Origin of the sequence: Methylicorpusculum oleiharenae (genome assembly GCF_009828925.2) — a bacterium.
Lineage (GTDB): Bacteria > Pseudomonadota > Gammaproteobacteria > Methylococcales > Methylomonadaceae > Methylicorpusculum > Methylicorpusculum oleiharenae.
This window is the reverse complement of the sequence record NZ_WUTY02000001.1, coordinates 2,017,023-2,074,693: the sequence shown is the minus strand read 5'-3', so window position 1 is coordinate 2,074,693 and position 57,671 is coordinate 2,017,023. Positions and strand designations below refer to the sequence as shown.

The window sequence follows — 57,671 nt, the reverse complement described above, 5'->3', positions numbered from 1 at the left end:
ATCGCGCTACGCGCTATTCTTCCGGCCCGGTATAAGGCGGATGGATTAGCGTAAAAGGTCGTCAAGAAAGGCATCATAGCTTCCAACACGCGCTCATCCAGCGGTGTTGTTGCATTATGATCGAAATAGATCATTTATACAGACTCTGACACCGGTCCATTCTATGCAGTTCTATCACCTTTGCATCCATTTCCTGGCGTTTGGCAACTTCCTTGACATGATGTTTTTCCAACAAATCGCCCAGACTGATGCCTTGCAGGTAATTTCTGATCTGATCACTCAAACCCATCCACAGATCATGTGTCAAACACGCCTTATTGTTCTGGCAATTAGCTTCGCCACCGCACTTGGTAGAATCCAGCTGTTCATCGACCGCCTCTATAACATCGGCAATGTTAATCAGACTGGCATCACGACTCAATTTATAACCTCCGCCCGGACCTCTGACACCCGTGACCATACCTGCTTTTCGCAAACGTGCGAACAACTGCTCCAGATAGGACAAAGAAATGGTTTGACGGGTTGCAATGTCGGTCAGCGTGACGGGATTTTTCTGGCTATGAAACGCCAGATCGAGCATTGCCGTGACTGCATAGCGGCCTTTGGTGGTTAATCTCACGAGCCAATCCTTAAAATAACTAACAAATACAGGCTAATATACTTAACCTAGCAAATTAGTCAACTATCCGGTGCAGGTCCCAAGTTACACCTGCCATTTGACGAATGTGTCTCGCGGTCTCTATATTTCGTCCAATCTATCCCGCTCGTAATCATCCATTTCAGGCATGGGTTTATCGACATACTGAATGCCTGATTCATTCAAGGCTTTTTTCATTGCGTCAATTTGCTGGTCCAGGCAATGAATGTGCTCAAGCATATGGTTGATGACATGAGCGACAGGATCGCGCATATTGACGGTAGTCCCATAAGCATCGAAATGCAGTTGTTCTGCAGCTGGGTCGCAGGGAATCACGGTTGTTTTCGCCTTGGGCTCAATTGCACGCGCCGGAATACCCACCACAGTTGAGCCGGCAGGCACCGCTTTCAACACCACCGAGTTTGAACCAATACGCGCACCCTCGCCTATTTCTATGGGCCCCAGCACCTTGGCTCCCGCACCGACAACAACGCCATTGCACAGCGTTGGATGGCGCTTGCCTTTATTCCATGACGTGCCGCCCAGAGTCACACCGTGATAAAGTGTGCAATCGTCGCCTATTTCAGCCGTCTCGCCGATTACAACGCCCATACCGTGATCGATAAAAAATCGCCGTCCGATTTTTGCGCCGGGATGAATTTCTATACCCGTCAAAAAGCGGCCCAGATGCGAGATAAAACGGCCTAACCACCGAAAACCGGATTGCCAGCAATAATGACTGATACGGTGAATCAGAATGGCATGAAAACCAGGATAGGCCGTGATAACTTCAAATACGGTTTGAGCCGCAGGGTCACGGTCAAATACACAGTTAATATTTTCTTTGATTTCGTTCAGCATCTTTATTGATTTCGCTTGTTGCCTTGCGCCATTTTCAAAATACCCCTCAGGATATCCAATTCTTTTGTATCCAACTGAATACGGTTATAAACCCGCCTCAATCGCCGCATGATGGTTTTCGATTTATCCGGATGCATAAAGCCGATATCCGACAAAGCTTGCGCCAGATGCTCATAATAAGATTCCATTTGATCGGCGGTTGCCAGCGGGGTTTCACCCTTATCGCCAATGGTCACATCATAGCGCTGACCGGAAGCAACAAAAAGCTCGTAACAGATCACTTGAACCGCAGCGGCAACGTTCAGCGAGCTGTAGTCCGGATTACAAGGAATTCGCAGCAGGTACTGGCATAAATCCAACTCATGATTTTTCAATCCCGAGTTTTCCCGTCCGAATACGATAGCCACTTTATTATCACGGGCGTCGATGCTGAGCATTTCAGCACACTCTCTGGGCGTAATTTCCGGCCAGCTGATCGTTCGACACCGCGCACTGGCGCCGATAACAATCTGACAATCAGCAATAGCTTCCTGCAAAGTCGAACAAACGACCGCCGTTGCCAAAATGTCGTCCGCACCTGATGCTCGGGATGTTGCATCCGCGCAGGGAAACATCTTCGGCGAAACCAGAACCAGATGCTTCATGCACATATTTTTCATGGCCCGCGCTACGGCCCCGATATTGCCGGGATGACTTGTCTCAACCAACACTATAACGATGTTATCCAGCAAAGCTTTGCCTCAACCTTTTAAAAAAGGGGCAAATTTTACCAAAAGATTTGGTATGCTATTCATATTTCCTCAAGCTCTTAAAAAATTCAGACCTATGCATCCAATGCTTAATATTGCTGTGCGAGCAGCGAGAAGCGCTGGCGAGATAATAAATCGCTCAGCTGAAAATGTCGGAAGACTCCAGATTAATTACAAAAGTAAAAATGATTACGCAACCGAAGTCGACCGTATGGCCGAACAGGAAATTATCCGTATCATCAAGGCCGCATTTCCGGAACACGCCATCCTGGCCGAGGAAAGCGGCGAACATGAAGGCAATGATTACGTATGGATCATAGATCCTCTGGACGGCACCACCAATTTTCTCCATGGTTTTCCTCAATTTGCCGTTTCCATCGCCTTAAAACTCAAAGATCGGCTTGAAATTGGCGTCATTTATGACCCCCTGCGCGATGAACTGTTCACAGCAGAACGCGGCGGCGGCGCCATGATGAACAGCCGCAAAATCAGGGTCACGGCTCAGGCCAATATGACCGGCGCGTTGCTGGGTACGGGTTTTCCTTTCAAAAACCTGCAGCATATCGATGCTTATCTGGGCATGTTTAAGGCGCTTTCTATCGATACCGCCGGGATTCGCAGAGCGGGCGCAGCGGCGCTGGATTTGGCCTACGTTGCAGCAGGACGGCTTGATGGATTCTGGGAAATCGGCTTGCAACCTTGGGATATGGCTGCCGGCGTACTGTTAATAAAAGAAGCCGGTGGCGTCGCCACTGATTTTACCTTTGGCGATACCTATCTGGACTCCGGAAATCTGATTGCCGGAAATCCAAAGATGCATCAGCTCATCTATAAAGCCATCGAGCCTCATGTCACCGATAATTTGAAGAAAAAAACTCGATAACCAAGCTATTGGCGCCTGGACCGGCAGGCGCCTTACTATCTAAAAACCTCGATTAATCCACGAAGAATCAATACGCTGGGTATGGCATTGAAAATTCAGTTTTCTTGCGAAGCCAATGATTTTTCGTAACTGTTCGGTGGAACAACAAAACAAAGGTGATGCATCGCGTAGGTTGGGTTGGCGATAGCCAACCCAACATTACAAGACTATGGCGTTAATTGTTGGCTTGCGGAAAGCATACAATCAAACTACGCCGAATAATTGCGCCCGTTCTTATCTAAATCATTACAGATAATAAAGCTCCAGAGCCATCATCAATGCATCTTCTCTGCCATCTTCGGCAGGATAATAATCTTTGCGTATGCCGATTTCATTAAATCCTGTGTTTCTATAAAGCGCGATAGCCGTGGGATTTGAAGGCCGCACCTCCAGGAACACAGTTTCCACTTTGCGTGAACGGGCCACTTCAATCAGATGTTCCAGAATCTTCCGGCCAATCCCCTGTTTTTGCTCGTTGTGGTCAACACTGATATTCAATATATGGGCTTCACCCACGGCAATAGAGACAATGCCATAACCCAGGACTTTATCGACATCTTCACAAACCCAGCAACTGTAACCCGCTCTGAAACAGTCCCTGAAAATACCGTCGCTCCACGGAAACGAATAATTGTGCTCTTCAATGGCCAAAACGGTGGCAAGATCTTCGGCGAACATTTTACGCAATCGCATCAGATCCTTACGTGATACTGAATCCGGAAATATCTTTGCATAAAATTCCCGGTCCGCATCATAGAGAACGAAATCTTTTAAACGCTGAAAATAGACATTCATTGCTAACCCTCGATAGCTTGATAAGTTGCCATAGCCAATTGAAGATCTTGCCAGGCTTTACGTTTTTCGAGCAAGGATCTGAGTAAATAAGCGGGATGATAGACGACTACTAGGGGTATTCCACTCAAATCATGGACCTGACCACGCAATTGTCCAATGGTCTTGTCTGAATTAAGCAAGTTTTGAGCGGCTATTCGTCCCACTGCCAAAATAATTTTAGGCTTTATTGCCTTTATTTGACGCGCCAGATACGGGTGGCATGCGGCCACTTCATTTTTATGCGGGTCTCTATTATTGGGTGGCCTGCATTTCAAAATATTGGTTATAAACACGTCTTCCCTGGACAAACCTATCGCTCTTAACATTTCCGTCAATAATTGTCCGGCCACGCCGACAAAAGGCAGTCCTTGTTGATCCTCACTTTGCCCGGGCGCCTCGCCAATGATCATCCAGTCCGCTTCCGAATTCCCGGAACCGAAAACGGTCTGCGTCCGGCTCTCACACAAATCACATTGGCGGCAAACTGCGACTTCATTTTGCAACACTTGCCAGACATTCAGAGCGTCCGGCGTTTCGGGTATGTGGTCAACTGGAACCGCAGCCTCTTCTGTGTCATTTGCTTGAGAACTTGATAGGTCAAGGCCAGGCTCGAGCTCATGCGGGAACCTGCGCACCCACACATCAATTCCCATCGCTTCTAGATAGTGCAAACGCGTCGAGTGATCCACTGCCTAAATTACCTTTAATCCTCTTTAGTCTTTAACACCTGAATAACCTCCTAAAAATAAGGGCGTATAAATACGCCCTTGATCAGTGTCAGCCTGGTTAAACATCGCCCTTTTGAGGATGCCGCCTCTGATTGGGTACATGCAGTTTATTGACCGCATTAATATAGGCCTTGGCTGAGGCAATCACAATATCAGTATCGGCGCCCAAACCGTTGACGATCCGACCCGCCTTATCCAGCCTTACCGTTACTTCACCCTGGGCATCGGTTCCGTTAGTGATGTTATTGACGGAATACAACTCCAAAATCGCATTTGTGTTAACCACACTCTCAATCGCTTTAAGACTGGCATCCACTGCCCCACTGCCTGTAGCACTGCCGGTCAGTTCTTTGTTATCGACGCGTAACGTCACTTTTGCATGCGGTACTTCACCGGTTTCCGAACACACACTCAAGGCGATCAACTTAACGTACTCGTCTTCTGCATGAAAACTGACTTCAGTGATCAATGCCTGCAAGTCCTCATCAAAAATCTCATGTTTCTTGTCAGCCAGTTGTTTAAACCGGAAAAAGGCATCATTGAGTTCTTCTTCCGAAGTAAATTCAAAGCCCAGTTCGGTCATTCGGCTCTTGAACGCATTACGTCCGGAATGCTTGCCCATCACCATGCGGTTGGCAGCCCAGCCCACGTCTTCGGCGCGCATGATTTCATACGTTTCACGACTTTTGAGCACCCCATCCTGATGAATGCCGGATTCATGCGCAAAGGCATTGGCGCCGACGATGGCTTTGTTGGGCTGAACAGGAAAACCGGTAATCGATGAGACCAGACGGGAACAAGTCATAATTTCCCTGGCATCCAGCGTCGTATCGCAAGTAAACATATCTTGCCGTGTTCTTACCGCCATCACGACTTCTTCTAAAGAAGCATTACCGGCTCTTTCTCCCAAGCCATTAATGGTACATTCCACCTGACGCGCGCCGTTCATGACCGCAGAAAGCGAATTTGCGACCGCCAAGCCTAAATCATTATGACAATGCACCGAAAAGACAGCCTTATCGGAATTAGGAATTCGCTTGATCAAATTAGCAATGGTAGCGCCAAATTGCTGAGGCAAACTGTAACCGACGGTATCGGGAATATTCAACGTCGAGGCTCCGGCATCTATCACCGCTTCCAGGATACGACATAGAAAATCCTCTTCGGAGCGGCCGGCATCCTCGGGAGAAAACTCGACGTTATCGGTATACTGCCTGGCGCGCTTGACCGCTCTTACCGCATATTCAATCACCTGATCCGGCTGCATCTGCAGCTTCATTTTCATGTGAATCGGCGATGTTGCAATAAAGGTGTGGATTCTGGCGCTTTTTGCGTCTTTCAGCGCCGCACCGGCTTTATCGATATCCTTATCCAATGCCCGGGCCAGACCACAAACGGTGCTATTTTTAATGGCTCTAGCCACCGCTTCCACTGCTTCAAAGTCACCTGCACTCGCTGCCGGAAATCCGGCCTCGATCACATCCACCTTCATGCGCTCAAGCGCTTTGGCAATCCTGACTTTTTCATCACGCGTCATCGATGCGCCTGGACTTTGCTCACCATCTCGCAAAGTGGTATCAAATATAATTAATTTGTCTTTCATGAGAACTCCGTTCACGAAGCAGCCACCGATACGCTTGCATCGGCTAGGTCAAAAATAGGGGTCAATCAGATGTAATGAGATCAGTTTATGTGCCCGTCAGGGCAGGTATCTGACCAATAGGCTGGACAACGCGCATAAACCTGATTTTCCTAAAAAGGAAAAATGGGCAAGGCTTATGACGCTGTTGGTTTGAATATTCATGGCATCGAACTATACGCTTTTGTCATTTTAGCCTCAAGGCCATTTTAAGATTTTCTGTCTTGTAAACGCCGTTTCCGCATCACCAGGGTAATGACCGGACCGGATATTGCGTAACCCAGAAACAACAAGAACAACATCGTTTGCGGCTGTGCCATTACAAAGGCGACGGCCAGCATCACGACAATCGCGACGACGAAAGGCACTTTACCCTTCAAATCAATGTCCTTAAAACTGGAATACCGGAAATTACTGACCATCAACAATCCCGTTGCCACCGTTAATAACATGGCCAGATATTTAAACACTTCAATATCATAACCATGTTCCAGGGACAACCAGATAAAACCAGCCAGAATGGCTGCGGCCGCAGGGCTGGGCAAACCCTGAAAATAGCGTTTATCGGCTTTTTCAACCTGTGTATTAAAACGCGCCAGACGCAATGCGCCGCCGGCGGTATGGACAAATGCAGCAAATAAACCCAGCCTGCCTAATGATGAAAAAGCATATAAATACATCACCAATGCCGGTGCCACACCAAAAGAAACCATATCCGACAGACTATCGTACTGAACGCCGAATTCGCTTTGCGTATTGGTCAATCGCGCAACGCGCCCATCCAACCCATCCAGGATCATCGCAACAAAAATGGCCACGGCTGCCGTCTCATAACGCCCGCCCATGGCTGACGTAATGGCATAAAAACCGGAAAAAAGTGCGCCGGTGGTAAACAAATTGGGTAATAAATAAATTCCGCGGCGGCGGATGGAATTTTTTTCTGAAGCCATACTTTTGATCAGTCCTTGCCTAGTCACAATGAAACAATTGCGCGAATTATACAATGAGCCTTCAGGCTAAGCCTAAGGAAATACTGAGAATACTGCGCGTCTTAAGCTTAAAATTTTACCGGATTTGCATGACACGATTACGACAGAACTTATTTGGCTTGTCCAAACTGATAAACGCGTAAAAATTGGAATGCCAATCAGGATAAGAGGTGCATCAGAAAAACCGGGAATTCAAGCGTCGGGTATAACAGGAAAAATATAACCTATAGTGCCAGCAATTCCCTGTTTGAACTTTTAATGTGGCTTTGAGGGTTGGCGTAAGCCTTTCCCTCTCACTCATGACTGGGAATTGCCAGGACCAGTGCCGGACGGCCTGACAAGAAAGGTGTTTGAAAAGAATCGGACGTAACTTACTCGCCCGCTTTGAATTGAGGGTGCAGGTGATTGGTTTCTTAGGAAACGTGAAACCATCCCTGTTTCAGAAGCCTTTTCAATCAACCACCTACTACCAATAAAATTAGACCGGAAGAAATGCCAAGAGAAAAAAGTTTACCTCCAGGAATTGCCCGAATGACTTTAATGTCCTCATCATTCGGGCTTCACTCATCCCTTTATTATTTAAAATCAAACGCCACTATTGGCGAAATCGTACCGCTGTTAAATTCAACATACATCGCTCGACAGCTATTCTTGTAATTTTTGGGTGTTTTCCAATTGTATTGCCACCGACCATCACCTTTATAAATTAACCCGCTGTTACCAGAACTGTATTCCTCAACCACATCATGCGGGCTATGTTCGGTAGTTCCACATTCGATAGGATAGGAATAAAAACCCGCAAAGCTGACACTGCCTTCAATCGGCAAACCGTTTGCATCAGTTAACCGCCATTTAACAGGAACAGTTTGAGCCGCGTTTGCAGAATTGACCAAACCGGCAGTAATGGGCTCATTAAAACCCTCGAAATGATATGTCACCATAAAGGTAGAACAGGTGGGTGGTGTAGTGATGTTACCTTTATCATCTGTACCGCGCATGCAGACTTTATTTGCACCTAACTGCGTAGCCGGTAATTCTGCGATCACCTCTTCAATGGGGTTATCATAATTGCCGTCTTGAGCCGTCATGAGTTCCCAACTGCTGCTGTCATTTAAACTGTATTCAGCGCTGATGATATTGCCATTGCCCGTATCAGTATCCGAAACAGTGGCTCTTAGCGTGGTACTCCCGTTCAAAATAGCCGGATTTGGATTAATGCCAATCTGATCTATTTTTGGTCCGGTTTGATCGACATAGCCTACATTGATTTGAACATGGTTGTAATCGCTTCCGGGTTGCTGACCCACCAAAACAATATCACCTTCCACGTTGAAGCTTTCAGTTAGGTTTTCTCCCGTGACACTCCAGCTGGCACCGGATGCTGCACCTTGAAACTTGTTGCCGGGAAGCGATACTCCGTTGAGCGTAACATTTTCAAGACTGATTTCATTGACTATATCGGGCCTGGGCGGATGACCATTTCTTTGTACATTGAGAAGAATATAATTTAACTCGCCCAATTCACCGACATTTTTACTGGTTGAAACAGTGCCGCTGGGTGTTGTTATATTCGTTGCCAAAATTCCTGTATCAGCATCAAAACTGTATTTTATGTGATTGCTGCCACCCCAGCGAACATTGGTAAGTCCGGCGGTTGGCAAAGGCATTTTGCCGAGAAGAACTCGAGGCATCCCGTTACCATTACCATTCATATGCCTATAACGAACGGCGGCTTTGAGATCAGCACCCTCTATAGCGCCACTGTTAACTTCTGCGGCATAAACATCCATTGAAGAAAGCCATACAAGGCTGCTTATAGCGGTTAATTTGAATAAAGAATACGTTACTGCTTGTTTCATTTAAATTTTTCCTGTTGTTGTAATTATTGGGGGCGCACATCCTTGTGCATGGTTTTAACGGGAAACGCTGAACGTTCTCAGCGCAATTCGGCTGGTCTTGGCGTTGGATGCATTGAATAAGACCTTGAAGTCCTCTATTTCAGCGTCGATTTCGGTGAATAAATCCTGCGCAAATGAATAGGCTAAAGGCTGATGCAACAATTCGGCTTCAACACTGTAATTCGCTCCGGACAAACCACTGATGCGATAGCTAATTTCATCGCTGCCGCCCACAAAATCGGGGTCTGTCAAAGCATCACCGGCGACTCTTACATCTGCAGGCGCTGTTGCTTTATTAAAGCCTTGAGGCAGCAAGCGGTTATCTTTCAAATAGGTCATTCCTCGCAACAAGGTATAAGTGACCTGGTTTTGGTTATCCCCCATAACCGCCTCATACACTTGGACTTGCTCTGGACTGGTGATCAGATCGTAATGCGGCTCAAAAACGGTTCTATCGTCGTCGGCATCAATACCCTCGACGCTCCCATTGGCATTGACTTTTCCTGATTCAAACACGATATTGCCTTGTCCATCCTTGACCGTGACGTGCAAAATGACCCGCCTTGAAGGGTAAGCGCTGGGTAACTTATGCCCGGTATTGCTAGTGATCTTCAGCGTGAAATCGAGCGCGTTACTGACCAAGGAATGGATGACCGGTGAAATACTGGCAGCACTGCTTAGCATGGATTGGGTTTTACTCAAGGTTTCAGCAAAATTGGCGGATAGAATGCCTAGTTGCTGCTTGTTTTTATCAAAAACATCCAGCATCAACCGGTTAGCGCCAACAAATTCATGGATGGCAAAGTCGTCTCTGCCTTGTAACCACATCGGACGATTCGAGATTGCCACACCATTGGCGCGTGACATATGGCATTGCTGACAGCTTTTGGGAGTGGTGCTGGCATAACTACTGTGTTCCCATTCCGTATAAGGCATTTGCTCCGGGAATTCGGATTCCGGGGTCGTGCTCAGGACATTACCCAATTCATCAACATAAGGGGTTTTAAGGTTATGGCAGGTTGCGCATAATTTTGATGATTTGACGTGAGCACTAAAGGTTGGCGTATAACCCGTATTCATGATCATGGGATTAGGAAACAGATTGTCATACGGGCCGTAAATAGTTTTACTGGCATCTATTTCATACTGCCCGGTAAAGCGCGCCAAAGTACCCAGATTTGTTGAATTTTTAATTTGATGGCAGAGCGTACAACTGACTCCGTTCAAGGCTTTGTCATGTCTGGGGTGACCGGCATTCAGAAAACCGTTATCCAGAATTTCCAAAGGCTCTCCGGCTTTTTTAGCCTCAAAATTGGCCATGGGCGCATGACAACGAGAACATTTGTCATTAATGATGTCGGCCAGGTGAGGATTACGATTAAGTTCCGAACGAACTTTCGCACGCCAAAACGGATCGCGGGCTGAATTAGCCATCATGGTCGAGGACCAGTCGGTTTCGATAGACACATCCTGACCATTTTGATCGGTGAGTCCGTTATGGCACATCGTGCAGTTCGCGGAGCCTGAAAAATGCTCCGAACTGAATCCTGGATTACCGCCGGAAGCAGGAGGCAAAAGAAAGCCGCCACTCGAATTCGTCAGTGTCGTGACACTGAAGGTATCGGACACGCCACCTATTGTCAGAATGGCCGAGGTTGTTGTGCCGGGGTTGACCGACGACACCAGTCGGACCGTAACAGTGTCGCCATTGTTTACGTTACCTGCAGTTGCGACATAAGCTCCGCCATTGATTGAATAAAGACCGCCGACGATGCTAATACTGCTTGGAGCGTTAATGCCGGAGACAGACAAATTGCCAGACGTAATTGCTGAACCTGAGGGAACACCGGTCTGATCGACAAAGCTGAATGCATCAGGCGTAGTATCAGTTGCAAAGGGTATCGTTATCGAGCTGAAAGTATCTTTTACTCCGCCTATAGTCAGAATCGTATTTGTCGTCGTGTTATAACTTGCCGGGGACGTGTGCCTTACTTGAATACGATCACCATTTATTACGGTGCTTTTGGTGCTGGTAAAGGCACCTCCATTTCGAGAATACTGGCCACCGCTAATGCTGATGGCAGTGGCGGAATTGATGCTGGATACGGTAATCGTATCTGAATTTATCAGAGAACTGAGCGGGACTCTCACTTGATCAGTGAACCTAAAAGGAGCCGGAATGGTATCTTTAGGGGCGGCCTGAATGTTGCCACTGGTTATGATTACACTCAGCCAAATTAAGCGTATTAAAAAGGATAGGATTAAATTCATGGTAATTATCGGGCTAATAAAAAACAATGTTCATGAAGCAAACATCAAGCCAGAATTTCCAATCAACATAAGTATATGATTAATTAATTCTATTTAAATTTTGATCTTTCTCCCATCGAAAAAAACAGGTTATATCACACAAAAATTAGGGTATTAAACTGACTTTTTTCAGTATCACCGTAGGTGCAACAAACTAAATGTACCGTTTATAATCAACCAAAAGCAGGGGATGTCTTATTGCTCTCACGCTTTAACTGATGCCAAGCGGATGAATGACTATGCCAACCGTAATTAGCCCGCATAAAGTATTGATTCGATACATTACTAGCGAGCGATAACTTCCCTTTTTTAACCCGATTGAACAATGCCATGAAATACTCAGATATGTTAGCCATCGCACTTGAAGAAGCGCAGACCGGTTTTGATGAAGGCGGCGTGCCTGTGGGTGCCGCTTTATTTGATGCTAATGGTCGTTTGCTGGGCCGTGGCCGCAATCGGCGGGTTCAGGATAACGATCCTTCCGTACACGGAGAAACGGATGCGTTTCGAAAAGCAGGTCGCCAAAAAAACTACCGCGATAAAATTCTGGCGACAACATTAGCCCCTTGCTGGTATTGCTCAGGATTGATCCGACAATTCAATATCGGAACTGTAATCGTCGGCGAATCGGTTAACTTTGAAGGTCATCTGGACTGGCTCAAAGAAGCCGGAGTGAATGTTATTGAATTAAACGATTCCGCCTGCATCAACTTGATGAAGCGATTTATTGAACAATTTCCGCAGATATGGTTTGAAGATATCGGCGAATGCGATTGCAGCTAAAACACTCAGGCGAGCATAAGCTTCTTTAAGTCTCCGCAGTAATAAACTTATTGGACCACGCTTATAGAAATTAAACCACCTAACACCGCTTGTCAGGTTTATTTACAATTACACTCAAGCTTGATACTAAGATCTAGCAGCCCCTTAATCCACTTACTTGATGGCCTTTAACCCATTGGAATTAAGTGACCGAAGTTTCCCAATAATTTCAAAAACGGACAGCCATTATGCTTGGGCTGCAGGAATTATCGATAGGGTCTATGTAAACGGTGACAAACCTATTTAATAAGCACTGTTCGCGTAAAGCTGAGGCTTCATCCCGGCAGGGATTGCCGGTATCCAGGACACATGGACGTGCTATAGCCTTTGCCATCCATGGCTTCTGGATTCCGACAATCTCTGCCGGAATGACGGCAACTATTAATGCAAACTAAGTTCCCTAACAAGCCTGGACAACCCTAAAAAAACAGGGAAACTTCAGTTAAGTGATAACCATTATTTCTGACTTTTTCCTGATATCGTCTCAAAGGACGAGATTAAAAATTTACACCCGAAAAAATGTCAATAAATTTTACAGTTGAGCTAATACATATTTCAAAAAAAACTCCTAAGCTATTGAAATAAATATTAATTTATCAAAATATTAAGATAGGCTTAATACTTGCTGTGACATTGAGATTGCTGCACGTAAAAGTTCTTTTCTCGTATAGCATTTCCACTGTAACTTAAAATTTAAAGGCATTGAATGATGAACATCTTACATTACAAACCCTTGCTTTCCACTATCGGCGGCTTGGCAATGCTGTTCAGCACAGGAACCGCATACAGCGCGTCAACCGCTACGGCCCTGATTGACTGGAGCACCTTTACCATCACTGCAATCAATCTAGGCATCGGACTTCCAACATATACCCTAAGCGATGAGAGCTCAGCAGTATATTCGTTAGCGGAAACCGATTCTGCTTACGACTGGACGAGCTCTATTGTAGCCAATTCAGCTGACGGCTTGGCTTCGGCAGATGAAGATTCGATAAATGCGACTTCAACTAATGGCAGCTTTGCATGGGCTGAGAGAGAAGGAATTTTTACCATTAGCGGCAGTGGCCTGTTGCTTTTTCAAGCTGACTACGCATTATCTGTTGCAACTGATACCATCAATGATTATGCAAGCGCCCATATAGAGTTTTTTGCTGAGACGGAATCAGATACTGGTTTTGAATATTATTTCTCCATATCAGATCTTTATACAGAAAATAACCTGGTATCCTCTTTAGAAAAAAATAAATCGTTGTCGCTAGCTTTTGTTGTTAACGATGGAGATATCGTTCGCTTTGGTGCCAGCGCCAACGCATATACTTCTTCACCGGTTCCGGTACCTGCCGCTGTCTGGTTTTTTGGTTCAGCATTAATTGGATTAATAGGTTTTAACAACCATAAAAATAACGTTTAAATTTTCAGCTTTGCTCAAAACAGGACGGGGTAACTCCCGTCCTTACTTTATTGCAAGATACCTATGTATCGTTACGAGCGATCCATTTTTCAAGAACCGGAGGTTGGCAGATGGAAAATGAATCAAGCAGTTTAACGGGGCAACTTTCAACCCTCAGCAATGACCTGTGGATAGGCTTTACAAATTGCTCGTCTACAGCATGATCTAAAAATGCGGTCAATCCGTCATAATAGCCAGCGATGTTCAACAAGCCGCAGGGTTTATGATGAAATCCCAATTGCGCCCAAGTCAAAATTTCAAATAATTCCTCAAGTGTTCCAAGTCCACCCGGAAGCGCTATAAAGCCATCTGAAAGATCCGCCATCATCGCTTTACGTTCATGCATGGAACTGACAATTTTCAGATCAGTCAAGCCAGTGTGAGAAACCTCTTTATCGACCAAAGCCTGGGGAATTACGCCCACCACCTCGCCCTGGTTTGCCAGAACGGCATCGGCAAGTAGACCCATGACACCAATACTGGCGCCTCCATAAACCAATCCTATGCCACGCATGACCAGTTCTTCGGCAAGCTGCTGGGCAGCTTGGGCATAGCCAGGTTTCTTTCCGGCACTTGACCCGCAATAAACGCAAAGCCTTTTCATATTTCCCCTGCTTGAATCAAATTAATACGATCACTGAACGCTCATCTTTGAAGCTGCAGCCAATTACCACCCACCCAAGTCCTGAATTGCATCAACCACTCTACCGGTACCCACCGCAATCATCAGGATGTCCGAGGCTACACGAACATAACGGTATCCGGACGGTGCGGGACCCATGCCCAAAATAATGTCCTGAGGCAGATCGTAAAAAATAACATCTCGAGGCAGCGGGTAGCCGACTCGCCATTTTTTTGCCTGCCCGGGAGGCAGACAACCGTTATTTTTCTTGGCAAGACCCGGAGGACAATGCCCTGCACGGAACTGACCGGAATAATAATTTCTAACAACGGTGCGGTGTTGGTCACCAAAATAATCAGTCCTTACTTCGTTTTTTCGGGCTTTTTTGGAAGACTTTTCATGATCACCTCCGGAATTCCCTCTATTTCCTTTATCTTCTTTAGATTTACCTTTTGGATTTTGATGCTGACCGCCTTCTTTCCAGGTTGGTTTATCCGCTAGTACCTGTGTTGCCGACAAGGCCAATGCAAACAGAGACACTAACAGCAGTTTTTTCTTTGAATAAAATCGTTGCATAAAAATCGCCTTTTAAAGAATTTAAGTAACTACTCGCCCGCTTGGAATTGAGGGTGTAGGGATTGAAAAGGCTTCTGCAACAGGGATGTTGCAGAGAGCTGCAGGAATGGTTTCATGCGTCCATTGAAATCAAGCACCTGCACCCGATAAAATTGGGAGGTAGTAGGCAGATACAAGATTAAAACTGAATGATTCCAGTTTAAAACGGAATTCTAACTCCCAATTCCACAGTATGATCGGTTATATCGGTTTGTCCCAACCGATATTCATAGCGAAGGAATCCGGCTCGCCCCTCAGGCAGGGTTACCGCCAAGGAACTGCCAATATTAAAATAATCACGGTCCGGATTATCTGTTTGAACAACAAAGTTTCCCGTTCCCGGGGTAGCTTGACTGAACCGGGCCTGGATCAGCCGGGCATCATCCATGTATTGATGCACCCATTCAAAACGGAACCCGGGGGATAAAATCCCCCAAGGCATACTGATGGATTGGGATGCCTGACCGCCGATCGTTGAGGTAACCGAATCGATAACCTGCTTGTCAAATTCCATGGACAAACCCGCTCCGCCGGTTTCCTGGTAACTATCAACCTGGGTCGTGATGTATTCCACCCGTGCATAAGGGTTGATAACAAAATTTTGTATCGAAATATCTTTACCGAAACCCAGGCTTACTCCGTATTGATCGCCATCGGCCTCGCTTTGCGCCGAGGTGTCCAAACCGCTGTACTGAATTCGCCGTTTGGTATCGAAATTATGCAGCGCATAACTCATGATCCAGTCAAGATAAAAATCCTGCGGTAAGAAATAGCTGCCGTAAGTGGAAAATTCGAAAGCATCGGTCTCCATGCTCCCGTTGCTGCGATTGTAATGGGTGTTGGTAGCACCGTATCCAAAGGCCGCACCCAAAACCAAATCATCAGTAAGACTGTAATCGGCGCCGAGGGTGACGGCTTGTCTATCGACTTCAAAACCTTGTTCATTTTGGGATTTGTCTTTTTCACCGATATTAAATTGGCCTTTCAGGAAAAACCCTAACGGGCTGTCTCGCAACGGTTCGTCAATCGGATCATCTCCGGCTGCACCGCCATGAGATTGACCTAATGCTTTAGCTAGCACTTGCCCGACAGGAATTGATTCGCCATTGATATTGAAGGTGGAATAGCCCAAGAGCGTAGAATTTTGCTGCTGGGCATTACGCAAGTTAACAATACGGCCGTGAATAATCGAAAATTGCTTGTAGCCGAAATCAACGGCTGCTGAGCCTTGAGCCGAAACTTCATCAGGAATCACGGCATTCAGATCAGCATTGCCGATTTCACTACACCGCTCAAGCAATTCGCCGGTTGCGTTATCGCAGGCACTCACCAAGCCCTCATATATTGATCGCTGATTGGGCGTAAACGCTGGATCCGGCGTCAGATTGGGCGTGGGGTCAGTTGGTTCGGGTTCGGGTTCTGGTTCTGGGGGAATATCGTTATCTGTGATAATGATGTTTGCAGTTGAAGGTGAAACAGAGCAATCAAAGGCTACTGTTTGAAAGCTCAAATTGATTGTTTCATTACTCTCCACTTCGACATCGTCAATAATATTGAAATTAATTACTGCTGAATCAATATCTCCCTCACTCACACCCAAGATGAATTGACTAGCAGAAATAGTAAAATCAGAATTCAAAGTTGCCGATCCGTTTGTAACAACTGTCCCTTCAACAGAACAACCGCCGTATTCGTCCTGACTTTCTCGAATTAAATTTATACTCATAGATATTGAGCCATCACCTTCACTAACAACGGATGAACTGGGATCAAACTCCAACGTCCAGGCCTCCACCGCAAAGGGTGTCATCGACATCATGCTGATTGCGGCCATCAAAACCGGCTTGGAACTGAAAATTCGTAGCGGAATAAGATCAGTTAGCCGTTTTTTTAAATGAGCAGGCTGACTTTCGAATAGACCGCTAACTATTGAAACTTTTCCGGGCTTTGCTAATGGTAAAGTCATAATAAATAATCAGGGCAAAAACAGAGATAAATTCGTGAGTCACAATATAAAACAGTTTTTGGTTTTCGACCTGCTTTTTAAATTTTTTCGTCTTCGTTAATCCTCGAAAATTCTCATAAATAAGTTTTAAAACCAGCGGTATCAGCCTAGGATAGGACTTTAAATTCCTGATTCAACAAAGACCTACCTCACACAAACAGAATCAATTATCTGAATGAGTAAAATACTTTATATATGGGAGTTAGGCGGCGGATATGGCCATACTGCGGCTTTTCTTCCGGTTGCACAACAATTAAAACAACAGGGGCACGAAGTGATATTCGTGCTCAAAAATCTTGAGTATGCCAGTACATTACTGGGAAACGATGGCTTCCCTTATCTTCAAGCACCTGTTTGCTGGCCTGGAACACACGCGATGCCGCCCCCGGCAAGCTACCCCGGCATCCTCAAAAATGTGGGCTATTCAGACGAGACCGGACTTTATTCACGAGTGTGTGCTTGGAAAACCGTGTTTAACTATCTGACACCCGATTTATTGATTCTGGATCATGCACCGACAGCGCTTGTGGCTGCGCGCAGTGTCAAGACTCCCAGGGCAATTTTCGGAACAGGCTTTTACTGCCCGCCCCGATCCAATCCCCTGCCTTGCCTGCGCCCCTGGCAACCAATTTCCGAAAATGAGCTGCTCAGGACAGAGTCATTTGTTTTAGGCGTCATCAATTCAGTCTTGCGGCGACTCGGCGCTGAACCGCTAGCCATCATGGCGGACCTATTCAATGTCGAAGAAAACTTTCTCTGCACGTTTCCTGAACTGGATCATTACCCGAAACGAAACAACGCAATCTATTGGGGACCGTCAATCTATCAATCCGGCGGAAATGAGCCACTTTGGCCCAGCATCGGCGATAAAAGAATATTCGCTTACTTAAAGCATGACTATCCCCGACTGGATGATCTGTTACAGCAACTTAAGGCTTCCTCCCACTCGGTGCTGGTTCATATCCCGGGAACGACGCCTGCATTTATTCAAAAACATGCCAGTGCCAATCTCCATATTTCTCCGCAACCCGTAAAACTGGCTGAAATAAGCCGGCAGTGTGATCTTGCAATTTGCCACGGAGCAGGAGGGACATTGGCAGCGTTTCTGTTATCCGGAAAACCGTTACTTCTGCTACCGTTGCAGTTGGAGCAACTCTTGAGTTCGCAAAATGTCGCTAATTTGGGGGCGGGGATTTGCGTGGCCTCGGAAATCAAAAAACCGAATTTCCGGAGCCTGATTTCAGATTTGTTATCTCACCGCAAATACACACTGGCCGCTGAGGATTTTGCTAAAAAATATGTCTTGTTTTCCCCCGGAAAACAGGCGCTTGACATCAGCAATCGCTGCCAAGCGTTAGCTCAACAGGAACATCGATGAAAGCCAGAATCTGCCGTCTGCCAATAACGCATTTACCACCGATGAGGAACCGTGACTAAATTTTGAGCGTCGTATCCGGCGTCTTTCAGAGCACGGGTCGCTGCAGCCACAACAGAATCGGGATTTTTCCAGTCTCGCGCCATAATCCATAAGTACTTTTGGTCCGGAACGCCAATTGCCGTCCAGCTGTAATCCTCAGCCAGCGCCACAACCAGATAATCAAATTTTAAAGGCCAAAATGGCGAGACTTTCCAGTGTGCCTGGGTTTTCGTATTGTAAATCCAGCCCTTTTGCGGGAATGACTTGAGCGCTCCGTTAAAACTGCCCCGATTATAGGTAAAGTCTATATCGATACGTTGATTTTCTTCATTCCATGAGTAAGTCTCTACGCCGTTATGAACTTCTTTTTCAAAAAAAGTGAAGCGGCCTGCCAAGACATACCATTTGCCCATGAATTTGGGAATTTCTAGCGCATTGACTGTTTGCACAGGCGGCTCCTTTGAAGTGAAAGACGAACAGGAACACAGCGTCCAGGCCATCATTAAAATGAGGGTTTTCATAGTCTTGTTCCGTAAATGAAAAATTGATCGAGAGTCAGCAAGCTTGAAGTCAAAAGGGTTACTCGGCATTCCAGCGGCTAACAAATTCATTATCAGGATCGTAAGTCTGTTCTTGCTTGGTCATGTTAAAAATTCGCTTGCCTCTGGGGTCCGTGCCTACCCCGGCCAAATATTGCCAATTTCCCCAATTACTGGCGGCATCATAATCAATTAATTGCTGTTCAAACCACGCCGCGCCGAACCGCCAGTCCACCTGGTATTCATTGACCAGAAAACTGGCCACTATCTGCCGGCTCCGATTTGAAAGCCAGCCGGTGTTTTTCAATTGCTTCATTGCCGCATCGACGATAGCGCAGCCTGTTCGCCCGTTAATCCATGCGGTGTAATATTCAGAATAAAAACTGAGCAAAGGATTGACATCACGAACACCCCGCCGATGATACATCCGGGTATCAAAGTGATAGGCCAACCACTGAAAATACTCGCGCCACAACAATTCCAGATAAAACCATTCTGTCGATTGGTTAGCCCCTTTCTGAGCTTCAAAGTGTTTAAGTTGGCTGAATACCCTTCTTGGCGATTGGCAACCCAAAGCCAGCCAGGGCGATAGCTTGGACGAAAAATCCCAGCCATCAAATCCATTCCGGGTTTGCTTGTAATTGCTTAAGCGGTTTTCATCAAAATAGTAATCAACCTGTTTCAATCCAGTCCTCTCTCCTCCCATAAAAGGCAGTTGAAAGGGGTGTTGCTGCGCCGGCACGGACGGCCAGGTATCATCGGTCAGAGCATTTAATTGTTTGGGAAACATCGGCAATTTATTGACTGCAGCATAGGGCGCAATTGGACAAACTGAGTCCATCTGCTTTTTAAAGGGGGTGTAGCTAGCCGGTAAGTCCGATAATGGAAACGGCAGTTGTTGTTCGGCAAATAACGTAAAGGTCTCACTTTCAAACCACTCGACATTTAACACCGCTTTTAGTTGCTGGATCTGACGCCGTTCGAAACTGCCGGGATGCTTTTGTACCGATATGCGGGTGATACCCAATTGCTCGACGAGTTCCTTGATAATCGTCAGCGGATTCCCGTATTTAATCAACAGACGCTGACCGATGCGCTGCAAAGAGTCCGACAATTCTGTCACTGCCTGTTGCAGAAAAACCTGTCGAAATGGACCTAGCGGCTTTGTCTGCCATAACGTCGGCTGAAACCACTGCTCATCGATAATGTAAACACAGGTCAGCGTTTTTGAATAATCACTGGTCAGTAAAGCCTGCTGATCATGCAGCCGTAAATCATAGCGAAACCAATGAAGTTGCTGCATGGACAAAGCTCCTTAATACTGCATAAAAAATGTATACCTATCGTAGATCGAAATTCGGCACCGGGGTGCCCGTCAAAGGACGCCGTAAATACATCCATGTAGGCTCTATGCCAGCATCCTTGCTGGCAAAGCCTTTGCCGAACACCCCGTTGCGTCCTTAGGCACTACCGAAATTTGAAGTGCGAAAGGTATAACCTGGAAAGAGACCATTCGTGAGGTAACCGTTACATGCAGGATAACCTTAGTATGGAATCAGTCAACAGCATCCCTGAAACGTCTTGGTTATTGCCAGTAATTATCACCTCCGTTATGATTTTCCGCTCAATGGCTACATGACTTGCTACCAGCCATTAACCTCACACACCGGTTTAATTTATTTCATTAACAGGTGAACTTTCCTGACCCTCTGACTCACTAATGTTCTGTTATTGAAAATGTCGGCTTTTTAAAAGCCGCCGTTCCGCCATCCGGTTTAATCAATCGCGTTGACACAAGCGTATCGTTTGAAATTTTTCGTAAATTCCCCGCCCGCTTCTTTAACCTTCAGCCCATAAGGCTTTTTTCCACCCGCCTGAATAGCAGGATAACCAAGCTATTCCATTCAAAAACCTCAGCCGACTCATCAAACAATAGCCTGCATTTTTGGTCATTGGCTTGATGCGGAGGAGCGTTGCTTTACCCAACTACCGTTTAATTTTTATGAGTCAAGCCCGTTATGTCACAACAAGTACCCCCGCCCGACACCTTATTCCCGCACTATCGCCAAAATATCCAGGATTTTCGTCAAGATTTAATCAGGACTGTATCGAAGTATGCACAACCGGATGTTCGCAAAGCCTTTTGGCAAGTTGCTAACACCTTATTGCCTTATATGGGTTTATGGGCATTGATGATTGCAACCGTTGTTTACGAATGGCCTTTCTGGACCACTTTATTGTTAACCATACCGGCTGCCGGTTTTCTGGTACGCCTTTTCATTCTTTTCCACGATTGTTGCCATGGCGCTTTTTTCCCTTCCCGTTTAGCCAACCGGGTATTGGGATACATTACCGGCATCCTGACCTTCACACCTTTTGAAGACTGGCAACGCACCCATATTATCCACCATGGCGCATCCGGCAATCTGGACCGGCGGGGCGTAGGCGATGTCTGGACATTGACTGTCGATGAATATCTGGCCGCATCCCGAATCAAACGACTGGTCTATCGCTTGTTTCGCAATCCCCTGATTTTATTCAGTGTCGTGCCTCTGTTCTTATTTCTGATTATTCAGCGCTTTCCCAGTCCCGGAGCAAAAAAACGCGAACGCAGCAGCGTGATTTATACCAATCTAGCCATTGCTGCGATCATTATTCTGATGAGTTTGACCTTGGGATTTAAGGCTTACCTGCTGATTCAACTTCCGGTCATCTTTATGGCAGCAACCACTGGAATGTGGTTGTTTTATGTTCAGCATCAGTATGAAGACGTTTATTGGGCTCGCCAGCAAAACTGGGATCTGATCAGTTCAGGACTGGAAGGAAGTTCCTACTACAAACTGCCCAAAGTGCTGCAGTGGATGGCGGGCAATATTGGCCTGCATCACATTCATCATGTCAGGGCCAATATCCCCAACTATAACTTGCAACGCTGCCAGAACGAAGTCCCCCTGTTGCAAACCGTAAAGGCGCTAACTTTGCTGGAAAGCTTCAAATCACTTTGGTTGAATCTATGGGATGAAGAAAAACAAAAACTGGTCAGCTTCTATTCAATCAGATTGCTGACTCGCCTAAATTGCCAATCGGGATAATCTTATTGATCATGACGATGCTGAAACGTATCGGGCTAAAATTCAGACTATCCGGAACGACTGTAAAGATTTAAAGTAACAACCTAAAGCCGATCGACTTACCTCGTTACCTTTAACCCGAAAAAATGGAACGATCTTATGCCAACTCGTGATCTTGAATCCTGGATGTGGGCGGAAGCCTGTGCAATGATAGATAGGGCAGACCGCTTGCACCGACAGTTCTTTAGGCCCAGCGAGATGAAATCCAGACCGCCTTCGTGGGAGCCGCCTGTCGACATTTATGAAACCCGGTGTGAATTCAAGATCATGATCGCCCTCCCCGGCGTTAATCCGGAACAGGTAAAAGTCCTGCTTGAAAAAGACCATCTGATTGTGAACGGCAAACGCCATCTGCCGGTCAGCGCAGAAACTGACATAAGAAGACTGGAAATCCCCTACGGGCGGTTCGAACGAATTATTGACCTGCCTGCCGGACATTTTGAAATCGGTAACCGTGAATTTTTAAACGGTTGTTTATTGATCTCACTACAAAAAATTTAAAGGAATCCTATGGCCATCCAGGACCTTAAAAAACTGTTATCGGGTACGAAAAAGGCATCAGAAAATGCCCTATCGAAAACATTGCCAGAGGATTTACCACAACTCCCACGGCTCCCTGACGATGCGCTCATCATTGTACCAGTCCGCGCTACAGTTCTTTTTCCTCAAGTGGTTATGCCGCTGGTGATTGGCCGCAAACTCTCCGTAGAGGCCTTGCAACAGGCTATCCGTTTGGAAAAGCCGATTGGTTTACTGATGCAGCGCGATAACAATGACATCGACCCAAAACCGGATGATCTTTACACGACAGGGACTGCGGCGGAAATACTGCGCTACATCGCTATTCCTGACGGCACGCATCATGTTGCTTGCCAAGGTACGCAACGCTTTCGCGTCAAGACATTCATTCCGGATTATCCTTTTTTGGCCGCTCACGTTGAACTCTATGAAGAACCTGAAGTAAGCTCGCGGGATATCGATGCACGCGTCATTACGGTCAAAGAAAAGGCCATCGAAGTGCTCAATCTGACCCGGCAATCGGCTATTGAAGTGGTTAATGCCATTCAGTCTATGACAAATCCGTCCCTATTGGCCGATTTGATTGCCAGTTATCTGATTGAAAAAGCAGAAGAAAAGCAGGAAATTCTGGCATTGTTTGATATCCAGCTACGCTTTGACAAAATTCTGGAATTACTCAATTACCGGATCGAGGTATTAAAACTCTCGAACCAGATCAATGAACAAACCCAGGAAAGCATGGGCCAAAAGCAGCGCGAGTTTATGCTGCGCGAACAAATGAAGGCCATTCAGAAAGAATTGGGCGAAGGTGAGGAAAATTCCGCCGAAATTGAAGAAATCAGTAAGGCCATCACTGCCGCCAACATGCCTGAAGAAGCTGAAAAACAAGCCCGCAAGGAACTGAGCCGTTTACAGCATATGTCGGATGCCAGCGGCGAATATTCAATGGTGCGCACTTACCTTGACTGGCTGACCGAATTGCCCTGGTCAAAAGCCAGTCCGGGCGTCATTGATATTGCCAAAGCAAGAGACATTCTTAATGCCGATCATTATGGCCTGGATAAAATCAAACAGCGTATCCTGGAGTTTCTGGCGGTTCGCAAATTAAACCCAAACGGCAAAAGTCCGATTCTCTGTTTTACAGGGCCTCCCGGTGTCGGTAAAACATCATTGGGCCGCAGTATTGCAAGGGCGAGCGGACGCGAATTTGTAAGAACCAGCCTCGGAGGCGTCCACGATGAAGCCGAAATCCGGGGCCATCGCCGCACCTACATAGGCGCATTACCGGGCAATATCATTCAATCAATACGTAAAGCTGGCACCAATAACCCGGTATTTATGCTGGATGAAATGGATAAACTCGGTTCCGGCATCCAGGGTGATCCGTCTTCGGCTTTACTGGAAGTGCTTGATCCGGAGCAAAACTCAACATTCCGCGATAATTATCTGGGTGTTGCGTTTGACCTGAGCCATGTCATGTTTATCGGCACCGCCAACGTGCTGGATAACATCCCCATCCCGTTACGCGACCGTATGGAAGTGATTGAATTAACCGGTTATACCCTGGATGAAAAAGCCCAGATAGCGCGGCGATACCTTGTAGGCAGACAGCTGGAAACGAACGGCCTGACAGCCGAACAATGCAGCATCAGCGATGCCGCAATAGAGACCATCATTCAGGACTACACCCGTGAAGCCGGTTGCAGAAACCTGGAACGCGAGATCGGCACCGTCTTTCGCCGGGTTGCGATGCGTATCGCTGAAGGACTCGTGCTTAATGAAAATGTTGAAGCCGAGCATATTCCCGAGATGTTGGGACCCAAAAAATTTGACAGCGAAGTCGCAATGCGCACCAGTGTTCCGGGCGTTGCAACAGGTCTGGCCTGGACGCCCGTAGGCGGCGACATCCTGTTTATTGAAGCCACCAAAGTACCCGGCAGCGGCAAGCTCATTCTCACCGGCCAGCTCGGCGACGTGATGAAAGAAAGCGCCCAGGCCGCGTTAAGTCTGGTCAAATCGCACGCAACCACACTGAATTTAAATCCGGACATCTTCGAAAAAAACGACATTCATGTTCACGTGCCCGCCGGTGCCATTCCCAAAGACGGCCCCAGCGCAGGAGTCGCAATGTTCACCGCACTTTACTCTGCACTTTCAGACCGGATTGTTCAAAGTGATATCGCCATGACCGGAGAAATCAGCCTGCGCGGTCTGGTACTCCCGGTCGGCGGCATCAAAGAAAAAGTCATTGCCGCAGCCAGAGCCGGTATCAAAACCGTCATGCTCCCGGCACGTAATCAACGCGATTTCCAGGAAATACCCGAAGCGGTCAGAAATCAGCTGAATTTTGTCTGGCTGGAAAAAGTCGATGATGCGTTGACAGGTGTTGAAGATGAGAATCAATCGGGCAACGCAGGGTCTGACAGTTAATTTGGCTTTTGGCCGGGAATAGCCAGAGCCGTAATTAAAATAGGTGATTATTGTATGACAGCGATTGGAATAGCTAACATTTTTAAATTGGAAATAAATTCTTTCCAACCCTTAAGGGGTCACACGCATTGTGGAACCCATAAACCTTTGCTAGGCTTTTGCATGCCTGATCAGACATGTTCAAAAGAGAACCGGTGAAAATTTTATAACTTCAATGTGTGAGGAAAAAGAATGAATATCTCAACTCGATTATTCCTAGGCCTAATAATTTCTGCTTTATATCTCAATTCATTTCCCGTTTTTGCGGATAAGAAACCAGCATGCCGGTTAGAAGGCTCGTATGGTTTTATTTATAATGGAACCAGTTACACGGGAAGCGGCCCCGTCCCCTTCTCGGAAACAGGCACTATCAATGTTGACAAAAGTAACAATATGAGTGCTTTAGGCACTTTAACATTTCAGTTCTCCAATTTTGCTGGACAGGGCCCACTCTGGCTGCTTGTTCGTGAAGTCATGTCAGAAGGCAGCATAACGCCTGATACGGATAGTCCATGCAGCGGCACTATAGACTTTGAATCTACCGGAACTGTAATTCAAACGTCTAATCCCGCTTTATTGCCCGTAGGAGCCTATTTATATAATGAAGCACCCAGATCAATATCTTATACGATCAGCGGACCAAAACATGAAAATGTTGATATGATTTCTACTTCTCCAAGTACGATTGCTTTCGGTTCTGCCCATAAATAAGATGACAAGTAAATAGCCCTTAGGTCGGGCTGAATATAGAAAAGCCCAACAAATCAGCACTCACCACTATTTAATCATTGAAGTCTATTAGCCCGATTGAGAAAGTAGGTTCTTGACTTCGACCAAAGTCTGTACAAAACATCGAGCACCATACTCAGCTAGAGTACTTTTCAAAGAAATCAGGCGACAACTTAACTTTGACTGACTAAAAGAATAGATGATGCGTTGGCGATTGTTGACGTTCTAAATCAATAAGCCATAGGTGGTGTTTCATATTGTGAAACACCACCATCGTTCTGACCGCCAATTCTGCAAGTTAGAATTTTATAAACCCTATCTGGATCATGTTCCTGTAATTCAGCCCATCTGGTATGGTAGTAGTGATTTACGAAAACATCATGAAGATCTGGAATGGATGTGAAAGTTGTAAATGGACTCATCCCAATAAATACAGGAGCGCCAATGACTGTTACGACCAAGCCTACTAGCGGTTAAAGCCATTGACACATTCCGAGTAAAGAATTCAATAATACAAAGCCAAGATCGGTTTCCTCAACGTGTTGCAAATGCGTAACAGAAGAACAAAAATAAACTTAGTTAAAAATGAATCAGTTTTTCATAATTCCTTGCAATGCAATTGGTTGTTGAGGAGAGAATCTCATTTAACTTTTAGTCCTTAGAATGAGTTGGAGCGATAGTGTAAAACCCGTGCTTACGGTTGTATATTATGGGTTTCAAGCTGTTCAACCGGGTCTGCCAGGAGTATTATTTGTGCTTACTACCCGGCATGAACTGTTCACTTTTCAATCAATTCGAATGAGGCGATTATGAACGACGGAAGACGAACAAACGAAGCGTCTGATCTTAGATCGTTTTTCGACGACCAAATCCATCATCTTCAAGGACTCGTTGGCAACTTGAGCAGTCATCGTCAGAACGCGCGACTTCAAAGCGATGAAGACAAACAGATGATTGACAATTTCGTAGATGCCGTAAACGGTAAGATGCGGGCGGTGCAGGATTACTCTGAAAAATTAGAACAGTCTGTTTGTGCTATTTATCAACATATACTTCAGGTCGCCGCAGAAATTCCATGTCCGATTGACTTAAATCCGGATACGTTTCGAACTAACCCGATCGTAAACTCGTTGTTCGTTAACACTGATGACATCAAAAGACTGTTTGAAACCAGTCCCGAAGTAAGCGTGTATTTACGCGTCAAGTCACAGCAGCAGGTTCCGGTTATTTATGCCTTGCTAACAGCTTGCAAAAGTGAAAAATCGATTCTGGGCTCAGGCATGGTCGGCGATATGATGGTTCGCGAAATATCGCAGCAGGCAGTTAACTTTTCTTCACATAAACTGCGTGCGCCTTGCGCGGACAAGGAAGAACTGACCGCGGCATTAAAGAAGTATTTGTTTGATCGCTTAGTCACTCTTGTCAAGCAGGAGATGACATCACGGATTGCTGCGCAAGCTCTCAATCCAGGCGATAACTCTTTCGAATCGAGAGTTAAGAGCCTGGCCAATCCAGATGTCTACTTAAATACACTACTCGAACTTCTGGCAAACCCTGCCAACCTGCTGCGAATCGAAAAAAAACATTACAAGCTCAATAAACTGGGCATCAAAATAGCCGGTGATGACAGCCAATGCGCCAATGAGTTTGATATCCATGAACTGACCTGGAGTAACAACACGCGAAACGTCATCCTTCAAATTGCTTATACCCTTTAAACCAGGACTTTGAGATCCGTTTTCCCCGGAAAAGGGTATCATTTGTATCACGGCAATAAGCATGGTCATCATCTCTCATCATTGGTGGCTGTCATGACATCAGAATACAGGGCCGAATTTCGTTTCTACGGGACGCTCAATGATTTTTTACCGCAGAGCCAGCGTAAGCAGACCATGCAATACCGTTTCAAAGGTCACCCCGGCGTTAAAGATCCGATTGAAGTTTTTGGTGTCCCTCACACCGAGGTCGACCTCATTACTGTCAATGGCGAGGCGGAGGGATTTGATTATCAACTTCAAGCAAACGACCGTGTTGCTGTTTACCCGGCTTTTAAAAGCCTGGACATCAGTCCATTACTTAAATTGCGTGAAAAGATCTTTACTCATCCGCGCTTTGTTCTGGACGTGAATCTGGGCAAACTTGCCAAACTTCTGCGTTTGCTGGGCTTCGACTGTCTTTATCGCAATGACTACCTCGATAAAGACGTGGCAAATATTGCGGTAAACGAGCAGCGCATTATACTGACCCGTGACCGCCGTTTGCTGTTCATCAAACAGATCACGCACGGCTATTGGGTTAGGGCTGTCGATGTCTTGACTCAAGCGGATGAAGTCCTGACCCGGTTCGACCTGCACGATTGCATTACCCCCTTCGTTCGCTGTCTGGTTTGTAACGGCTTACTGAACCCGGTCGCCAAAAACGCTATCATCGGCAAACTTAAACCTAAAACCAGACTTTACTACGAAGAATTCCATCGCTGCCATGACTGCGGGCGAATATACTGGAAAGGTTCGCATATAGAGCACATGACGCAACGGTATGCCGAATTTTTAAAGGTAAAAGTCTAGTTGCAAACCCTATTAACCGCTAATGGAACACTCAAGTAGCGCAAACATGAAATATGTCGGATCATTCTGAAACAATCATTCAAACTCAATCGATTACCAAAACCTTGGCACCCCGAATTTTTCCGGTTTTCAACTCGATCAATGCCTCGTTGGCCTGCTCCAGCGGAAATAACTGAACCTCAGGCTGAAGGTTCATTTCAGCTGCCAGACTCAAAAATTCAATGACATCAAGCCGGGTTATATTGGCAACACTTTTTATTTCTTTTTCCAGCCAGAGATGTTCCGGATAATCAAGCGCCAGCAAACTTTCCCGGTCACCCTCTTTGCGTATGGCATTAATTACCAGTCTTCCGCCTGACTCCAGATTGGCCAACGCCTCAACAACCGGTTTCCAGGCCGGTGTCGTATCAATAATACAATCCAGCTTAAACGGCGCCCGTTCATTAGTATGACCGGCCCAGACCGCTCCCAGCTCTTTTGCAAAGGCCTGTTCCTCGGCGCTTCGGGCAAAAACAAATACGGCTGAATTCGGAAAACGGTGCCGGACCATTTTTAAAACCAGATGACCGGATGCGCCAAAACCAGTCAGGCCGAGCCGCTGACCATCTTGCAGACCGGTCAGGCGCAACGAACGGTAGCCGATGGCACCGGCACACAGTAAAGGAGCGGCATGAACATCCGATATCGTGTGCGGAAGGGGGTAGACAAACTTTTCTGATACTGTCATAAACTGCGCATAACCGCCAAAGGCATCGCGGCCTGTCGCCTTGAAGGCTTGACACAGATTTTCCATACCTTCCAAACAGAACTTGCAGACTTCGCATGCTGAAAAAATCCACGCTACACCAACCCTGTCGCCAGTCTTTACCACACTGACTTTGCTGCCAATAGCTTCGACTTGGCCTACCACTTGATGCCCCAGCACCATGGGCAGACTTTCCGGCGAAGTGCGCCCTTCGATTTCATCCAGCTCAGTATGGCAAACCCCGCAGGTTGATACTTTCAGCAGTATTTCATGCTCATCCGGCACGGGAACAGGCAACTCCATCAACTCTAGAGGGAATTGATTGTCTTTGAGATTACAGATTTTTTTCAACACCATGGCTTTCATCGCATCACATCCTCAGGCTTAACTTAATCGGGTCTTTTTAATAAGTGAGTGTAACCCTTAGGTATCGACTCATCACCTGATACTGCTTTATAAAGTTCGTTTGAGAGAGATTTTAACCAATGCTGCTGATTTAAAATGCTGCGTCATTCCGGCACAATTTTCTGCTTACATGCGGCTATGTAGGATTGGATAGCCCATAACAAAAGAGAATTAGCCCACAATCTCAGTATTCAAACCAAATTGCCTCTGTCCAGCAACAGCCTTCGGATTTGATAAAAGACCCGTTCCAGCAGCCGCATGTCCTCTGTCACTATATCGGCTCTGCCCTGCATTTCCTGTTCGAACGGCAGCATTTTATTGGCGCTGGTTATAAGCGGATAAGCCAACTTTGCCTGAACGCTGTAATGATCTTTATCGGGCAGCAATGAAATCGTATCGACCTGGCTTTCTATCAAACCGAATTCCTGAAACGGATAACCGGCCAGTTTGATCAGAATTTTATGGCCTTGTTTGACTTTGCCTGAGTTGGCCAAAGGCATGTTAATTTTTGCAATGATACCCTGCCCTTCTTCAGGAACCACGGTCACAACCTCTTCCCCGGCTTTTACAAATTGCTTGTCACTCCAGAATTTGAACTTGACCAAACGCCCCGGAATGGGAGCAGTGAGCGTGTAGTTTTTTTCCCAGCTTTCAACGGCGGAGAGTAATTTTTGATAATTTTCTTCAAGGCTCAGCTTATAGTCTTTTTGTTGCTGCTGGTTTGCCAGATCAAGACTGATCAACTCGCCTGCCAATCGTGTGATTTCCAATTGTGTCCGGGCCTGTTCAATAGATAATTGCTCTTGTTGGTGAGTATTACGCAAGACATCCAGGCGCTTTTCATCGACGGCCTGCTCTGCGACAAAATGTTTTTCTATCAACTTTTGATACCGCGTCACATGCCCTTCCAACAACGTTTTTTGCTCCTTTAATACGGCATGTTCAGAATGATGCTGTTTCAGCATCTGTTGCAGTTGCACTTGTTTGGCTCTGGCATTTTCCAGTTTCTGCGCAAAAGGCTGCTGTTCCAGAAAAAACCTGAACTCATCCAGGCTCTTGTAAAAGCTTGCATAGGCCTCATTCAGTTCACCCAAGGTCAAATTTTCGGGCGGCATGTCCAGTGCCGTGATATTTCCGTTGAAAAGCTCTTTCCGGTTGTTACTGAGCCATTGCCTCAAAGCACTGACAGCGTCGATATCAGCCGGATTATCGATCCAGGCCAGCGTTTCGCCTTGACTGACCCGGTCACGCTCGCCTTTTCTCAGCCAGCGTATTTGCCCGTCACGCTGACTGACAATGCGTATCGGCGGCTGAGGTGTGGTAATTGTAACGGAAGCGGAAATGACATCAGGATATTTAACCTGCCACGATGCTGCGAGCAGCGCAGCCAGGCAACCTAAAACCACGAAACCGCCCCAGCGTAGCAGCCAACCCGGCGGTTTGCCCAACATCTCCTGGGTATAGAGACTGTAGTCCTGAACGGCTGTTATAGGAGTAGCTGTGCTGAAGGAATTAGGTAAAACATTAGTATCGCTCATAGCATTTCTCGTTGATTAATTACCCAGCTCAAGCTGATTTTTGACCAGATTGAAATAAAACCCGCGCGCAGCAGTCAGTTGCTGATGATTGCCGCTCTCAACCACACGTCCTTTATCGAGCACCAGAATTTGATCCGCATTTCTTACTGTGCTTAAGCGGTGAGCAATGACAATGACGGTTCGACCCTGGTAAAACTGCTCCATTTTCTCGAGGATAACGCGTTCATTTTTAGCGTCCAATGCACTGGTGGCCTCGTCGAAAAATAAAAAGGCCGGATCTTTGTAAACCGCTCTAGCAATCAATATCCGCTGATTTTGACCGCCGCTCAAACTCAAGCCATCGGGACCGATTTTGGTATTCAAGCCATTCGGCAATCCGCTGATCAGTTCATCCAGATTGGCTATATCGATCGCACGTTGCAGCCGGTTTTGGGCGATCAATCCATCGGATTCGGATTCGGTAATGTTGCGCAACACCGTGTCATTAAAAATAAAGCCGTTTTGCATAACCACGCCGCAGCTTTGCCGCCATGCCGTTGTAGATAAAGACTGAAGATCAATCCCGCCGACTCTTACAGCACCTTGATTCGGCTCATAGAATTTCAATAATATTTTTAGTAATGTCGTTTTACCGCTGCCGCTGGCCCCCACAATCGCAGTGACTTTGCCGTTGGGAAACGCCGCATTGATACTGTTAAGCACTAACGGCGAAGCTTCTCTTCCATAACGAAAACTGAGGTTCTCCTGTAAGGAAATGCTATTGTCCACACCGGTTAGCTGAATAAAATGCTGTGCCTTGTTTTCATCGGCCTTATCGTGGACTTCTGCGAGCCGGTTAAGGCTGATTTTTGCATCCTGAAACGACTGAACGAAACCGACGAAATTTGAAATTGGAACATTTAACTGACCAATAATGTATTGAGTGGACAACATCATTCCCACTGTCATCTGCCCTTCTATGACCGCTTTGGCACATAAAAAAGTGATCAAAATATTTTTCAGTTCATTGATAAAATTCGCGCCGGTCATTTGGTACTGATAAAGCGCCAGACTGTCCATTGACACTTTAAACAAACGCACCTGAATTTTTTCCCACTCCCAGCGGCGGCGTCTTTCCGAATTATTGAGCTTGATTTCCTGCATGCCGCTAATAATCTGAACCATACTGCTCTGTGTTTGTGCGGCTTGTTCAAAGCGCTTGTAATCAAGCACGGCGCGCCGGCTCATGAACATCAGCACCCACCCGGCATAAAGCGCCGTGCCGATAGCGAACACCGCCAAAATCTGCAAGCTGTACCAGGCCAAAACACAGCTGAACAACACAAGGTTCAATGCCGAAAACAAGGTCGTCAGTGTGGCAGAAGATAAAAACTCCTCTACCCTATGATGATCCTGCACACGCTGCAGCAGATCGCCGATCATCTTGCTGTCGAAGAAAGCCACGGGCAGTTTCATCAGCTTCAGCAAAAAATCGGAAATGATCGCGATGTTGATGCGTGAACCAATATGCAACAATATCCAGCTGCGGATCAATTCCACCGAGGTCTGCGACAAAAATAGCATCAGCTGGGCGGCCAGCAACACATAAACAAAGTTCAGATTATTGTGATTGACTCCATAATCGACCAGCGCTTGAGTCATGAACGGAAAGGCCAGCAGAATCAAACTACCGGCGAATAAACCAATAAATAACTGACCTATTAACCGGTAATACGGCCGGAAATATGGCCATAAAAATCCGATACCGCGCCCGCGCGCGTCAGGACATTCGTCGTCCCTATAAAATTCCGGTGTCGTATCCAGCAACAATAAAATGCCTTCTTCATCGGAATCGGCATTGACAACATCGAGCCAGCCCGACAGAAACTCCTGAACACTGTATTTCATAAGACCAAACGCAGGGTCAGCGACATAGACATGACCTCCTTTAATGGCATAAACAACAATAAAGTGCTGCTGACGCCAATGCGCGATACACGGTAAGATGACATCGTCCTGCAACGTCCTTAAATTAGCCTTAATCGCAACCGTCTTGAATGCATAAAGCTCGGCCGCCTCGGCAATACCGCCCAATGTGACACCTCCACGCGTGATGGCGCATCTTTCGCGCACTTCATCCAAAGGCAAAATACGGCCATAAAATCGCGCAATCATGTGCAGACAGGTCGGCCCACAATCCATGGCATCCATTTGTCTCTGAAAAGGAAATTTTTGCATAGTCAGATCCTTGTTACTCGCAGCAAGAATTGCCGCCAAGAGCCGGGTGAGTTATCAGGAATTTGATCAGCCCTGCCGCGTTCCTAAAATGAATAGTTGAGTGATCCAAAGTTTTGTTCAGGATGCAGCGTATTCCAATTCATTTTTTAAAGGTCGATGCGAAGCGGCCGTGATCATTTCATTCCAATTAAATACAAAAGGCTGTGATTTATCGGTAACGGTTTTATGAAGCTCATGACAAAGTCCATAAAACTTGACCATATGGTTTTTACGCCAGTCATCGGCCAATTGTCTGAAACTATTTTGATGAAGATTGCCAATCGCATACTCTCTGGAAAACCCGTATTGGACCGGCACGATCATGCCATCCGGTTCTATCGCTAACGAAGCAAGACAATCGGCAAGCGAGGCGTCAAAGCCGGGGAATTCAGCAGTAGCATAAACTGACCCGGGATGCTGGAGCACAGCGGCTCGTGTGGCAAAATCCATCTGAATACGTAACCTGCCTTCCAATTTCTGCTGCATCGTTTCCGATAATAAATAGGCATAGGCCGATTCAGTACGATCCGGTGAATCCCCCACCAAATGGGCCGAAGCAAATCCGGCATTTTCCAGAGGATGGATTTGCAGTAATTGAGCGCCTTCCTGCAAAGCAAAATTGACTACCCAGTCCACTTCATTAAGGTTGTATTGCGTCAGCGTAAAAATAAAACCGAAAGGAATTTCAGCATCCCGCAATGTTTTTAAATTGGCGGCCATTTTTTTAAATGCCTGCGTCGAATTACGCATGCGATTGTGAGATTCGGGCACACCGTCCAGACTGACGGCGATCAGATCGGTGACATCCTTTAGTTGGGCCACACGGTTTTTATCCAAAAACATACCGTTGGTAGCAATAGCTGTAGCAAAGCCTCTGTGCTTGGCATGTTCCAGCAATAATTCCAGCGAGGGATAAAGCAAAGGCTCACCACCGGAAATACTGACATAGTTGTATCCTTCTTCGGCGGCATCCGCCAGGGCACGGATAAGCAGCGCGACATCGAGTGCGCCGCGCTGCTTTGGCGATGAAGAAGAATAGCAATGCAGGCAACTCAGGTTACACAACCGGGTTGGATGTATTTGTATAGCTCGTGTTGTTCCGATGGAACCTACTTTGTATTCGTTCTTCATAAACTTCCCCTACCTTCTTAGCTGAGTAGAACTCAATTGGCTTTGATTTAACTGGGGATTGACCAGGTTTTGATTGATCGATTTAAAAAAGGCCGGCTGCCCATAAATCCACCAACCGCTCACAGAAATACCGCCCCTGGCTTCTAACGCCTCTTCTACGTTGGTGAATTCGGCCAGACTCCGTTTGCCATTTTTTGTGCAGGTGAAATCTAGTTTTTCGGAGCCTCTGATTTTCTTGCTCATGACTATTCTCCTAATTGCTATTGAATAAAAACCTTACGGTCTTAAGAAAGAATAAGTAGAGCTTAACTACCCGTTTTTCCATTAGCAGCCTCTCTGCTGCAACTCTTCTCACTCGGCAATCAGTCTACAAATCTGTGACGGAAGTATCTGTGAAGAATTGTCCGGATAGGGTGTGAAAAATTACCTGCATAGACTTGGGAAAATAATTGGATCCGGAAAAAAAAATCGAAATGATTCGACGATAAATCAAAATTTGGATCGTCATCCTCAGAGGAGGACAGAGCACTGCAACATGCTGATGTTTAGTGTCTTTTGTGCCTTTTGTGGGTACTGGGGGAAGGATTTGGGAAATGTCTCGAAATAGCTATGGCGAGTGCATCATCGGTACCATCGCCTATAAGGACGACTTTTTCACCCAAACCTTTTAAGTCTCGAACGATAGCCAATTTTCGTTCTGATACAGCATGGGCGATAACTTCGATAGTTCCAATCTGCTAAACCATGTATCTGGCAGTTTGTTCGGTATCACCGGTTTATCAGCAATACCAAACAAGGCCTCCTTGCCAAAAACAGCGCCAGCTGCTACCCATTCCAGGCATATGGGTGTTTACGATCCACTGTTTGTTGATTCGGTAAGTTGGACAATTGGGCCAGATCGACTGCATGAATGCTATTAGCTAACACCCTGTATTTGCTGTCTGCGGAAAGGCCCGTATTCATTGCTCCCTTTAAGCTAACTGAAGTTTCCCAATAATTTCAAAAACGGACTGCTATTATGCTAGGGCTGCAGGAATTATCGATAGGGTCTGCGTAAACGGTGGCAAACCCATTTAATAAAGCACTGTTCGCCTTAGACAGAGGCGTCATCCCTGCAGGGATTGCCGGAGCCGTTAGACCGCGTAAGCGAATCCAGTGCACAAGGACGTGTTACAGCCTCGCCATCCATGGCTTCTGGGTTCCGGCAAGCCTGCGGAACGACGGCCATTATTAAGGCAGACACAATTGCCTTACAAGCCTGGACAACCCTATAAAAGCTGGGAAACTTCGGTTGCGTTAATACCCCCTCCCAATAATCGACGCCCGGATAAACGGCAGGCTTACTCTTCTTCAGAAACCAAAATGATATCTTTACGGTATTTATAGACCAGATAACCTAACGCAAAGCCAATACCGATCAGCGTCACCGGATGTGTCAGGACCTTTTTCAGCGTACTTTTTCCTGCCGCAGCAGCAGTACCGGCGGCAATGCTCTTACTGACACCATGTGCCATAGGCTGTTTAACCGACAAACCCATTTTACCCATGTCCGCCATCATAGATGAAGACATCTTTTTTGCTGCATCAGCAGTCCCCGTTGCGATTTTTGCACCCTGAACGTGAGCCATAAGTTATTTCTCCTTGAATATTATAATGAGATAAAGTGCTATAAATACTGATATTCAAGATTTTTATCAATAGATTCAGCCAAATTTGATGTTTTTTTCTGTGAATGGCCTCAAGCCCGAATGGGCTAAAACGGTATTTGTTATATTTTGTCCGGTCGTTTGATTTAAAGAATCACCCGTTGCAGCAGATTCTTATATCTTCTTACTTTGATTCGCCGGCTCATCTTTGCTTGATTCATCTTTCTGAACAAATGCAAATCAGATAAAGCCTTGACCATTACCCTTGTTTTCAATAGCCTAACCCAATTTATCCCGGCACTGAACCGTCCGGAACTCATCCGCATGCCACTCAAAAATTGAGCAGTCATAGCCTTAAGCCATTATTTCAATCGATTTAAGTTGCGCCCATTATGAATGTCGAAAACCAAGCCTTAGCCGGGAGCCATCCGGTGCGATTGTTCTTTAAAAGAACCTTTATGATTACACTCGCACTGTCGGGAATCGGCTTCATACTCTGGCTGGACAGTTGGTTTATGGATCACGCAAGTATGCCTGATCTCGGTCGTGACATTGGCTACGGACTGTTAATCCTGATCGGTTTTTTAACCAGTTTTCATTGTGTCGGTATGTGCGGGCCCTTGATCCTGGGCTATACCGCAAGAGAAGCTTCAACAGGTTACAAGTCCTACACCACCCATTTTCTCTACGGTATTGGCAAAACACTTTCGTATACGCTCATCGGCGCGCTCTTCGGAGCGTTCGGCGCTATCGTTGCGTTCACGCCTTACACCCAAGGCGCAGTAGGCATTGCCGCAGGATTTTTTTTGATTCTCTTTGGTTTACATATGTTGGAGGTGTTTCCGGCGCTAAACCATTTTCAGTTTAAAACCCCAGGCTTTGTCATGCGTTTTGTCGGTAAAGAGTACCGCAAGCACAGCAATCCGTTTTATATTGGCCTGCTGAACGGCTTGATGATTATCTGCGGCCCATTACAAGCCATGTATGTGATGGCAGCCGGAACCGGCAGTTGGTCAGAAGGCGCCAGAATTTTGTTTTTTTTCGGCATCGGCACACTACCGTTGCTCTTGGGCTTTGGTTTTCTGACCAGTCTGCTCTCCAAAAACCTGACGCCCAAATTGTTAAAAGCTTCCGGCATCATCGTCATGATTTTGGGAACGGTTATGCTGAACCGAGGGCTTGCCGTCACGGGGACGGGCCTGGACTTTAATACCTTGGTTGCACGGCTATCGCAGCACTTATCCCCGGCTATTGCCGAATCACCCAACTGGGAAAACGAACAGACCATACACATGGATGTAGTAAAGTCCGGTTTTTCTCCTAACAAATTTACCTTGCGTAAAGGCGTCCCGGTCAAATGGGTCATTAACGGCAAAGAATTAAACTCCTGTAATAACGCCATTGTGGTGCCTAAATACGGACTCGATTTCAAGTTGAATGAAGGAGAACAAATCATCGAATTTACACCGTCCGAAAGCGGCGTCATTCCCTGGAGTTGCTGGATGGGCATGATTCCCGGAACATTTATTGTCGTTGAAGACGAACCGAAATCCAAAGAGGACGGCGCACTCTCCGTGTTCGACGGTAAAACAGAAAAGACAGACCCGCGTAGTTGGGTTCTGAGAATCAAAGAGTACTGGCTTAAATGGATAGCGGATTATCAAGACACGTTAAGTCAATGAACCTATTCATCCAGCAACCATTTTCAGCTTGAACGTTGAGATTGGCTTTAGGTGCACAGGCGGGAGGTCAAACGAATAAATGCGGCGGCGTCAACACATACTTAAAAAGCACTGTGCCTACAGCGAGCACTCATTGCCAAAATTTTTAAACTATTTTCAGATAATTGCTCATTGTCTGCAGAGATATTACGTTAGCCATTTTTAAACCGATTGCGTCTCTTAACCCGATTTTTTTACTCTAAATAACACAGTTTAAGTTATCTCTTTTCAAGAAAACTTTATATATCAATATATTATAATATATGGTTTAGATTATGCTTAACGCTGCTGTCACTTCACCCTCATAGACTCCCGGCATAGCGCTTTACAAAAATTACCTTGCGCAGGTTAAGCTTTAATGTCGAAAATACAGCCTCAATACAAACTGTCTGCTCAACTGACAAGTAAATTCCCCCAGACGTCAGTGCATAAAGGGCGCAGCAGCATCCAAAGCTTTGCAGTGCTTTTGTATGAAACCATTTTGGGGCAATCGTATTATGAGAAAGTCTTCATTATTTTTTTTAGGCCTGACCGCCGAAGTTATCGTGTTCAGCTTGTTGCTGGTCCATGCCTCACTGAGCGAAAGCTTTCAACAAGACGTTCTTGCACAAAAATCTGATCTGGTAAAAACATTACGCCTGACTGATTTGTGCCTTTTTACCGAAGCGCGCTACACCCGTCATCTGTCGCAAGCCGATTTAAATACTGCCTTTCAGGATCATCCCTTGTCCCTGGAACATTTCCCTTCCGGGTCATTTACCCAGCCCTCTGTTAAAAACGAAACGCCATGACCCCCTGGATAGAAAAACAACGCTATATCATTGATTTTACTATTTCTTCGTTGCTGCGCAGAAAAGTCAAAAACATGGGTCTTTTGACTTTGTACACACTGATTGTTTTCATCCTGGCTTCAACCATGTTTTTTACCCATTCCATCAAAAAAGAGGCGGCGATAATTCTGCAGGGTTCTCCGGAAATTGTTGTACAAAAAATCATTGCCGGCCGGCACGATCTGTTTCCGGTCAGCTATATAGACACCATCAAATCTATCCGCGGCATAGCAAATGTTGAAACCCGCTTGTGGGGTTATTACTATGACAGCCTGGTCGGCGCCAATTACACGCTGCTATCTCCGCCCGGTAAAAGTGAGACGGTTCAACCGTCAGGCAAAACCACGACAATTGAAGCAGACCCGGACGATGCCGATGCATTAGCGGCGACCAGGCCATTGTTTGAATACGACGGCGCTTTACTGGAGCCCGGCACTTTAATCATCGGTAACGGGGTCGCAAGAATGCGCAATATCAGCAAAGGCGATTACATGCCTTTCATGGCAGCTGATGGGCAAATCATGAATTTGAAAATCTCCGGCACGCTGTCCTCATCATCGGAACTGGTGTCTTCAGATTTGATATTGATCACCGATGAAGATTTCAGAAAACTGTTCGGCATTGACCCCAAGTTTGTTACCGATGCCATCGTGACCGTCAAAAACCCCAGTGAAGTCAGTATGGTAGCTGGAAAAATCAAAAAGCGCCTGCTCAATTCCAGGCCGATCATTCGCGATGAAATACTTAGAACCTACGATTCCATTTTCAACTGGCGCGGCGGCATGATGATTGTCATTTTCTCAGCTGCCGTTCTGGCGTTTGTCATTTTCGCCTGGGATAAAGCCTCGGGATTGAGCGCCGGCGAACGCCGTGAAATCGGCATATTAAAAGCAGTGGGTTGGGAAACCTCCGATGTCATCCAGATGAAATTCTGGGAAGGCGCGATGATTTCGTTAACCGCCTTTTTTACCGGCGTCATTCTGGCTTACATTCATGTGTTCTTCGCAGGATCACCTGTTTTCGAACCGGCTCTTAAGGGCTGGTCCAACCTTTACCCTAATTTTGCATTGACACCGTTTATCAATGCTGAACAGATTACCACGCTGTTTTTCCTGACTGTCGTGCCTTACACCGTGGCGACTATCGTTCCAACCTGGAGAGCCGCGACGATTGATCCCGATTCGGCAATGCGGCAAACCGGAGAATAAGTCATGATTGAACTCGTTAATGTAAAAAAAGTGTTTAATGCAGGCAATCCCAGTGAATTTTCGGCGCTGAACAGCGTGAATCTGGAGATAGCCCAAAATAAGGTCACCGTTCTCAAAGGCCCCAGCGGTTCCGGCAAAACGACGCTGTTGTCAATCGTCGGCTGTATGAGCAGACCTTCTGCCGGTCGCGTCAAGTTAAACGGCCGGGAAATCACCAGCCTCCCGGAACGTTTTTTAACGGATATACGCAGGAGAACCTTCGGTTTCATTTTTCAGCAGCCCAATCTGATCAAAGGCATTTCGGTACTTGAGAATGTCATGCTGCCGGCCTATCCATTGGGTGAAAAACGCGCTCATTTAAAAATGAAAGCGCTAAATGGACTGGCCGGACTCAATTTATCCAGCAAGGCATCCTCGCAGGTAGAGTGGCTGTCAGGAGGAGAAGCGCAACGTGTATCTATAGTCCGTGCGCTAATCAACGATCCGTCGATCATTATTGCTGATGAACCTACCGCCCATCTTGATACCAAATTATCGTACCGCTTTATGGAAATCGTCGAAAAATTCAAGGCTGAAGGTAAAACCGTGATCATTACCAGTCACGACCCTTTAGTTTACGATTCAGCCATGGTCGATCACGTTGTCAATTTACGCGATGGAAAAATCGAGGACGAATAAGCGTGATTCTGCATCCTACCGTTATTGCCAACCTGCTTGCAGCCTATATCTCCAGTTTCATGGTGGTCTATGCGACCTACTACGGCGCACAAATACTCAAACACTGGAATATAGAAAGCGGAGAGGAAATACAACTGACTCTTGAGCGCAAAACCTATCTGATTTCGACCTTGCTCAGCTATGTTTTCGGCCTGCAATTACTTTCGCTTTTTCTTTATATTTTCACCGCGGACGCCATGGGTCCGTTATTCGTCGGCGCGATGTGCGCTGCCGGAACGCTGAATGTCAACGACTTCGGCTATCCGACGCTGGTTTTCAAAATTCTTAACTTTATCCTAGCCGGATTATGGCTGGTGTTAAATCATGCCGATAACCAGGGTTACGATTATCCGCTGATCAAAAAGAAATATGTATTGCTGGCGCTTATTGCGCCTTTTATCGTGCTGGAAACCCTGCTGGAGAGCGCCTATTTTCTTGGGATGGAGGCGAATGTTATTACTTCCTGCTGCGGCAGCATGTTTAGCGAAGAAAAAGTCACCGGCCTGGGTTCTGAAATCGCTTCGTTGCCCGCCCGGCCCATGATGTGGATTTTTTATGGCGGAATGGTCTGCACATTGGCAAACGGTCTTTATTTCTATTTCAAAAATAAGGCCGGCTACCTTTACGCAGGTCTCAGCCTGGTGATGTTTATTGTTTCGCTGGTTTCAATCGTATCGTTTATCTCGCTTTACATCTACGAACTGCCTACGCATCACTGCCCGTTCTGCATCATCATGGAGGATTATCACTATATCGGCTACCTGCTTTATATCCTGCTTTTTGGCGCGGTGGTATCCGGAATCGGCATCGGCGCGCTGATGCCTTTCCGAGGCATACCCAGTCTTGAGGGCCTGTTAAACGGTTTTATTCGTAAACTCGCGCTGACCTCTGTGCTGTTATACGCCGCGTTTACCGCCTTTGTATCTTATGAAATTATCTTTTCAAGCCTGGTTATTAACTATGAAGTCGTCTATTAAACCTCAATTAACAACACCAAAACCCGGGTTTGCACTTTGGTCAGTATTGTTGATTTGTTTATTCAACCTGACTGCCAGCTACGCTGCCGAACCTGAGATTACCATCAAAAAGTCTGACCGCTGCCCGGTTTGCGGCATGTTCGTTTACAAATACCCGAAATGGGTGGCCCAGATCATTTTCCAAGACGGCACGTCTTATTTTTATGACGGCGCCAAGGATATGTTCAAGCATATTTTCGATACGGCAAAATATACTCCTGGAAAGTCGGCCGATACGATCAAGGACATCTACGTCACCGACTATTACGAAGTTGAACTGATCGAAGCGAAGCCGGCTTATTATGTGATTGGCTCCGACGTACTGGGGCCTATGGGCCATGAATTGCTACCGTTCAAGGATCAGGAGTCCGCGCAGGAATTTCTGGAAGATCACAAAGGCAAGACCATCCTGCGCTATGAGGAAGTCACTCCGGCCATCATTGAGTCGCTGGACAGACGCTCATGACCCTACGCCGGATTACACTACTATGCTTGACCGCCCTGTTAACCCTCACTGCTTGCCACAAAAAACCAGGATTGCAGATCGGTGATCCGGTTCCCAGCGTCACTTTAAAAGGTTTTGACGGCCATCCCGTAAAACTGCCGGAAGACTTTAAAGGAAAAGTTGTACTGGTCCGGTTCTGGTCTCTTGAATGCGGATTTTGCGATAAAACGATTCTGGCTTCGCTTGATCGCCTTTATCAGAAATACAAAGATCAGGGGTTTATTCCTGTGGCCATCAACGAGAGCCGCATCAAAGAAGGTGACGAACGGCTTAAGCAATTCGAGCAGCTGACTTATCCGATGCTGGCAGATGAATTCAACTCAGCCGCCAGACAATTCGGTGTCATCGGCCTGCCCACCACGTTCATCTTCGATGAGCAAGGCATTCTGCGCGAAAAGCTCAGCGGTGAAGCAAAATCGGAAGAATTTGAAAAACTATTTACAACAGTCCTTAATAAAGGAGGCTTTTATGAAAACGCTCATTAAGATAGCGTTTGTATTGATAGGGTGTCAGCTGTTACTCATGTCAACTCAGCTTAATGCTGAAGAGAAACATGAACGCGAAAGCTGCCGTGTCTGCGGTATGTGGATAGACGAGTATATCAAGAGTGCCGCAGAACTGACCTATAAGGATGGACACAAGCAATATACTTGCGGCGTAGCCTGCATGTTACGTGAAATTGATGATGCAGGCGGGCTGTCCGCCTTTGAATCGGCTAAAGTTCATGACTGGGTTTCGGGAGAACTGGTCGATGCTGAAGATGCAACCTACGTGCTTGGCAGTAAAGTCATTCCCGACATGGTGCCCAATTATATCGCCTTTGCGAATCGTGACGAAGCCGAAGCATTTGCCGCCAAAGAAGGCGGCGATGTCATAGATTTTCATATCGCCTACGAAGATGTATCGCCTGTGGGCACCACTGCGCCGTTTCGTTTACGTACCGCCGTCACACCGGGCAAAGGTAACTTCAGTGTCGGCATGGTCTATGGCTATACCCAAAAAGACCGGGTTAAAATTGGCTCAGGCAGCAGCCAGGAGCCCTACGATTTCGTCAAGGGCAACCGGGCACAACCTCGGGCGCCAAGCCAGCTCGAAGCCCACCAGCAGGCTTTGACGGCCAACTATTCGCCTACCGATGATATCGCGCTGTTCATCAATGTGCCCTGGCTAGAGAGAAGAACCAAAACACTCAATCAAACACCGGCAGGTGTCATTACCGAATCAGTGGGCGAAGAAAACGGTATCGGAGACATTACCCTAGAGGGCCGCTATAACTTCTGGCGCAGCAACCGCTGGGACAAGTTTGCCACCGTCTTGCTGGGTACGACATTACCGACCGGCCAATTTAGTGCGGATCGCCAGCCGGCGCTAAATACCCCGCCAGCTCAGTTTATTGCCCGGCAAACAGGGGATAATCTTATTTCGACCAGTCCCGCGCTGCAACTAGGCAAGGACACGGCAACGTTTACCGGCGGCTTGTTGTATTCCCAACGCTGGAAAGCGCTATGGCTGCATACGACCGCGTTGTATACCGTCAACCCAAAAAATGACGAGAATTTTGCGTTTGGCGATGTGGCCAATATAGGTCTGGGATTACACTACACGCCCAATTATGACTTGATGCTGGGTGTCGAGATAGATGCCAGCTATATCGAGAAAAATGAGGATCGAGGCTATAAAATCGGCAATAGTGGCGGTACCGTGACCAATCTGGCCTTTGTCAGTGACTGGCGGTTCATGAATGCCTTCGGCGGTAATTTCAAATTGCGCGGTTCTGTAGGATTACCGATCTACGAAGATTTGAATTCCAGAGAAATCGTTAACCGAGCAGGTCAAACATTTACCCAGGTTCAACTGGGCGATGGCTTCTTCGGCAATCTGGCTCTCGTCTGGACATTCCGCGCCGCGCCTGATTATTGATTTTTTTTGACCGGCAGCCGGCTTGTTTGTTAACTCACCGACTGCCTGTAAAACACCGCACTATCCCTGAAAGTAGCCAATGAATAGACCCATCCCCAAGCGCTCATTATTATTAGTTCTTTATTGCGTGCTGTTATGGCTTCCAGGCTCTGCTTATGCTGTTGATTCAGAAGATCTCTTGCCCCCTGATGAAGCTTTCGAATTTAAAGCCGAACTAAAGAATCAGAACATGCTTGTCTTGTCCTGGGCTATTGCCGATGGATACTATCTTTATCGTCATAAATTTAAATTCCTCTCGCTAACACCGGCACTGAAAGCGGGTGAACCTTTATTTCCTGCCGGACAAACCAATCATGACGAATTTTCCGGTACCGTTGAAATTTACCGGGATCGCCTGCTACTCAGGCTCCCCCTGCTTCATGATGCCGTCAAAATCGACGATCTTGTTTTGGAAATCACGTTCCAAGGCTGCGCTGATAAAGGTGTCTGCTATATGCCTATTCTGAAAACCATTCATTTCGATTTAAATCTTCTTTAACCGCCCGTTCAAGCTATGCTGAACCACTCAGCCGGTAAATTTATGCGGCTTGTTATTAAGCGTTATTCGAAATTGCATGGTGAAGATGGTTTGTCACAATTGAATCGGAATTCGATGTTGAGGCTATGGTAAGCACATCACACATCCGTCACTTTTTCCCTGACGAGTCCAGACCATGTTTGGGCATTGATGAAATTCATATTCTGGATGAATATCGGACAGTGCAAACCAATATTGAAAAACCATCCATATAAGAATTGCGTCCCACACGAAAGAAAGTTGATTTATGGGAATATTTTTCGAAGCCGAACAAGGAAAACGTTCAAGTGGTAGTTATGGATATGTAGAGTATCTATCAAGATTTAGCGCAATATCATTTCCCTGTAAGACTCATTGTTGTTGACAAATTTGATGTCATCCGCATGTCCAATGAGGCTGTCGAAAAAGTTAGAAAACGTGTTACCAAATCTCCGGATAATAAAATGAAGTTGAAGCTTAAAAATGAGCGCTTTGTACTTTTAAAACGCCATCACGACCTGGCCGAAGCTGATAGTAAAAACTTAGATAAATGGTCGGATTTGTTTCCCGATCGAGGGGTTGCCTATTCATTTAAAGAACGGTTTTTTGATGTCTATGCCGGTTCAGACCCAGTGTTTTCATGGGGAGAGGATATGTCATTAGAGCCAAATTGATTTATGACGGACAGGCTAGAAAGGAAATATGAACCTCAATTAAGAAGAAAAAACGAAAAGATAAGAATATCTCTCCAATGGATACCAGTACTGCAACGATTGGCTATGTCACATCAAAAGACATAAATGTTCGGCATGTGGAAGATGCCGTTGATGAAAAAGTGGTGGAATATGGTTCCTACTGAAGTTTCACAATAATTTCAAAAACGGACGGCCATTATGCTGGGCTGAAGGAATTATCGACAGGGTCTGCGTAACTGGTGGCAAACCCATTAAATAAAACACTGTTCGCTTTAGGCATTGAACGTTTGGCAAAGGCGTCATCGCGGTAGGGATGACCGGGATCCAGGACACAAGGACGTGCAACAAAGCTCACCCACTGGTTAGTGTGTGCTGCGCGATAGGGCCGCCTGACAAATGATTGCTCGATTGGCTATTTCTTCCTAGCCAGTAAGTCATGCTGAATCACCCTAAGCTCAGCATCCAGTTCTTAAACCAGTGTTACAGCGATGGAGATGCTGAGTTCAGTGATCTCCCCACATGCACCCGAGTAACAAATAAGCGCAGCATAAAGTAGTTTTGAAGCAACACATGCTGATTCAATCTGGAAGTAGCGTGGTCAAGACCGGATTTTATGTGTGTTATCGAACAGACACCCTCAAAGGAATCGAAAATAATTCGATTGACACCGTACTCACGGAAAGGCATCTAAATCACTTCTTTAAAAAGCCTATCCTCCATGACTCAAACCCAATGTCTTGCCGTGTTTACAGATGCCGGCGTCCAGCAACGCGGTGACAATTTTGAAAACCATGGGTTATTTACCCATATCAGGGGGTGACTTACTTGAAACCGAACACGACGTGTCTAAAAATCGGATTACCTTGGAGAAATTCCAAAGCAATCCATTCAGATTGCGAATGCCTCTCACCAACCCGGAGGGGTTTTATCGTCATTATGTCGAACTAATTGATGATCCTAAAACACTGGATCGCATGACATCGATGCTTTGCTCTATCTGTAAATTTGCCCGTTACGAATAGAGGGGCATTAAAGGCGCAGGGGATGTCGTTCCCGATAGAGCGCATTCAATTTCAGTAGAAGACCAAATTTCCTGCGTCCATTTAGCTGAAGAAACGTGCCCTGTACGTTTGTTCGACGAGCTGTTTAAAAACCGCGGCCTGGAACAGGTTGAGTGGAAATTAGAGTGGTCAAATCGAGCGTGGGTTGGCCGATCCCGTTTTCGCAAGAATGTTGATGATCGGGTGCAGACCCTGCGGCACTCCAGTGAGACAACTGCGTCGCTTATTTCAACCACGTGCTTGACAAGAACGGCACGCAACTGGCTCTGTTTCCGTATAACGACGTCGCCAACTGAGAGTAAGGATGCGAATCAGCTGAGCGTGAGCATGGCTGACCAAGAGCCGCCTCTCGTTAATCTTCTTTCCACTGAAGCAAAGGCGAAATATGTAGAAGGTCACAATACAATCAAAGAGGTTTCACGAAGAATACAGGGATGACGGTTACAGAGGGGGCCATGGCCGGCGGAATGTGGATTTGGTCGGTGATTGGCGTATTGCTGGCAGTCCCGCTGGTCGTCGTTATCCTAAAACTGTCCAAAAAATAAGTCGGGGCGCGGCATTACTGAGACGTGAACTGTAAACCATGAAAGGAGAACCGCTATGCTAATCAAATTAACGACGAATAAATCAGTGAGTGACACTGCGAATGCCTTACAGACCGCCGTTCAGGCGAACCATTTTGGCGTCATGCAGGTTCATAATCTAAAAGACACCATGACCAAAAAAGGCGTGGAGTTCACCCGCGAATGCCAGATTTTTGAGGTGTGCCAACCTCAACAAGCAAAGAAGGTGCTCGATGAAAACATGAGTGTCTCCACCGCACTGCCATGCCGGATTTCCATTTACGAGGAGGACGGCAAAACGGTAATGGCAACATTGAAGCCAACCACGCTTCTGGCGATGTTCAACACGCCCCAACTGGCAGGGGTGGCGCAGGAAGTGGAAGACACTATCGTTAAAATCATGAATGAGGCTGCTGCTTCAGACTGATCCATCACACTGGCCGCTAACTGTTGATAAATTCATTGCGATTTTTCAAATACGACCGCCAGTCGATCGACAACAGCTTACAAAAATCAAACTTAAAAAACTGGAGTACTACGATGCTCAATAAAGCCCAAACACTAAAAGGTTACAAATTACAAACTCTTGACGGGGAATTAGGGACGGTCAATGAGTTCTACTTCGATGACCACTATTGGACGATTCGCTATCTGGTCGCCGACACAGGTAACTGGCTAACGGGCAGGAAGATTTTGATCTCTCCCTATGCGCTGGCCGGGGTGAATAAGGAAGAGCAATTCATCGCCGTCGATTTAACAAAAAAGCAGATTGAGGACAGTCCATCCTTGGACAGCGACAAGCCTGTTTCGAGACAATTCGAGGAGGACTACTACCAATTTTATGGTTGGCCTTTATATTGGGACGGTCCATTTATGTGGGGATCTTATTCAACTTATCCCTACATTGTGCGTGACCCTGAGATATGGGAAAAACCAAGCCATGATGATAAAAAGTGGGATCCCAATTTGCGTAGCACTCACGATGTGAGCGGCCATAACATCCAAGCCGAAGACGGCTATATTGGACACGTCGAAGATTTCATCATTGATGATGAGACGTGGACGATTCGTTATTTAATTATTGATACGAAAAACTGGTGGCCGGGAAAAAAAGTCCTGGTTTCACCGCAATGGATCGATCGGGTTAGTTGGAGCGAGTCGACAGTCTTCGTTAATCTCACCCGTGAGGCCATCAGGCAGTCACCGGAATACACTGAGGAGTTACTGTTGACCCGGGATTATGAGAATGGACTGCATCGACATTACGATCGTCAGAGATACTGGATGGAGGATCCAATTACCAAGGAGCAGTCCCGTTGAAGCAAATACATGAAAGAATTTTCTTGGATGCGTGACTTATTCAGTATGGCGCGTGCAGAGGGCAAAACTCGAAATGACGGTGGAGCCACCCAATGACCTCTGATCCAACAACCAAAAGCCCAAGCCTGGCTGCCGGGGAAGTACTAACGCAACTCGGTTCTTCAACGAACTCAGCGACGTCCTATGCGCTTTGCCGAAGTCTGGGTTGCCATTTTGTGTGCTACGGCAATGTTGTACGCAGCAGATCTCTTCGTTATTTACCTCAAGGATTTCGCCATGATGAATGCGGTCTATGGGGCGTTCGGCGGGATCATGGTTTTCTGCTGTGGATTTACCTTTTCGGGTGCATTTTCATCTTCGGCGCTTGTTTGTGCGCTACTCAAGCCGAAGAACGTGTAGCACCGAGGAACCCCCTATGGCGCGCTTAACAAAGGACAATAAACAATGAATACACAAACACTGAATCCTGAATTGCTGAGGAAAATTGACGCCTATTGGCGTGCAGCAAACTATCTCTCGGTTGGTCAGATTTATCTCTACGACAATCCGTTGCTGAAGAAGTCGCTAAAGCTGGAACACATCAAACCCCGCCTGCTCGGGCACTGGGGCACGACGCCGGGGCTAAACTTTGCCTACGTCCACTTGAACCGTGTTATCAAGAGCCATGATTTAAACGTAATCTACATTACCGGGCCGGGGCATGGTGGACCCGCGCTGGTGGCGAATGCCTATCTAGAGGGTACCTACAGCGAGGTGTATCCCAATATCGCCCAAAATGAGTCGGGGATGAAGCGACTGTTCAAACAGTTTTCCTTCCCCGGCGGCATACCGAGTCACGTTGCACCGGAAACGCCGGGCTCGATTCACGAGGGAGGAGAATTGGGTTATTCCCTCTCGCATGCCTTCGGGGCAGCGTTCGACAATCCCGACCTGATCGTTGCCTGTGTCGTCGGCGATGGTGAAGCCGAGACCGGTCCTCTGGCTGCCAGCTGGCATTCGAATAAATTTCTCAATCCGGTTCACGACGGCGCCGTGTTGCCCATCCTGCATTTGAATGGCTACAAAATTGCCGGCCCCACGGTTTTAGCGCGCATTCCACGTGACGAACTGGATGCGATGTTTCGTGGTTTCGGTTACACGCCCTATTTCGTAGAAGGCGACGATCCAATGGTGATGCACCAGTTGATGGCGGCCACGCTAGACACCGTGATCGCCGAGATCCAACACATCCAAGCCGACGCCCGCGCCAACGGATTCAAGAAACGTCCAAATTGGCCTATGATCATCTTGCGCTCTCCAAAAGGCTGGACTGGCCCTAAGGAAGTCGATGATAAACCCACCGAAGGTACATTCCGTTCACATCAGGTGCCGATGGGCGACATGAGTGAAGCGGGGCACGTAAAGATTCTGGAAAAGTGGTTGAAAAGCTATCACCCGAAAGAATTGTTCGACAAGAACGGCAAACTGGTTGCCGAATTGGCTGAATTGGCGCCAACCGGTGAGCGACGCATGAGCGACAACCCCCACGCCAACGGGGGGCTCTTGTTACAGGAACTGCACCTGCCTGATTTTCGCGACTACGCGGTTAAGGTGTCCAAGCCTGGCGCCGTGGAGGCCGAAGCGACCCGCGTACAAGGGGAATTTATCCGCGACGTGATCAAACTGAACCCCGAAAACTTTCGTATCTTTAGCCCAGACGAAACAAATTCAAACCGCTGGGGCGCTGTGTTCGAAGTGACGAACCGTTGCTCAACCGCGGAAATTGTGCCCGGCGACGATCACGTCGCAGCCGATGGCCGGGTAATGGAGGTATTGAGTGAGCATCAGTGCGAAGGTTGGCTCGAAGGTTATCTACTTACCGGACGTCACGGATTTTTCTCCTGCTACGAAGCGTTTATCCACATCATTGATTCGATGTTCAACCAACATGCCAAATGGCTCAAAGTCTCAAATCAGATTCCCTGGCGCCGTCCGATTGCGTCCCTGAATTATCTACTCTCTTCCCACGTCTGGCGCCAGGATCATAATGGCTTCAGCCATCAAGATCCAGGCTTCATGGACCATGTCGTGAACAAAAAGGCGGAAGTCATTCGTGTCTTTCTGCCGCCCGATGCGAATACGCTGCTCTCGGTAACGGATCATTGCCTGCGTAGCCGCAACTATGTCAACGTTATCGTTGCCGGCAAGCAACCCTCGCTGCAGTGGTTAGACATGGATGAGGCCATTAAACACTGTACCGCTGGTCTAGGTATTTGGCCTTGGGCCAGCTCCGATCAGGAGGGAGAGCCGGATGTCGTCATGGCATGCTGCGGCGACGTACCGACGCTGGAAACCCTGGCCGCCGTCGAGTTGTTGCGAGACTATTTTCCCGAGCTGAAAGTCAGGGTGATCAATGTAGTCGATTTGATGAAACTCCAACCTCAGAGCGAACATCCGAATGGTCTGAGCGACAAAGATTTCGATTTACTTTTTACCAAGGATAAGCCGATCATCTTCGCCTTCCACGGTTATCCATTGCTCATTCATCGTTTGACCTATCGTCGCAGCAACCACTCGAACCTGCATGTGCGTGGTTTCAAAGAAGAAGGCACCACCACTACGCCCTTCGACATGACGGTATTGAACGACCTGGACCGGTTTCATTTGTTTGGTGATGTCATTGACCGCCTCCCGCAACTGGGAGCGCACGCCGCCTATGCCAAGCAGGCCATGCGGGACAAACTCATCGAACACAAACAATACATCAGAAAGCATGGCGAGGACATGCCGGAAATCCGCAACTGGAAATGGAAAGGTTGAACTTACTATGGCGCTACGATTAATTGAAATGGTAATACAGGAAAAGGACGGCGAGGAAGTCGTTGAGCTTCTTAAGGATCACAAGTTGCTTGAACACCGGCAAATCCGATTATCGGACGGGGAAGTGCTGGTGCGGATTTTGTTGGACGCGGAACAGAGCGAGGCGGTGCTGGATGTGTTGGGAAAGCGTTACGCCGGCAAGGAGGGCAACCGCTTGGTGATTCTAGCTGTCGAAGCGACATTGCCGCGTGCCGAGCCAGAACCGGCCGACACGCCAGAACAAGCTGCTCAGGAGGAAAAGTCGCAGGAGCGGATCAGCCGGGAGGAGTTGTATGAGGACATCAAGGATGCTGCGGACTTTTCATGGGTCTATATCGCGATGGTGGTGTTGTCCACTATTGTGGCGGCCGTGGGTCTGTATTACGACAGCGTGGCCATCATCATTGGGGCGATGGTGATTGCACCCTTGCTCGGGCCGAACATGGCGTTGTCGCTAGCCACGACGTTAGGTGACTTGTCGCTGCTTCGTAGCTCAATCCTGACAGCACTTGCCGGGATCGTGACGACCATGGTGTTGTCGGTATTTATCGGCATGCTGCTGCAAGTGGATCCGGCAACGCCTGAACTGGCGTCGCGCAACGGGGTTGGGATGGGCGACATCGCGGTGGCACTGGCGTCGGGCTGTGCTGGCGCGCTGGCATTTACGGCGGGTGCACCAACGGCACTGATTGGAGTGATGGTGGCGGTGGCGTTATTGCCGCCGTTGGTAGCCTTTGGATTGCTGCTGGGCGGCGGGCATCTGGCATTAGCAATGGGAGCGTTGTCGCTGTTTCTGGTGAACCTCTTCAGTATAAACCTTGCCGGGGTGACGACGTTTCTGGTGCAAGGCATTCATCCGGCTACCTGGTGGGAGAAAGATCAAGCCGAAAAAGCCACGCACACCGCACTCATGCTGTGGGTAGGAATGTTGGCGGTATTGATCGTCCTGATCCTGCTGTTTCAAAAGAGCTGAATATTATTCTCACAACAGGAGAACACCATGCAAATCCAAATTAATACCGACCACAATATCGAAGGTCACGAGGCAATGGCCGCTCATGTCAGTGGCATCATAGAAAGTGCCTTGAGCCAAGTCAGCAATCACATCACGCGAGTGGAAGTCCACCTGAGCGATGAGAACAGCGACAAGAAGCGCGGCAATGATGACATGCTTTGCATGATGGAAGCACGCATCGAAGGTCACCAGCCAGTTGCGGATAAAAAGGAGGATGAGACAGTGGTAAGTTTGGCAAATCGAGGGCTGCCTTTAATTAATCTACTGACTGCCGCAACACAGGCAGACAGTAACGTAATGAGGAAATAAATTAATGAAGGAATTATGAGTCGCGAACCTAACGCTATAAACCTTGGCAAGGTTGTCTCGGTGCGCGGCAGTGTCGTGGATATTCGGTTCGATGAACAGTTGCCGCCCATCTATTCTTTGCTGAGCGCGGACCAAGGGCGGATTGTCATTGAAGTGCTGACGCAACTGGATGCCCAAAGGGTACGCGGAATTGCCTTGACGCCCACACAAGGGCTCGCACGCGGCATGTTGGTAGAGAATACAGGCGCGCCATTGCAGGCACCAGTCGGCAAGGGCATTCTCTCGCGTATGTTCGACGTTTTCGGTAACGCCATAGACCGCGAAGCGGAGCCAACCGATATCCAGTGGCGTTCGGTGCACCGGGCGCCCCCGCCGTTGGTAAGACGTTCCACTCAGTCCGAAGTTTTTGAAACAGGCATCAAGGTCATAGATGTACTGGTACCACTGGAGCGAGGCGGTAAAGCGGGGCTTTTTGGCGGGGCAGGTGTGGGCAAGACGGTATTACTGACCGAAATGATCCATAACATGATCGGGCACCAAGAGGGCGTCAGCATTTTTTGCGGCATAGGCGAACGTTGTCGTGAAGGCGAGGAGCTTTACCGTGAAATGAAGGAGGCTGGCGTATTGCCGAATATGGTAATGATCTTCGGCCAAATGAACGAACCACCTGGTGCCCGTTTTCGAGTCGGTCATGCTGCGTTGACGATGGCGGAGTATTTCCGCGACAACGAACACCGCGATGTGTTACTGCTCATCGACAATATTTTCCGCTTCATTCAGGCGGGCATGGAGATCTCCGGCTTGATGGGACAGATGCCTTCACGTCTGGGTTATCAGCCGACCATGGGCACTGAGCTGTCGGGCTTGGAGGAGCGTATTGCCAATACCGATAACGGCGCTATCACCTCGATCCAGGCGGTCTATGTGCCGGCTGACGATTTGACCGATCCAGCTGCAGCGCATACCTTCTCGCATCTCTCCGCCTCTATTGTGTTGTCACGCAAGCGGGCTAGCGAAGGGCTTTTCCCGGCTATCGATCCGCTGCAATCCAGCTCCAAGATGACCACGCCCGGTATCGTCGGCGAACGTCATTACCGCTTGGCGCAGGAAATCCGGCGAACGCTCGCACAATACGAACAACTCAAGGACATCATTGCCATGCTGGGCTTGGAGCAGCTTTCTCCACAGGACCGCAACGTGGTTGCGCGAGCCCGCCGATTGGAGCGTTTTTTGACCCAGCCCTTTTTCACTACTGAGCAGTTCACCGGCCTCCAGGGAAAACTCGTTAGCCTCAAGGATTCACTGGATGGCTGTGAGCGCATTTTGCGCGATGAGTTCAAAGACCACCCTGAAAGTGCACTCTATATGATAGGCGCGGTGGATGAGGCAAAACAGAAAACGAAATCAGCTAAACCTGCTTCCAGCGCCCCATCAGAGCCGGCACAGCAAACTCAAGCCAAAACTTTCACGAAGCCGCCCGCCGAGGCGAAATCTCAACTGTAGAACAAATATGCCATTTACAACCATGCACCTTAAGATTCTTCTGCCCTTTCAGGTCTTCACCGATAAAATCGGTGTTTTGCGCATTGTGGCGGAGACGCGCGCGGGCTCCTTTGGGCTCTTGCCAAACCGGCTCGACTGCGTCGCGGCGCTTGAACCGGGCATTCTTATCTACGAGACAGAATCTGACGGGGAAATTTTGCTGGCCGTGGACGAAGGGGTACTGATCAAGACCGGTCCGGATGTGCTGGTTTCCGTCCGCCGTGCGATGGACGGCCCGGATCTTGGTCACTTGCGGGATACAGTTGAGCAGGAATTTTTGATCCTGGACGAACAAGAACAAAGCATGCGCTTAGTTCTGATGAAATTGGAAGCCGGGTTTCTGCGCCGCTTTACGAGTTTTCAACATGACTAACGAGACTAAGCAAACTTCGCAGGACTCTCACCCTTTTGCCACGCAGGTTGGCGCAAAGGCGGCGCGCAAACTCAAAGCTAAGCGTAATGCCACGCCAGGTGTCTGGTTCGGCTTAGGAATGATGGGAATGATTGGTTGGTCGGTGGTGATACCGACTTTGCTCGGCACAGCGCTTGGACTCTGGTTGGATCAACGTTATCCGGGAGGTCGCTCCTGGACACTGGCATTATTGGTCGCCGGGCTCACACTCGGCTGCTTCAATGCGTGGTACTGGGTTGTCAAGGAAGACCAGGCTATGCGAAATGAACAGGAGGACAACGATGAATGAAATGATGACAGGGGCGTTGGCGTTGCTCGTGGGATTACTGCTGGGTGCGATGTTCTTCGGCGGCCTTTGGTGGACGGTCCGTAAATGCGTATCTTCTAAACGACCTACGCTGTGGTTAATCTCCAGCCTTCTGTTAAGGACCAGCACTACCATGATTGGATTTTATATTGTTGCCGACGGTCATTGGCAGCGGATGCTGTTGTGTCTGCTTGGCTTTCTCATGGCGCGTCATATCGTGACCAGACTAACCCGAACTTCCGGAGAGGCACAAACCGGTTCGGTAACCGAGACCAGACATGCGCCTTAGCCCCGATCAGATCATCTTCTGGCAACACGGTTTTATCACACTCAATGCCACCATTGTGTTCACCTGGGGACTGATGTTGGTGTTAGTGATCGGATCAAAACTCATTACTCGAAAACTGTCCACCGACCTGCAACGTAGCCGCTGGCAAAACTTTCTGGAAATTATCGTCACCGCCATCGAAAAACAAATTGAAGAGGTTGGCCTGAGAGAACCGCGGACCTATCTCGGGTTTCTGGGCACGCTGTTCCTGTTCATCGCCATGGCCAGCCTGTGTACCGTTATTCCCGGTTTCGAACCGCCGACCGGATCGCTATCAACGACCGTGGCACTGGCGCTATGCGTATTGGTGGCCGTGCCGTTCTTCGGTATCCTGAATCAGGGCTTGGGTGGTTATCTCAAGTCGTATGTGCAGCCGACCGTTATCATGCTGCCGTTTAATATCATTAGCGAAATATCCCGTACCCTGGCATTGGCCGTCCGCCTGTTCGGCAACATGATGAGCGGGTCGATGATTATCGGTATTCTGCTGAGCATTACGCCGTTTATTTTTCCTATTGTCATGACGATGCTAGGCCTACTTACCGGCATGGTTCAGGCCTATATCTTCAGCATCCTGGCTGCAGTTTATATCGCGGCTGCCACGCGCACGCGCAAGCCGTCACTTAAAACGTTAAACAACAACCCAACTTAAGGAATTATTATGGATAGCATGACTATTATCGCGGTGGCTTCTATTGTCATCGCCGGCTTCACCACGGGCTTTGGCACTATTGGACCTGCGTTGGCGGAAGGAAAAGCGGTCGCGACAGCCTTAACGGCGCTGGCCCAGCAGCCCGATGCCTCCGCTACTATCACTCGCACTTTGTTTGTTGGTCTGGCGATGATCGAATCCACGGCCATCTACTGTTTCGTAGTATCTATGATTCTCATCTTCGCCAACCCGTTCTGGAATTACATCATTGCTCAAACCGTGGGGAAGTAACCCATGATAATTGATTGGTTCACCGTTGGCGCACAAGTGCTTAACTTTCTCATCTTGGTGTGGTTGATGAAGCGATTTCTTTACCAGCCAATTTTGCATGCCATTGATGAGCGGGAAAAGCGGATCGCTGCGGAACTTGGCGATGCGGATACAAAAAGGGCCCAAGCCGAAAATGAACGCAACGAGTTTCAGAAAAAAAACGCTGCCTTCGAGAAGCAACGGGCAGAACTTCTCAATCAGGCGACGTTTGATGCGAAAACCGAAGGTCAGCGGCTCCTCGACGAAGCGCGTAAGGCGGCTGACAGCTTAAGTGCAAAACGACAGGAAACGCTGAGAAACGAAGTACATCATCTCAATCAAACCCTTCGTCGCCGCACCCAACTGGAAGTATTTGCGATTGCACGACAAGCGCTGTCGGATCTGGCCACCACGAGCTTGGAAGATCGCCTGTGCGAAGTGTTCACCCGCCGATTGCGAGAGATGGATGCTAAAACGACAGAAGGCCTTGCTGAGGCACTTATAACAGCGATTGAACCCTCGCTGGTGCGCAGCGCGTTTGACTTGTCTGCCGAGCAACGAGCGTCGATACAACACGCGCTCAACGAAACTTTCTCTGTGGATCCTGCGGCGCAGCTCAGGACAGGCATACAAATCCGATTTGAAACTGCACCGGAACTGATCAGCGGCATTGAGCTTGTTACCGAGACTGGACAAAAGCTGGCATGGAGCATTGCAGATTATCTGCTGTCTTTGGAAAAAGGTGTAGCTGAACTTCTGAAAGATCAGGATAAACCTTTAGTCAAGGTCATGCCAGAACCAGCAGCCAATAACCTATGAACAGGGAATCTGAAAGCCTGCAAAAAGTTTTCGACAGCGCCTTTGCCGGCATAAGCCAGGTGCGGGAAACGTTCACGCCGCAACTGACACCGCATGAGACAGGCAGGATCACCACAGTCTCCACCGGTATAGCCAAGGTCTCCGGCCTCCCCGGCGTAGGTTTTGATGAGTTGATAAAGTTTCCTGGCGATGTGTACGGCACAGCCTTCAACATAGACGAAGACGAAGTCGGTGTCGTACTGCTCGGCGAATACTGGCATCTGCATGCCGGGGATGAAGTCGAGCGTACCGGTCGGGTCATGGATGTGGCGGTGGGTGACGATCTACTGGGACGCGTGATTGATCCTCTTGGCCGACCGCTGGATGGCAAGGGACCAGTAACCACCAGCGAACGCTTGCCGATTGAACGTCCCGCTACGCCAATCATGGACCGGGCCCCGGTTACTGTGCCGCTGCAGACAGGTATCAAAGTCATTGATGCGCTGATTCCCATAGGACGCGGCCAGCGCGAATTAATTTTGGGCGACCGCCAGACGGGAAAAACCGCTATTGCACTCGATACGATACTCAATCAACGTGACCAAAATGTGCTCTGCGTTTATTGCGCTATTGGCCAGCGCGCAGCCTCGGTAGCGAAGACAGTGGCCATCCTGCGCGAAAAAGGCGCGCTTGATTATACCGTCATACTGGTAACAGAGGGTAACGATCCACCCGGTCTAGCCTTCATTGCACCTTATGCGGCGACCAGTATCGCGGAGCACTTTATGCAAGCGGGTCGTGATGTACTGATCGTTTACGACGATCTCACCCAACATGCCCGAGCCTATCGCGAGCTTTCCCTGTTACTCCGCCGTC

General features: G+C 47.5%; 56 protein-coding genes (2 of these 56 cut by a window edge). 35 read left to right on the top strand and 21 right to left on the bottom strand.

Translation table 11 applies throughout. The features are described from left to right. The 4 genes from GO003_RS09530 to GO003_RS09515 all read right to left on the bottom strand — a co-directional run. On the bottom strand, positions 1–134 hold the 5' portion of the coding sequence (locus GO003_RS09530; RefSeq protein WP_159652461.1) for a cysteine desulfurase family protein. The gene continues 970 nt to the left of window position 1, outside the view; only the first 134 of its 1,104 coding nucleotides appear in the window; it begins with the start codon at positions 132–134; the stop codon falls past the left edge of the window. After that, positions 131–619: an Rrf2 family transcriptional regulator gene (locus tag GO003_RS09525; RefSeq protein ID WP_159652463.1), complete on the bottom strand. Its 489-nt coding sequence runs from the start codon at positions 617–619 to the stop codon at positions 131–133. Before GO003_RS09525 ends, GO003_RS09530 begins: the two co-directional genes overlap by 4 nt. A 120-nt stretch (positions 620–739) precedes the next feature. After that, a complete protein-coding gene (cysE, locus tag GO003_RS09520) occupies positions 740–1,498 on the bottom strand; it encodes a serine O-acetyltransferase (RefSeq protein WP_159652465.1) in 759 nt (252 codons plus the stop codon). A gap of 2 nt (positions 1,499–1,500) precedes the next feature. After that, positions 1,501–2,229, bottom strand: a complete 729-nt coding sequence (locus GO003_RS09515) for an RNA methyltransferase (protein WP_159652467.1) — start codon at positions 2,227–2,229, stop codon at positions 1,501–1,503. Between the two features lie 94 nt (positions 2,230–2,323). Here GO003_RS09515 and GO003_RS09510 point away from each other — a divergent pair, with 94 nt between their 5' ends. After that, the gene (locus GO003_RS09510; RefSeq protein WP_159652529.1) at positions 2,324–3,130 is read left to right on the top strand and encodes an inositol monophosphatase family protein; all 807 of its coding nucleotides are present in this window, start codon (positions 2,324–2,326) and stop codon (positions 3,128–3,130) included. Between the two features lie 285 nt (positions 3,131–3,415). On the opposite strand, the gene rimI is transcribed toward GO003_RS09510, so the two are convergent. The 6 genes from rimI to GO003_RS09480 all read right to left on the bottom strand — a co-directional run bounded on the left by rimI (position 3,416) and on the right by GO003_RS09480 (position 11,528). Next, on the bottom strand, positions 3,416–3,964 hold the full coding sequence (gene rimI, locus GO003_RS09505) for a ribosomal protein S18-alanine N-acetyltransferase (protein WP_159652469.1): 549 nt from the start codon (positions 3,962–3,964) through the stop codon (positions 3,416–3,418). Between the two features lie 2 nt (positions 3,965–3,966). Further along, complete coding sequence (locus GO003_RS09500; protein WP_206444578.1) at positions 3,967–4,692, bottom strand: uracil-DNA glycosylase; 726 nt, start codon at positions 4,690–4,692, stop codon at positions 3,967–3,969. Between the two features lie 97 nt (positions 4,693–4,789). Next, on the bottom strand, positions 4,790–6,334 hold the full coding sequence (locus GO003_RS09495; protein ID WP_159652471.1) for a 2-isopropylmalate synthase: 1,545 nt from the start codon (positions 6,332–6,334) through the stop codon (positions 4,790–4,792). A gap of 245 nt (positions 6,335–6,579) precedes the next feature. Further along, the gene (pssA, locus tag GO003_RS09490) at positions 6,580–7,320 is read right to left on the bottom strand and encodes a CDP-diacylglycerol--serine O-phosphatidyltransferase (protein ID WP_159652473.1); all 741 of its coding nucleotides are present in this window, start codon (positions 7,318–7,320) and stop codon (positions 6,580–6,582) included. 614 nt (positions 7,321–7,934) lie between these two features. Beyond that, complete coding sequence (locus tag GO003_RS09485; protein WP_159652475.1) at positions 7,935–9,218, bottom strand: PxKF domain-containing protein; 1,284 nt, start codon at positions 9,216–9,218, stop codon at positions 7,935–7,937. Between the two features lie 54 nt (positions 9,219–9,272). Beyond that, entirely contained in the window at positions 9,273–11,528 is a 2,256-nt protein-coding gene (locus GO003_RS09480) for a hypothetical protein (protein ID WP_206444579.1), read from the bottom strand. Between the two features lie 369 nt (positions 11,529–11,897). Between GO003_RS09480 and GO003_RS09475 the strand changes: the two genes are divergently transcribed. Together GO003_RS09475 and GO003_RS09470 are read left to right on the top strand one after the other, a co-directional pair. Continuing rightward, positions 11,898–12,350 carry a nucleoside deaminase gene (locus GO003_RS09475; protein ID WP_159652477.1) on the top strand — a complete coding sequence of 151 codons (453 nt, stop codon included), beginning with the start codon at positions 11,898–11,900 and terminating at the stop codon, positions 12,348–12,350. 745 nt (positions 12,351–13,095) lie between these two features. Further along, a complete protein-coding gene (locus tag GO003_RS09470) occupies positions 13,096–13,800 on the top strand; it encodes a hypothetical protein (RefSeq protein WP_159652479.1) in 705 nt (234 codons plus the stop codon). 61 nt (positions 13,801–13,861) lie between these two features. On the opposite strand, the gene GO003_RS09465 is transcribed toward GO003_RS09470, so the two are convergent. The 3 genes from GO003_RS09465 to GO003_RS09455 all read right to left on the bottom strand — a co-directional run bounded on the left by GO003_RS09465 (position 13,862) and on the right by GO003_RS09455 (position 17,042). Next, the gene (locus GO003_RS09465; protein ID WP_159652481.1) at positions 13,862–14,443 is read right to left on the bottom strand and encodes an LOG family protein; all 582 of its coding nucleotides are present in this window, start codon (positions 14,441–14,443) and stop codon (positions 13,862–13,864) included. A 63-nt stretch (positions 14,444–14,506) separates the two neighbouring features. Then, positions 14,507–15,037, bottom strand: a complete 531-nt coding sequence (locus GO003_RS09460) for a DUF1236 domain-containing protein (RefSeq protein WP_159652482.1) — start codon at positions 15,035–15,037, stop codon at positions 14,507–14,509. A gap of 199 nt (positions 15,038–15,236) precedes the next feature. Then, entirely contained in the window at positions 15,237–17,042 is a 1,806-nt protein-coding gene (locus GO003_RS09455; RefSeq protein WP_159652483.1) for an autotransporter domain-containing protein, read from the bottom strand. A gap of 214 nt (positions 17,043–17,256) precedes the next feature. On the opposite strand from GO003_RS09455, the gene GO003_RS09450 reads away from it, so the two are divergent. After that, positions 17,257–18,459 (top strand): glycosyltransferase, encoded by a 1,203-nt coding sequence (locus GO003_RS09450; RefSeq protein WP_159652485.1) that lies wholly within the window; start codon positions 17,257–17,259, stop codon positions 18,457–18,459. 32 nt (positions 18,460–18,491) lie between these two features. Here GO003_RS09450 and GO003_RS09445 read toward each other — a convergent pair whose 3' ends face one another. Further along, entirely contained in the window at positions 18,492–19,019 is a 528-nt protein-coding gene (locus GO003_RS09445; RefSeq protein WP_159652487.1) for a lipocalin family protein, read from the bottom strand. A gap of 58 nt (positions 19,020–19,077) precedes the next feature. After that, positions 19,078–20,340, bottom strand: a complete 1,263-nt coding sequence (locus GO003_RS09440) for a DASH family cryptochrome (protein ID WP_159652489.1) — start codon at positions 20,338–20,340, stop codon at positions 19,078–19,080. Positions 20,341–21,055: 715 nt separating this feature from the next. Here GO003_RS09440 and GO003_RS09435 point away from each other — a divergent pair. The 6 genes from GO003_RS09435 (at position 21,056) to GO003_RS09410 (ending at position 28,452) form a co-directional block, all read left to right on the top strand. Next, complete coding sequence (locus GO003_RS09435) at positions 21,056–22,129, top strand: fatty acid desaturase (RefSeq protein ID WP_159652491.1); 1,074 nt, start codon at positions 21,056–21,058, stop codon at positions 22,127–22,129. Between the two features lie 138 nt (positions 22,130–22,267). Continuing rightward, positions 22,268–22,669: an Hsp20/alpha crystallin family protein gene (locus GO003_RS09430; protein WP_159652493.1), complete on the top strand. Its 402-nt coding sequence runs from the start codon at positions 22,268–22,270 to the stop codon at positions 22,667–22,669. Between the two features lie 9 nt (positions 22,670–22,678). After that, positions 22,679–25,117 carry an endopeptidase La gene (gene lon / locus GO003_RS09425; protein WP_159652495.1) on the top strand — a complete coding sequence of 813 codons (2,439 nt, stop codon included), beginning with the start codon at positions 22,679–22,681 and terminating at the stop codon, positions 25,115–25,117. Positions 25,118–25,348: 231 nt separating this feature from the next. Further along, positions 25,349–25,867, top strand: coding sequence for a hypothetical protein (locus GO003_RS09420; RefSeq protein ID WP_159652497.1), 519 nt, complete (start codon positions 25,349–25,351; stop codon positions 25,865–25,867). Between the two features lie 827 nt (positions 25,868–26,694). Further along, on the top strand, positions 26,695–27,603 hold the full coding sequence (locus GO003_RS09415; RefSeq protein WP_159652499.1) for a hypothetical protein: 909 nt from the start codon (positions 26,695–26,697) through the stop codon (positions 27,601–27,603). A gap of 93 nt (positions 27,604–27,696) precedes the next feature. After that, a complete protein-coding gene (locus tag GO003_RS09410) occupies positions 27,697–28,452 on the top strand; it encodes a Mut7-C RNAse domain-containing protein (RefSeq protein WP_159652501.1) in 756 nt (251 codons plus the stop codon). Between the two features lie 85 nt (positions 28,453–28,537). Here GO003_RS09410 and GO003_RS09405 read toward each other — a convergent pair whose 3' ends face one another. The 6 genes from GO003_RS09405 to GO003_RS09380 all read right to left on the bottom strand — a co-directional run bounded on the left by GO003_RS09405 (position 28,538) and on the right by GO003_RS09380 (position 36,155). Then, entirely contained in the window at positions 28,538–29,563 is a 1,026-nt protein-coding gene (locus GO003_RS09405; protein ID WP_159652503.1) for a zinc-dependent alcohol dehydrogenase family protein, read from the bottom strand. Between the two features lie 230 nt (positions 29,564–29,793). Beyond that, positions 29,794–31,140 (bottom strand): HlyD family efflux transporter periplasmic adaptor subunit, encoded by a 1,347-nt coding sequence (locus tag GO003_RS09400; RefSeq protein WP_159652505.1) that lies wholly within the window; start codon positions 31,138–31,140, stop codon positions 29,794–29,796. A 15-nt stretch (positions 31,141–31,155) separates the two neighbouring features. Beyond that, positions 31,156–33,357, bottom strand: a complete 2,202-nt coding sequence (locus GO003_RS09395; RefSeq protein WP_159652507.1) for a peptidase domain-containing ABC transporter — start codon at positions 33,355–33,357, stop codon at positions 31,156–31,158. Between the two features lie 117 nt (positions 33,358–33,474). After that, complete coding sequence (locus tag GO003_RS09390) at positions 33,475–34,527, bottom strand: radical SAM protein (protein ID WP_159652509.1); 1,053 nt, start codon at positions 34,525–34,527, stop codon at positions 33,475–33,477. Positions 34,528–34,536: 9 nt separating this feature from the next. Beyond that, positions 34,537–34,770: a hypothetical protein gene (locus tag GO003_RS09385; protein ID WP_159652511.1), complete on the bottom strand. Its 234-nt coding sequence runs from the start codon at positions 34,768–34,770 to the stop codon at positions 34,537–34,539. A gap of 1,097 nt (positions 34,771–35,867) precedes the next feature. Continuing rightward, positions 35,868–36,155, bottom strand: a complete 288-nt coding sequence (locus tag GO003_RS09380; RefSeq protein ID WP_159652513.1) for a hypothetical protein — start codon at positions 36,153–36,155, stop codon at positions 35,868–35,870. Positions 36,156–36,631: 476 nt separating this feature from the next. On the opposite strand from GO003_RS09380, the gene GO003_RS09375 reads away from it, so the two are divergent. The 25 genes from GO003_RS09375 to GO003_RS09255 form a co-directional block, all read left to right on the top strand. Then, positions 36,632–37,855 (top strand): sulfite exporter TauE/SafE family protein, encoded by a 1,224-nt coding sequence (locus tag GO003_RS09375; RefSeq protein ID WP_231088919.1) that lies wholly within the window; start codon positions 36,632–36,634, stop codon positions 37,853–37,855. Positions 37,856–38,364: 509 nt separating this feature from the next. Then, positions 38,365–38,685 (top strand): hypothetical protein, encoded by a 321-nt coding sequence (locus tag GO003_RS09370; protein WP_231088918.1) that lies wholly within the window; start codon positions 38,365–38,367, stop codon positions 38,683–38,685. After that, complete coding sequence (locus GO003_RS09365; RefSeq protein ID WP_159652515.1) at positions 38,682–39,932, top strand: ABC transporter permease; 1,251 nt, start codon at positions 38,682–38,684, stop codon at positions 39,930–39,932. Before GO003_RS09370 ends, GO003_RS09365 begins: the two co-directional genes overlap by 4 nt. Before the next feature lie 3 nt (positions 39,933–39,935). Then, the gene (locus GO003_RS09360) at positions 39,936–40,610 is read left to right on the top strand and encodes an ABC transporter ATP-binding protein (protein WP_159652517.1); all 675 of its coding nucleotides are present in this window, start codon (positions 39,936–39,938) and stop codon (positions 40,608–40,610) included. Positions 40,611–40,612: 2 nt separating this feature from the next. Beyond that, positions 40,613–41,626, top strand: a complete 1,014-nt coding sequence (locus GO003_RS09355; RefSeq protein ID WP_159652519.1) for a hypothetical protein — start codon at positions 40,613–40,615, stop codon at positions 41,624–41,626. Beyond that, positions 41,610–42,131 carry a nitrous oxide reductase accessory protein NosL gene (locus GO003_RS09350; RefSeq protein ID WP_159652521.1) on the top strand — a complete coding sequence of 174 codons (522 nt, stop codon included), beginning with the start codon at positions 41,610–41,612 and terminating at the stop codon, positions 42,129–42,131. The genes GO003_RS09355 and GO003_RS09350 overlap by 17 nt, the downstream gene beginning before the upstream one ends. Beyond that, positions 42,128–42,655 (top strand): TlpA family protein disulfide reductase, encoded by a 528-nt coding sequence (locus tag GO003_RS09345; RefSeq protein ID WP_159652523.1) that lies wholly within the window; start codon positions 42,128–42,130, stop codon positions 42,653–42,655. Before GO003_RS09350 ends, GO003_RS09345 begins: the two co-directional genes overlap by 4 nt. Next, the gene (locus GO003_RS09340) at positions 42,639–44,090 is read left to right on the top strand and encodes a nitrous oxide reductase accessory protein NosL (RefSeq protein ID WP_159652525.1); all 1,452 of its coding nucleotides are present in this window, start codon (positions 42,639–42,641) and stop codon (positions 44,088–44,090) included. Before GO003_RS09345 ends, GO003_RS09340 begins: the two co-directional genes overlap by 17 nt. Before the next feature lie 79 nt (positions 44,091–44,169). Next, positions 44,170–44,628 carry a protein-disulfide reductase DsbD N-terminal domain-containing protein gene (locus tag GO003_RS09335; protein ID WP_159652527.1) on the top strand — a complete coding sequence of 153 codons (459 nt, stop codon included), beginning with the start codon at positions 44,170–44,172 and terminating at the stop codon, positions 44,626–44,628. Between the two features lie 350 nt (positions 44,629–44,978). Then, positions 44,979–45,320, top strand: coding sequence for a transposase (locus tag GO003_RS09330; protein WP_159652537.1), 342 nt, complete (start codon positions 44,979–44,981; stop codon positions 45,318–45,320). Between the two features lie 773 nt (positions 45,321–46,093). Next, a complete protein-coding gene (locus GO003_RS09325; protein ID WP_231088916.1) occupies positions 46,094–46,363 on the top strand; it encodes a hypothetical protein in 270 nt (89 codons plus the stop codon). A 639-nt stretch (positions 46,364–47,002) separates the two neighbouring features. Continuing rightward, positions 47,003–47,392 (top strand): DUF302 domain-containing protein, encoded by a 390-nt coding sequence (locus GO003_RS09320; RefSeq protein ID WP_159659432.1) that lies wholly within the window; start codon positions 47,003–47,005, stop codon positions 47,390–47,392. 113 nt (positions 47,393–47,505) lie between these two features. After that, positions 47,506–48,285, top strand: a complete 780-nt coding sequence (locus GO003_RS09315; RefSeq protein ID WP_159659431.1) for a PRC-barrel domain-containing protein — start codon at positions 47,506–47,508, stop codon at positions 48,283–48,285. A gap of 183 nt (positions 48,286–48,468) precedes the next feature. After that, entirely contained in the window at positions 48,469–48,684 is a 216-nt protein-coding gene (locus GO003_RS09310; RefSeq protein ID WP_159659430.1) for a hypothetical protein, read from the top strand. Positions 48,685–48,729: 45 nt separating this feature from the next. Then, positions 48,730–51,084, top strand: a complete 2,355-nt coding sequence (locus tag GO003_RS09305; RefSeq protein WP_159659429.1) for a phosphoketolase family protein — start codon at positions 48,730–48,732, stop codon at positions 51,082–51,084. A gap of 7 nt (positions 51,085–51,091) precedes the next feature. Next, entirely contained in the window at positions 51,092–52,096 is a 1,005-nt protein-coding gene (locus GO003_RS09300) for a TIGR00341 family protein (RefSeq protein ID WP_164505750.1), read from the top strand. A gap of 27 nt (positions 52,097–52,123) precedes the next feature. Then, entirely contained in the window at positions 52,124–52,447 is a 324-nt protein-coding gene (locus GO003_RS09295; protein WP_159659428.1) for a DUF1840 family protein, read from the top strand. 15 nt (positions 52,448–52,462) lie between these two features. Then, positions 52,463–53,950, top strand: coding sequence for a F0F1 ATP synthase subunit beta (atpD, locus tag GO003_RS09290; protein WP_159659427.1), 1,488 nt, complete (start codon positions 52,463–52,465; stop codon positions 53,948–53,950). A 7-nt stretch (positions 53,951–53,957) separates the two neighbouring features. Beyond that, positions 53,958–54,362, top strand: a complete 405-nt coding sequence (locus tag GO003_RS09285; RefSeq protein ID WP_231088912.1) for a F0F1 ATP synthase subunit epsilon — start codon at positions 53,958–53,960, stop codon at positions 54,360–54,362. Further along, on the top strand, positions 54,355–54,690 hold the full coding sequence (locus GO003_RS09280; RefSeq protein ID WP_159659426.1) for an AtpZ/AtpI family protein: 336 nt from the start codon (positions 54,355–54,357) through the stop codon (positions 54,688–54,690). Before GO003_RS09285 ends, GO003_RS09280 begins: the two co-directional genes overlap by 8 nt. After that, the gene (locus tag GO003_RS09275; RefSeq protein ID WP_231088910.1) at positions 54,665–54,997 is read left to right on the top strand and encodes an ATP synthase subunit I; all 333 of its coding nucleotides are present in this window, start codon (positions 54,665–54,667) and stop codon (positions 54,995–54,997) included. The genes GO003_RS09280 and GO003_RS09275 overlap by 26 nt, the downstream gene beginning before the upstream one ends. Beyond that, the gene (locus GO003_RS09270; RefSeq protein ID WP_159659425.1) at positions 54,987–55,688 is read left to right on the top strand and encodes a F0F1 ATP synthase subunit A; all 702 of its coding nucleotides are present in this window, start codon (positions 54,987–54,989) and stop codon (positions 55,686–55,688) included. Before GO003_RS09275 ends, GO003_RS09270 begins: the two co-directional genes overlap by 11 nt. Positions 55,689–55,697: 9 nt before the next feature. Further along, on the top strand, positions 55,698–55,979 hold the full coding sequence (locus GO003_RS09265) for a F0F1 ATP synthase subunit C (RefSeq protein WP_159659424.1): 282 nt from the start codon (positions 55,698–55,700) through the stop codon (positions 55,977–55,979). A 3-nt stretch (positions 55,980–55,982) separates the two neighbouring features. Then, positions 55,983–56,816, top strand: a complete 834-nt coding sequence (locus GO003_RS09260) for a F0F1 ATP synthase subunit B family protein (protein ID WP_159659423.1) — start codon at positions 55,983–55,985, stop codon at positions 56,814–56,816. Continuing rightward, a protein-coding gene (locus tag GO003_RS09255) for an alternate F1F0 ATPase, F1 subunit alpha (RefSeq protein ID WP_159659422.1) crosses the window boundary here: on the top strand, positions 56,813–57,671 show its 5' portion. It continues 701 nt past the right edge of the window; the window shows 859 of its 1,560 coding nt (coding positions 1–859); its start codon is at positions 56,813–56,815; its stop codon lies beyond the right edge, outside the window. The genes GO003_RS09260 and GO003_RS09255 overlap by 4 nt, the downstream gene beginning before the upstream one ends.

What these genes read in the sequence shown, in the direction of transcription:
- GO003_RS09450 (WP_159652485.1), top strand. Translation starts at nt 17,257, where the DNA reads ATGAGTAAAATACTTTATATATGGGAGTTAGGCGGCGGATATGGCCAT.
- GO003_RS09345 (WP_159652523.1), top strand. Translation starts at nt 42,128, where the DNA reads ATGACCCTACGCCGGATTACACTACTATGCTTGACCGCCCTGTTAACC.
- GO003_RS09375 (WP_231088919.1), top strand. Translation starts at nt 36,632, where the DNA reads ATGATTACACTCGCACTGTCGGGAATCGGCTTCATACTCTGGCTGGAC.
- GO003_RS09260 (WP_159659423.1), top strand. Translation starts at nt 55,983, where the DNA reads ATGATAATTGATTGGTTCACCGTTGGCGCACAAGTGCTTAACTTTCTC.
- GO003_RS09465 (WP_159652481.1), bottom strand. Translation starts at nt 14,443, where the DNA reads ATGAAAAGGCTTTGCGTTTATTGCGGGTCAAGTGCCGGAAAGAAACCT.
- GO003_RS09365 (WP_159652515.1), top strand. Translation starts at nt 38,682, where the DNA reads ATGACCCCCTGGATAGAAAAACAACGCTATATCATTGATTTTACTATT.
- cysE (WP_159652465.1), bottom strand. Translation starts at nt 1,498, where the DNA reads ATGCTGAACGAAATCAAAGAAAATATTAACTGTGTATTTGACCGTGAC.
- GO003_RS09350 (WP_159652521.1), top strand. Translation starts at nt 41,610, where the DNA reads ATGAAGTCGTCTATTAAACCTCAATTAACAACACCAAAACCCGGGTTT.
- GO003_RS09440 (WP_159652489.1), bottom strand. Translation starts at nt 20,340, where the DNA reads ATGCAGCAACTTCATTGGTTTCGCTATGATTTACGGCTGCATGATCAG.
- GO003_RS09270 (WP_159659425.1), top strand. Translation starts at nt 54,987, where the DNA reads ATGCGCCTTAGCCCCGATCAGATCATCTTCTGGCAACACGGTTTTATC.
- GO003_RS09460 (WP_159652482.1), bottom strand. Translation starts at nt 15,037, where the DNA reads ATGCAACGATTTTATTCAAAGAAAAAACTGCTGTTAGTGTCTCTGTTT.
- GO003_RS09430 (WP_159652493.1), top strand. Translation starts at nt 22,268, where the DNA reads ATGCCAACTCGTGATCTTGAATCCTGGATGTGGGCGGAAGCCTGTGCA.
- GO003_RS09310 (WP_159659430.1), top strand. Translation starts at nt 48,469, where the DNA reads ATGCGCTTTGCCGAAGTCTGGGTTGCCATTTTGTGTGCTACGGCAATG.
- GO003_RS09340 (WP_159652525.1), top strand. Translation starts at nt 42,639, where the DNA reads ATGAAAACGCTCATTAAGATAGCGTTTGTATTGATAGGGTGTCAGCTG.
- GO003_RS09435 (WP_159652491.1), top strand. Translation starts at nt 21,056, where the DNA reads ATGTCACAACAAGTACCCCCGCCCGACACCTTATTCCCGCACTATCGC.
- GO003_RS09410 (WP_159652501.1), top strand. Translation starts at nt 27,697, where the DNA reads ATGACATCAGAATACAGGGCCGAATTTCGTTTCTACGGGACGCTCAAT.
- GO003_RS09280 (WP_159659426.1), top strand. Translation starts at nt 54,355, where the DNA reads ATGACTAACGAGACTAAGCAAACTTCGCAGGACTCTCACCCTTTTGCC.
- GO003_RS09485 (WP_159652475.1), bottom strand. Translation starts at nt 9,218, where the DNA reads ATGAAACAAGCAGTAACGTATTCTTTATTCAAATTAACCGCTATAAGC.
- GO003_RS09510 (WP_159652529.1), top strand. Translation starts at nt 2,324, where the DNA reads ATGCATCCAATGCTTAATATTGCTGTGCGAGCAGCGAGAAGCGCTGGC.
- GO003_RS09315 (WP_159659431.1), top strand. Translation starts at nt 47,506, where the DNA reads ATGCTCAATAAAGCCCAAACACTAAAAGGTTACAAATTACAAACTCTT.
- lon (WP_159652495.1), top strand. Translation starts at nt 22,679, where the DNA reads ATGGCCATCCAGGACCTTAAAAAACTGTTATCGGGTACGAAAAAGGCA.
- GO003_RS09305 (WP_159659429.1), top strand. Translation starts at nt 48,730, where the DNA reads ATGAATACACAAACACTGAATCCTGAATTGCTGAGGAAAATTGACGCC.
- pssA (WP_159652473.1), bottom strand. Translation starts at nt 7,320, where the DNA reads ATGGCTTCAGAAAAAAATTCCATCCGCCGCCGCGGAATTTATTTATTA.
- GO003_RS09475 (WP_159652477.1), top strand. Translation starts at nt 11,898, where the DNA reads ATGAAATACTCAGATATGTTAGCCATCGCACTTGAAGAAGCGCAGACC.
- GO003_RS09480 (WP_206444579.1), bottom strand. Translation starts at nt 11,528, where the DNA reads ATGAATTTAATCCTATCCTTTTTAATACGCTTAATTTGGCTGAGTGTA.
- GO003_RS09265 (WP_159659424.1), top strand. Translation starts at nt 55,698, where the DNA reads ATGGATAGCATGACTATTATCGCGGTGGCTTCTATTGTCATCGCCGGC.
- atpD (WP_159659427.1), top strand. Translation starts at nt 52,463, where the DNA reads ATGAGTCGCGAACCTAACGCTATAAACCTTGGCAAGGTTGTCTCGGTG.
- GO003_RS09300 (WP_164505750.1), top strand. Translation starts at nt 51,092, where the DNA reads ATGGCGCTACGATTAATTGAAATGGTAATACAGGAAAAGGACGGCGAG.
- GO003_RS09455 (WP_159652483.1), bottom strand. Translation starts at nt 17,042, where the DNA reads ATGACTTTACCATTAGCAAAGCCCGGAAAAGTTTCAATAGTTAGCGGT.
- GO003_RS09370 (WP_231088918.1), top strand. Translation starts at nt 38,365, where the DNA reads ATGAAACCATTTTGGGGCAATCGTATTATGAGAAAGTCTTCATTATTT.
- GO003_RS09335 (WP_159652527.1), top strand. Translation starts at nt 44,170, where the DNA reads ATGAATAGACCCATCCCCAAGCGCTCATTATTATTAGTTCTTTATTGC.
- GO003_RS09390 (WP_159652509.1), bottom strand. Translation starts at nt 34,527, where the DNA reads ATGAAGAACGAATACAAAGTAGGTTCCATCGGAACAACACGAGCTATA.
- GO003_RS09400 (WP_159652505.1), bottom strand. Translation starts at nt 31,140, where the DNA reads ATGAGCGATACTAATGTTTTACCTAATTCCTTCAGCACAGCTACTCCT.
- GO003_RS09415 (WP_159652499.1), top strand. Translation starts at nt 26,695, where the DNA reads ATGAACGACGGAAGACGAACAAACGAAGCGTCTGATCTTAGATCGTTT.
- GO003_RS09470 (WP_159652479.1), top strand. Translation starts at nt 13,096, where the DNA reads ATGATGAACATCTTACATTACAAACCCTTGCTTTCCACTATCGGCGGC.
- GO003_RS09360 (WP_159652517.1), top strand. Translation starts at nt 39,936, where the DNA reads ATGATTGAACTCGTTAATGTAAAAAAAGTGTTTAATGCAGGCAATCCC.
- GO003_RS09445 (WP_159652487.1), bottom strand. Translation starts at nt 19,019, where the DNA reads ATGAAAACCCTCATTTTAATGATGGCCTGGACGCTGTGTTCCTGTTCG.
- GO003_RS09420 (WP_159652497.1), top strand. Translation starts at nt 25,349, where the DNA reads ATGAATATCTCAACTCGATTATTCCTAGGCCTAATAATTTCTGCTTTA.
- GO003_RS09405 (WP_159652503.1), bottom strand. Translation starts at nt 29,563, where the DNA reads ATGAAAGCCATGGTGTTGAAAAAAATCTGTAATCTCAAAGACAATCAA.
- GO003_RS09275 (WP_231088910.1), top strand. Translation starts at nt 54,665, where the DNA reads ATGAACAGGAGGACAACGATGAATGAAATGATGACAGGGGCGTTGGCG.
- GO003_RS09395 (WP_159652507.1), bottom strand. Translation starts at nt 33,357, where the DNA reads ATGCAAAAATTTCCTTTTCAGAGACAAATGGATGCCATGGATTGTGGG.
- GO003_RS09320 (WP_159659432.1), top strand. Translation starts at nt 47,003, where the DNA reads ATGCTAATCAAATTAACGACGAATAAATCAGTGAGTGACACTGCGAAT.
- GO003_RS09385 (WP_159652511.1), bottom strand. Translation starts at nt 34,770, where the DNA reads ATGAGCAAGAAAATCAGAGGCTCCGAAAAACTAGATTTCACCTGCACA.
- GO003_RS09285 (WP_231088912.1), top strand. Translation starts at nt 53,958, where the DNA reads ATGCCATTTACAACCATGCACCTTAAGATTCTTCTGCCCTTTCAGGTC.
- GO003_RS09380 (WP_159652513.1), bottom strand. Translation starts at nt 36,155, where the DNA reads ATGGCTCACGTTCAGGGTGCAAAAATCGCAACGGGGACTGCTGATGCA.
- rimI (WP_159652469.1), bottom strand. Translation starts at nt 3,964, where the DNA reads ATGAATGTCTATTTTCAGCGTTTAAAAGATTTCGTTCTCTATGATGCG.
- GO003_RS09295 (WP_159659428.1), top strand. Translation starts at nt 52,124, where the DNA reads ATGCAAATCCAAATTAATACCGACCACAATATCGAAGGTCACGAGGCA.
- GO003_RS09325 (WP_231088916.1), top strand. Translation starts at nt 46,094, where the DNA reads ATGCCGGCGTCCAGCAACGCGGTGACAATTTTGAAAACCATGGGTTAT.
- GO003_RS09495 (WP_159652471.1), bottom strand. Translation starts at nt 6,334, where the DNA reads ATGAAAGACAAATTAATTATATTTGATACCACTTTGCGAGATGGTGAG.